Here is a 57,671-nt window from a genome sequence, read left to right on the forward strand (position 1 = left end):
AATGCAACTGTTCTCTGGTCAAACAACTGAACCAATCAAGCTTCCCGTTATCCCATCAGTAGTCTTCACTTCACCACGAATCGCTAAAGCTGGAGTGTCAGTTGAAGAAGGTCAAGAAAAGGGTTACGATATTGCATCCAACGACTTAGCTGATTATTGGTATTACAAGGTAGACAAAGAACCATTGGCTCAAAGTAAACAAATTCACGATCAAAAAGGCCACTTAGTAGGAGTTACCGAAATAAGTGACCAAGCGCAAGATGCCGTAAATGCATTATTGCCAGCGATAGAATTCCAATTTGACCGTCAACAAGTTGGCCGTTTAGTGGGTCTTTTCCCAACTATTGGATATGCAGCTTGGCATCGGGCCTAAAATATTGTATGCAAAAAACCTCTGATTTTATATTTCGAATCAGAGGTTTTTTTACGTGTAAAAATCTTATTGAGAAATTATTTTCTCCAAAAACCGTGTTCTTGGTCGACGGCCTTTTGAGCAACTAAATTCAAGTAATTAAAGGGTTGATCGAAGTTAGGCGAGAAGAGCATATCTAATAAAGCTAATTCATCAATCGTGTTGCCGTTTTGGATCACTACCGACATCGTGTTGGCCGATTGGGAGATTTCATGATCAGACATCATTTGAGCACCTAGAACTTTACGGCTGTCTTTGTCATAAACCAATTCGACAGTGACTTTTGCGGTGGTGGGCATGAAATCAGGCCGATAATTGCCTTCGTAGATTACGGATGCGGCATTGAAATGAGCTTTTTGAGCATTTTCGAGAGTCAAACCAGTAGCGGCAATGGTCTTATCGAAAAGTAGCATGCCGGTAGTAGCTTGCGTGCCCATCGTTCGAACTCTTTTGTTGAAAATGTTGATTCCGGCTAGCATACCTTGACGGATTGCGTGAGAAGCTAAAGGAATATAAGCTGTTGTGAAAGTTGGATTGAAGTGAACTTCGGTGGCATCTCCAGCCGCAAAAATATCTGGGTCAGAAGTTCCCATATATGGATCAGTGATGATAGCTCCATTTTCAGCGATATTGACTTGACCTTTAACTAGATCCGATTGTGGTACGGTACCAGGTGCAACTGTAACCAAATCGACATCACAATCACAATTAGTTGATTTGAGATTGATTTTATCGTTAGGTAAGTCGTTGAATTGGGTGACCAAGGTATCAGTCATAACATGAACGCCATTTTCAATCAAAAGTTGTTTGACTTTTTCAGACATAGTAGGACTGAGATATTCGTGCAAGAGATAATGATCCTTTTCAATCAAATGAACTTCATGATTGGATTTTCGATAACCTTCTGCAAACTCTACTCCAGCATAACCACCGCCAACAATGGCGATTCGATGACTATTTTTAGCTACAGCGTAAAGCTGATTTGCCTCGTCACAAGTCTTACCAAGCATTACCCGGGGACTTTCGATACCACTGATAGCTGGAATGGCGGTCAGTGACCCGGTAGCGATGAGTAATTTATCATAGTGGTCGTGAACCATCGCTTTAGTTTTTAAATCTTGAGCTAAGACAGTGTGCTCTTTAGCGTTGATACTGATGACGTCATGTTGCATCTTCATATCGACGCCTTTTTTGATAAAATCTTTTGGATCGGCATAGAAAACATCGTCTAAGTTTTTAACCGTTCCCCCGAGATGTAAATACGTTCCACAGGCCAGATAAGAAATCTCTTGGTGGCGTTCGTAAACCGTTATATCAGTATTTGGATAATATTTGATGATTTGATTAATGGCTGCGATTCCAGCGTGAGTACAGCCAACAATAATAACTTTTTTGTTCGTGATATTGCTATCCTTTCTCTTTGTCGTATACTACGGGTAGATAATAACTATGGTAAATATACACTCGTTTATAGGGGAATGAAAGTATGAAAACGATTTATCGTTATTTTGTGCAACCACAATTGGATGGAAAGAAGAATACGATTTTTGGATATGAGTTGTTAATGAAGGAATTGACTGATCAAGGCTGGCGGATTCCGGCTTCATTTAAAGATATCGACTCACAAATCATTTCGGACTTGTTGATTCAGACAACGAAGATTTTAGGCCTAAAAGTACAATACTGTTCAGTCAACATTAATCGTGAACAACTGATGGATACGACCATTGCTAAAGCTATCATTCAGAGTCAAAAACAACTCTATCCAGCTAAGTTAGTCGTGGAATTAACTGAGGAAAAAGGTTGCAAGAGTTATCCTGATACTAGTTTGATTCCACAATTGCGTAAATTTATCGAGCAGGGGATGCAATTGTCATTGGATGATGTTGGAACTGGTGTCAATGATTTTAAGAGTATTCAAGAGTTCTTGCCTTTAGCTTCGGAATTGAAGTTTGCTCTACAGAATTTTCGTAGCGAGTCTAAAGACCCAAACATTCAAGAAAAGTTACATTTCTGGCATGCCATCAGTAATGAGTACGGTTTGCGCCTAATTTTAGAAGGGATTGAGGATGCAAATGATGCTAAATTGAGCAAGTCCTTTGATATTCCATTACGTCAGGGCTATTACTATGGCAAGCCCAAGTTGTTGCATTTGCCCGATGATCCGGTTGACTTAGGATTCTAATAATTGCTGAACGAAAAATACCCTCTGATTCTCAACTAGAGTCAGAGGGTATTTGCGGTAATAATTAACTCAAAAGTGTTAAAGTAACACGATTTAGTTTCTTGGAAAGTTCGAACAGCTTTTCATAGGTGGGATCATTTTGATAAAGATCCATCTTATCCTTCAATTGTTTCTGTTCAAATGGTGAGAAGTAAAATTTCAAATCATGATTGCCATATAAGGTCGCTAATAGAGCAAAGGCGTCTGGTGAAATCTTGTCAGAGTTCAATATTTCCTTACGTAGATCACTGACCAGACTGCGTTTAACGTTGCGGTTAGGTAAATAATTGTTAGTCTTGAAAACTAATCCCGTTACCGCCTTAGTCACGTCAACTTTGTCGACTAATGAATCACCGATTTCATTGTAAATGATCCGAGTGATCTTTTCGTTGGTTGCCATTGCTCTTAAAACGTGATTGACGCTCTTGCCCTGATTCTTATTGATGATTTGGAAAAATTCGTTAAGATATTGTTTGTCGTCGGGCAAAACCTTATTAATGATGACACTGTTGTCTGTCAGGTCGATAATATCATTCAGTGCTAGGTCGAAAAATGAACTTTCGGCTAAATAAGCACGACGTCTGGTATTCTTAAAAATACGAATACTACCTTTTTCGTTACACGATAAAATAAAATATTTTTGAGGAATATTTAAATCCATAAAGTGCTCCTTAATTTGCCACTAACTTGGAATGGTTAGTTAATTTGGCTTTAATTTCTGGTATTAACTCGTCTTCTAAGAGATTATAACCTTGCTTGGTAAAGTGCAAACCGTCTGATTGTAACATTTTTGAAAGATTAGCACCGTAAGCCATATCGTGCAGCAAATCAACATACGATACGTCTAGTCGGTGGCTGAGATGTTCAGTTACTAACTCGAATTGGAGCTGACGGGTCCAAGGACGAGTTGGATTCTTCTGCCAGTCGATGTAAGGCGGCGACAATAAAATAATTTTTTGTCGATCCAAACTTGCAATCATATTCGACAGATTAGCCGCAAATTTACCAGGCTTGATTTCATCGGTAGTGCAGATATCGTTAGCCCCGAATCCTAAAACGATTGCTTCAGGACGAAGGCGGGCCACACGATCAACACGTGTCATAGCATTACTGGTCTTGTAATCCGCAAGCGACAGATTAATGACTTCATAACCAGGGAAGTTTTTGCGCAGGCGTTTTGCGAGTGTATCGCTAGTTTTGCCATCGCGAACCCCTAATAAAGTGAAGTCCCCAAATAATACTATTCTTTTCATATATGTTTCCTTTTTAAAAAAGTTCTATACTATACTAGAATACCAGAAAACAAACAAAAGTTAATTATTATATTAAGCAGGGTTTAACAATATGCAAAGTTTAGCTAACTACGATGAATTTACTCGCAAGCAATGGGAGAATTTCCACGGTGAATACACCAAACAAGCAATTACTGACGGCGAGCTGAGAAAAATCAAATCCTTAGATGATGAAATATCCATCGATGATGTCAGATCGATCTATGCTCCGATTCGTCACTTATTGCATATCTACTTAAAGAATTATCGTAAATTGACGAAATTAAAAAACGAACTGATCAATCGTTCGACTAGAAAGATTCCTTTTATTATTGGAGTCTCTGGTTCAGTTGCCGTTGGAAAAAGCACTACCGCCCGGTTATTGAAGATAATGCTGGAGCGCGCCTATCCACAGTATAAAGTCTCACAGATGACGACGGATGGCTTTTTGTATCCTAGTAAAATATTGAAAGAACGTCATTTAATGGAGAAAAAAGGTTTCCCTGAGACGTACGATATGGAGAAACTGTTAAAATTTTTGGGCGATGTCAAGACTAAAGGCGGTAAAATCAAGTATCCACTTTATTCACACAATATTTACGATATCATTCCCGATAGGTACGAAGAGACTGACAATCCAGATATTTTGATCGTTGAAGGGATAAATGTATTACAATTGCCTCATAACGAACAGATCTATGTCAGCGACTTTTTTGATTTTTCCATTTATATCGACGCAGAAGTCAAAGATATTGAGGAATGGTTCTTGAATCGCTTCGAGAAGCTATTAGATTTAGCTAGAAACGATCCTAATAGTTATTACTACCAATTCACCCAGATTCCGGAAAAAGACGCTATGAGCATGGCAAAACGGGTTTGGGAAACAATCAATTATCCTAACTTACGTGATTATATTAAACCGACGATGAACCGAGCCAACCTGATTTTACACAAGTCAGAAGATCATCAGATCGATAAAATTTATCTTCGTAAATATTAAGCGTTAACAATGTATGACATGAGACCGAATTTCGTATACAATAGAATAAATAAAAAAATGGGGGAAATTGATTTGAGCAAGCAATGGCCTGATGCTGATAGCATCATCGTTCTAGACTACGGTAGTCAATACAATCAGTTGATTACACGCCGAATCAGAGATTTCGGTATCTACTCTGAATTACTACCAAATACTATTACTGCTGCAGAAGTTAAAGAAATCAATCCTAAAGGAATCATTCTTTCTGGTGGACCAATGAGTGTCTACGACAAGGATGCCTTTTCAATCGACCAAGACATTTACAAGTTAGGAATTCCTATCTTGGGTATTTGTTACGGTATGCAATTGATGTCTTATAATTTAGGCGGAAAAGTTGAACCAGCTGATAACCGTGAATATGGACGTGCTGATATTACAGTTAAAGATTCAGATTCTGTCCTATTTAAAGGCTTACCAGAAAAGCAATATGTCTGGATGAGTCATGGAGACCTCGTTAGAGAAGCTCCAGAAGGTTTTAAAGTTGTCGCTACAAGTAAGAATGCACCTATTTCTTCGATTGCTAACGACGAAAAGAAAATGTATGGTGTCCAATTCCATGCCGAAGTTAGAAATACTGAATATGGCTTGGATATCCTAAAGCACTTTGCCTTTGACGTTTGTGAAGCTCAAGCTAACTGGTCAATGGATGATTTCATTGATCAACAAATTAAAAAGATTCGTGACACAGTTGGTGACAAGAAAGTTCTTCTTGGACTATCTGGTGGTGTCGATTCTTCAGTTGTTGGCGTTTTGCTACACAAAGCCATCGGTACACAATTGACAAGTATCTTTGTTGATCATGGTTTGTTGCGTAAGAACGAAGCAGATCAAGTTATGGATAGTTTGAAAGGTAAGTTTGGTTTGAACATCATCAAAGTAGATGCGCAAAAACGTTTCCTAGACAAACTTGCTGGCGTAACTGATCCTGAAAAGAAACGTAAGATCATTGGTAACGAATTTATCCAAGTGTTCAACGACGAAGCTACTAAGTTAGATGGTATCGACTTCCTAGCTCAAGGAACACTTTATACAGACGTTATCGAAAGTGGTACAAGTACTGCTCAAACAATCAAATCTCACCACAACGTTGGTGGACTTCCAGAAGACATGCAATTTAAGTTGATCGAACCATTGAGAACCTTGTTCAAAGATGAAGTTCGTGAACTTGGTGAAAAATTAGGTATGCCACACGAATTAGTATGGCGTCAACCATTCCCAGGTCCAGGCCTTGGAATTCGTGTTATCGGTGAAGTTACCGAAGATAAACTAGAAATCGTTCGTGATAGCGACTGGATTCTTCGTGATGAAATTGCTAAGAACGGATTGGACGAAAAAATTTGGCAATACTTTACCGTCTTGCCAGGAATTCGTTCAGTTGGTGTCATGGGTGATGGCCGTACTTACGATTACACAGTTGGTATTCGTGCCGTTACCTCAATTGATGGTATGACAGCTGACTTTGCTCAAATCCCTTGGGATGTATTGCAAAAGATCTCAGTTAGAATCGTAAACGAAGTTGATCACGTTAACCGTGTAGTTTATGATATTACTTCTAAGCCGCCTGCAACTATTGAGTGGGAATAATTGAATAGTACAAATAGCTTGGTTAGACTAGTCTTTCTGAGCTATTTTTGTATAAAAGGCAAACAAAAGAGCAAACAATGCTTATTAGGAGTGACAATAATGGCCAAATTTAGTGAAAACATTGTATTTAATGCGAGATATATTGCATATTATGCTCATCTTAAACAGGTTGACCACGGAGGAAATCCATATATTTTTCATCTGGTAGAAGTTGCAGAAAAATGTACTAGTCCTGAAACGTAAGCAACAGGGTATTTGCATGATATATTAGAAGATACAGACACAACAGTTGAGGATTTGCTGGAAGATGGTATTCCGGAAAAGATAGTAAATACCGTTAAATTATTGACCAGAACGTCCGATGAAACCTATCATGAGTATTTAGAAAAATTAAAACCAAATCCTATAGCTAAAGAGGTAAAGTTAGCTGATTTGGCAGACAATCTTAATTTGAATCAATTGAATACGTCAGTTAATGATTCTAACAGTAGTTTGATTAAATGTTATAAGAAAGTCGTGGCATTTCTAGAATCGTAAAAACTATTGTATTAAAAAGCTTAAAGTAAAAAATATTATAATGGAGGATGAGACAAATAGAACTTCAAGTAAGAATATCAGTTGAGACGGCCGAAATTATTGAAGAGCTAAAAGCAAGATATGAAGCAGATCAACAAATTCGGTTCACAAAAAGTGATGTATTAATGAAAGCCGTTAATGATAATAAATCTTCGTGGGAAGACACTAAGTGGGAAAATATTGAAATTGAATTATCTAAAAGATCTATCACACCAAGTGCTACAAGACCTAAATTTGATATTTCACCAGATGTAGATAATTACTTAAAAAAACTAAAGGCATATTTACCAAATTACTTAGGAACTCGATCAGTTACCATCGGTGTAGCAATTAAGTATGCGGTAAAATTAGCTTTATTCAATTTTCAAAAAAATGATGATAAAGTTTTTACATATTCTGAGATGATTAGTCAGATTAAAGAAAAATACCTTGCGGTTGCTACTTCAACTGCAGAAAAAAGTATTTTGAATGAAGCTTTAACTGAAGTAGAATTCAATTTAAATCATAATCACTTTCACATTTAGATAGGCCTATAAGGCCTATTTTTTTTGTTTTAATTTATTGAGAAAAAAAGGAGAAAAAAATTCTCCGAAGAGTTGACGGTTTCATTTTGACGTGTTAACTTACTTGTGGAGGACAAAAGGAGGATAGGTGGATGATAATAAGAGAATATCGAATCTTTCTAATATATTAGTTAAGAATATGAAAAAAATATCTAAATATTATTTAAATACAGGAGGAAGTAAATATGCGAGCAGTTTGCTGGAATATCAATTTGAGATCTAACACAATATCAGAGGATGCGGCTAGTTTTGTAGTAAGAAATATACAAGGGAGTGGTAGTCCAGACTTGGTTGTTTTAACCGAGTATGTACAATCTGATATTTTGAATAATAAATTAGAAAAAAACGGATATGCTGTCTACACAGATGAAGATTTAAAAACAAAGAATGGAATTCTTATTGCAATAAATAAACAGAGCAATATCAAAGTCAAAGAAGTTTTCAATTTAAAAGAGAATGTTAATGATATTAATCCAAATTTTTTGGGCGTACGTTTGATAAGTAATGGTAAACATTTAAACGTAGTAGGAACAAGAATTAGAATTGGCGGAAGTAATTTGACTGATGATTTTAAAGACAGAGCACGACAAGTAACAGGGCTATTAAATCAACTTGATATCCACAATATTTCAGGTCGCACGGCAATTGTCGGGGATTTTAACAACGGTTGGTTTGATAAGAAAATGAATGAAGTTAAGGAAAAATATACAGGAAAGCCACGTGAGTATTTTAATTATGGAATGTTGACTTCATTAATGAAGTGTGCCGATTTTAAGGTTGGTACACCCAAAAATGGTTATTCTTGGGGAAATGGTTTTAACTTAGATCATATCTTTTTTAGAGATCTATCCGTCAAAAATTCTATTTATAAGTGGGATTTTGAGCAAGACCCATTGTATAAACACAGAGTTGGCTATCCGGACCATGCACAATTATTAACAGAGATAGAACTGTAAAACATTTGGTTAAAAGTGAGGGAGAGAAATTGATTCAAATACAAGGAAACAAGTTAGAAAAATCTGGTGAATATTCTATGGAAAAGCCGAGTGGATTAGGAAGGACATATGTTATATCCGATGTTCATGGTTGTTACGATCAGTTCATTCAGCTTCTAGAAAAAATAAAATTTTCTGATAAAGATCGTCTCATATTGTTGGGTGATCTCGTGGATCGTGGGCCTCATAGTTGTAAGTTGCTTCGTTTCGTTATGCCAAGCCCCAATATTTATCCGATTCTTGGGAATCACGATTACTTCGCGTATAAAAATTTGAGGTGGCTCACTTCAACCTTTTCGGCTGATTCTACTAAAAAAATAGATAGAGATTCAGTGGAGATCTTTTTTGAATGGGTTAAAGAAGGTGGGGAGAGCACCGTCAATGAATTTAGAATGCTAAATGGCAATCAGCGTCAACAAATTATTGAGTTTCTGTCAGAGTTTTATTTTTACAAAGAATTGACTGTAAATGAGCGAAAGTTTGTCCTTGTCCACGCTGGTATTGAAAATTTCCAGCGGAATAAGCCGATGATTGACTATGAATTTTACGATCTAATCTTTGAGCATCCAAATTATCAAGTTGAATATTTTCCAGATCGATTTCTTGTTACAGGTCATACCCCTACTCGAATTATTAGAAAATTAGTAGGCCAGTCAAATAATGATGGTAGTGACGATTTGATTTTTCGAACACATCATCATATTGCTATTGACTCCGGCTGTGTTTATGGTGGACGCTTGGCGGCTCTGTGTCTTGATGATTTATCAGAATATTATGTCGATGGACCAAACGTTCATGGAGGAGACGGGATTTGATTCAGTTGATGAAAGAAGCAAGGCAGAAAGTAAAAAAGGTACCAATAAGAATCTGTTTAAATAATCCAAACGAATTCCTTAATTACAAACACGATTTACTCATTTGTCAAATAATTTTAGTAGCGATAATTGTATTCTGGTTCATTCTTTGTTGGTTTACAGATGATTTGTTATTCAGAATAGTGGATATAATAACAACAGCTTTATTCTTTTTCTATGAAATTCGTTTTTTTCAAAATGGAGGCACTTTTTTAGATATGAGTTTGAGATTGAATATTTGCTTCTTCGTTTTACATTGAAGAATGATTTAGAAGATACGGTGTTCTCATATCTGTATGAAGAAGACGGTAGAGTATTACATGTTAGGGCTTTAAAAGGAATTTCTCCTAAAATCGCGAAGATTGAAAATTTGGAAAAGGGATTATGCAGTCTATTTGGTTATCCTTTAAAGAATAAAGTAATCAGTGAGACGACAGTTGATTACTATTTTCAGAAAGAGTCTTTTGAACGTATAAAGTATGGTTCAGATGAAAATCAGCAGGTTGAAAGCTTGGAAATTAATTTGGGATATGGACAGACCTATAACATGATTAAAACACCTCATATTCTTATTTCAGGTGGTACAGGTTCAGGAAAATCTGTATTTATTAGTTGGTTTGTTCTTGAGTTATTGAAACGACAAACAGAACTCTATATTGTCGATCCCAAACATTCAGATTTATCAGCTTTAAAAAAGGTTTTGAATGAGCAAAATGTTGCCGTAACATTACCGCATATTACTAAAGTTACACGTCTTGCCGTAGAAGAAATGCAAAAACGATATGATTTCATGAATGAACCAGAGAATTTTAAATATGGATCTAATTTTACCAATCATGGTTTTAAACCAGTCTGGTTGATGTTTTAATGAAAGAAGTTCTGTTTATTTCTACTGTGAATTACAGGGACATTTCTCGTAAATTCACAATGTTCACTATTTCTTCTATACTAATTGGCCTATAATTCGTTATATCGACACCAACATTCACTGCATTTTCACCCAGCGTTCTAGTAAAATAAGCAGCATTTATATTGTGAACATGACCATATAAATGAATTGCGTGGTTGTAGTAACCGTCCCATTCCAATATAGGATAGTGAAAAAGAACAAATTTTCTATTATTATATTCAAAAGAATAATAATCTTTAACCCATTCAAATAAAGAATGGTCAAAATTTTGATCATTTAAGTATTGTTCATGATTTCCTTTAATTAGATATTTTTTGCCTCGTAGTTGTTTTAAAATTGTATTTGCCTGTTCCCCAGTACCCATATAAACAAAATCTCCTAAAATATATACTTCATCGTTTGGAGATTTTACAGTCTTATTCCATTTTTCTATTAACTTTTGATTCATTTCTTCAACATTATGAAATGGTCGATTACAGAAAGCAATTATTGGTTCATGGAAGAAATGTGTATCTGCTATAAAATATTTCATTTGTGTTCTCCCTTTTTAGTCATTGATGATATATTACATTATCTTTATAGAAAGTTGTAATGTTCAATGATTAAAAGTATAATTTTTAGTACAAACAAATTGCAAACAATCCATTTAAATTCATATTAAATATAACGATTGTTAGGAAATGAGAATGCTGTAAAAATAGTATTTCAATTCAAATTAATTAAGACAACCATTGAGTGGGAATAATATTCCGTAGAAAAATATAGAGCATCTCTGACTATTGTCGGAGATGCTCTTTTTATCTTAAATAAAAGGGTCTAAGTCAAATCGTGTTGGTGAGACCTATTTCTAAGAATCATACCTTAATTGGTATGGTTCTTTTTCTTTACATTCTTATAAGTTGAATGCGAATAGTGAATTTAAATAGGTTGATATTAAGAGGTACTCAGAGAACTTAGTTGATAATTAGAATATAAAAAAGCCTTTCAGATGAAGTAAATTCATTGAAAGACTTTCTTGCATAAAACTGAACCTTAAGCAGCAGCTTCTGCAGCTTTTTCTTGTTTTAGCAACTTGTTGTCGTAACGCTTGATAAATGGGAACCAAACGACGAATGATACCAAGGCACAGACGATAGAAAGGACAGCACCTTTCCAACTAGCAGTACCAATAAATCCACTCAAACCAACTGGTGTAGGCCATGGTTGTTGAGTAATAATCTTAGGAACCAATTTGGATGTGATAGCAAAGTAACTAACAAGTCCTGAAGCAATTGGAGCACCTAAGAATGGAATAAATAGGTCGACATTATAAACGATAGGTAAACCGAATAATAAAGGTTCGTTGATATTGAAGATAGCTGGAACAAGTTCAACCTTACCAATTTCCTTTAATTGGGCTGATCTAGAGAAGAATGCTAACCAAATGGCAACACCTAAAGTAGCACCGGAACCACCAATGATAACGAAGGCGTTCAATGGATCACCGGCGAAGAAGTTGCTGGCACCTTTAGTATTAGCAATCATATTAGCTAAAATAATTGGTGTATAGAATGAGCTCATGATTGTAGCACCGTGAATACCGAACCACCATAGGAAGTGGATAAGGAAGATGATAATCAAGAAGCCCCACCATGTATTTGTAATATTACTGATAAATGAAAATGGAATGTATAATACCTTGAATATATCAGTTCCTAAAAGAACAAAGATCAAGTTAAGTACCATAACAACAAAAGCAACACAGGCACCAGGAATCAATGAACTGAATGAGTTAGAAACACCAGCTGGAACTGATGCTGGCATCTTGATTTGCCAGTTGTGTTTAACAGTAAAACGATAAATTTGAACTGTAATCCAACCAACAACTAAACCGGTAAAAATACCTACGGCAGCAATTCTGGTAATACCACCAGTAGATACGGCGTAACCACCACCGATAATGTTGTCTGGTTTTAGAGATTGTTGAAATTGAATAACACCGTTCTTCCAAATTAATTGTGGAACGGTAATGAAGAATGCCATTAAAAACATAAATAGAGCATTTAGTGGAACAAGATTCAGATTTTCTTCCTTTGCATAAATCTTAGTATAAGAAAAAGTGAATTGACCTGCGAAGATCAAAGCCAAAATACCCATTGTGGCATTATAACCAGTTTGGAATAGATTAGAAAAACGACCCAAACTGCTAGCATATACTGCTGCGAACCCAGGAATTGGAAAGGCCTGGGGTAAAACGTTCAAAATAAGAAAAATTGATCCAATAATTGTGAATGGAATAACACTATAACCGGCGTCCATGATGGCTCTAACAAATCTAGTAGCCGCAAACTTACCAGCAAGGTTAATCATTCGATCCTTAAAAGAACCTGTATCCTCACTTGACATAAAAATCCCTCCTCAAAAAGTTACGACTATTATACTAGTGCAAGCGCTGCCAAAAGTAAACTGGTTTTTGAAAGAAAAATGATAAAATAATCCACATACTCCAATTGTATCAAGATGTCAAGACTCGTTCGAATCTCTTTTGAAATGAAATTGGTATACCTGTAAAATGAAACTTTTTTAGATACAAAAAAGTGCTAGGTGACCACCCCAGCACCTCTTTGTATACAAGATAACCGAGAATAGTTATCTACATAAATTATTAACTAATTTGTTTAAGTAGCTATATAACTATTTATGAAAAAAGGCAATAAAATAAAAATCAACGCAATTAAATAACGTTATTTATATCAATATTATTTAAATTTTGAAGGAAATATTATTATAAACAAATCTTATTGCTAGAAAAAATAGGTTTCCATATACTATCCGTGAAAATATATATTTTTAGGAGGATATTATGGTTCAATCTGTTGATTCGCAAAACGATAGTGATTTATTTTCAGTTAGTTTAGTGGCCTTTTGGGTCAAGGGGAGTATCACAATGGATGATTCTTTCCTACGTGTAAATATGCCCAATACAGTTTTATTTGGTCTCTTACCCGCTGGTAAAACCAAGGATTCATCACCACTCTCAGGGATAACCAATGTCTACACTTCCAAGTCATACAAACTAGGATCAATTATTTTAGGACTTGTTCTGATTATGGCTGGGTTAGCCATGCTTGGTAGCGTAACTTTTGGAGCTTTATTGATGCTCTTAATTGGAGCAGCTGTATTAGGCGGAGGGATTAAAACTTCCTTTACTTATGAGCGTTCAGGAATTCAAAAAGTTATTGAGTTTCCCTTCTTTGAAGCCAGCCGGGTTGATGGCCTAGAAAATCAATTGACTCAAAAATTGGCACAATTCCAAGATGATCGAAATGTGCGTAAGCAATCAGAATTAACTCGCCAGCAAGCAGTTAACAATACTAACAGTGTTGTTAATGCTATCAATAATAATGCCGATACAAATGTAGCAACCGATACGGCAGACTTTGTCTTCTGTTCAAAATGTGGAGCACAGTTAAAACCTGGCTCAGTATTTTGTAATAAGTGTGGCGCACAAATCAATTAAAATAAATAACAAAAGAGCAACTCCGGGTAAAAAAGGAGTTGCTCTTTTGTCATTCAATTCATCATAATCACCAGGGTCATCGGAAACCAAATCTGGTGAAGTAAAAAATCTCAGGAAAATATTCCTTGTATATAAAAGGTAAACGATAGATTTGTTTACTTTCAAATTATGGGGTAATGCTACCTTTAAGAAAATTAGCTTTTTCGTCTTGTAAATCGTCCGCAAAAACGACTCGGGTAATTATTTGGCTTAATTCTTCTGGAGTTTCCTGCATGCCTTCTTTGACCCAACGTTTCAAAATTCCTTGTATTCCTAACATGATGTAAGTCTCCTGATAGGTACTGAATGGGGGACGATCGAATGGCTGATGAGTGGTGGAGTGCATTTTTCCCAATAATTTAGTATTACCTTCGACAAAGGCTAAGTTACTTATTTGTGGATGTTGATAAAATCCCTCTAATATTCGTTTCATAGCTTCAAGGGGCGTGATATCTTGCGGGAGATCGATACTTTTTAAAAATTCTGTTTCAATTGAATCTACACACATGTATACGTCGGTGTAATAACGGTAAAAGGTTGTTCGATTGACGGCAGCTTTTTGACAGACTTCGGTGACCGTGATGGCATCGATTTTTTTCTCTTCTAAAAGTGACAAAACTGTCTTTTTGATCAGGCTTTTAGTGTGTTGGGCCCGCTTGTTATTCTTTATTCCAACCATAGTTTCTCCTCATAAGTGCAACACTTTGTCTTGAATTGATGATTGAATATCTTAAAGTATTTTTCTATTATATGAAGACATAGTGTTGTATTAATACTTGTTTAACAAATAAATTATCATAACTAAGCAAAAATAGATACGGGAGAGAATAATTATGCTGGAGTTAAAACATATTAAGAAGTATTACCATGTTGGTGATTCAGTAACAAAGGCTTTAGACGATGTTTCGATAGCTTTTCGTAAGCAAGAGTTTGTTGCAATTTTAGGACCGAGTGGTTCAGGTAAAACGACGATGCTTAACGGGATCGGTGGCTTGGATATTTATGATTCAGGTGATCTAGTCATCAAAGGCAAGTCGACTAAAGATTTTACTGAGGCTGATTGGGATGCTTATCGTAACAATTCGGTTGGCTTTATCTTCCAAAGTTACAATATTATCAGTCACTTGAGTATTCTCGATAATGTGGAAATGGGAATGACCTTAAGTGGGGTCGGCAATGAAGAAAAACGTCGTAAAGCTACTGAAGCTTTGGAACGAGTGGGATTAGGTCCGCATATCAACAAGCGTCCTAATCAATTGTCAGGTGGGCAATTACAACGAGTGGCAATTGCGCGGGCGATTGCCAATGACCCAGAGATTTTACTTTGTGATGAACCAACAGGAGCGCTGGATACAGAAACTAGTCAGGAAATCATGCAACTGATCAAAGAATTGTCGGCCGAACGGTTGGTAATTATGGTCACTCACAATCCAACTTTGGCAAAACAATACGCTGACAGAATTATTAATTTTGCTGATGGTAAGATTCAGGATGACTCTAATCCTTATGTAGAAGATGTGTCGAAAGATAATTTTGAGTTGAAAAAGACCAAAATGACTTTCTGGACAGCTTTGAAATTATCATTTACCAACTTGAAGACTAAGAAAGCTCGAACCGCACTGACAGCTTTTGCTTCCAGTATTGGGATTATCAGTATTGCAATCGTGTTAGCCTTGTCTTCAGGCTTCCAGAAACAAATTGATAAAACACAAAGCAATACGTTAGCTCAATTCCCAGTCACGATATCACAGACCGCTTCGAAACAGACTGCACCAAGTAAATCGGTGAAGAATTCGAATTCGAAAAAAGTTACCGCTAAATTGAGCCAACAAGAAAAGATGACTCATACTAATAAGTTGAATAAGAGTTACCTAAATTATGTTAAGAATTTGAGCCCTGAATTGAGTAAGGATATCACTTATAACTATTCAACAGGGATGAACTTGTTGAGTAAAACTGATGGCAAAGTCAAGACAGTTCAATTTTCCAACACTAATGGTTCTTCAAGCACAATGAGCGGAATGACTGCTGCCATGGCATCTACAACCGGTATTGGTGGTTCCGTTTATCCTTCATCTGATAACAATGGTCTGAACTTCTTGAAGAAGCATTACAAAGTTATCGCCGGAACTACTCCCAAGAATGAAAATGATGTCATTTTAATTGTTGACCGTGATAATTCGACTAATATCAATGCTTTGAAAAATATCGGCTTGAATGTCAAAAGTGGCCAAAAGTTAGATTTCAATAAAATTGTTGGGAAAGAATTCAAAATCGTCGCTAATAACGATTACTATACGGAAGTTTCCGATAATTTATATACCCCTAATCCTGACCTAACTCAAATTTATGATAATAGTAACAATAAGACCGTCAAGATTGCTGGGATTATGAAAGTCAGATCTAAGTCTTCTGAGAATATTTTAGCCTCAGGAATAGCTTATAGTGACAAGTTAACTCAAGAGATAATTGAGACTAATAAAAATTCAGAGATTGTTAAAGCTCAAAAAGCTAGTGATACCAACGTTTTGACTGGTTCTAGCGTTGACAGTACAACCAAAGAATCATTGGTCAGTTATCTCGGTGGTTCAGCTACTCCATCAAGTATTATGATTTATCCAAGTACCTTTAAGAATAAAGATAAAGTCCTCAGTTATTTAGATAAATATAACAAGGGTAAAAAAGCTTCTGATAAAGTCATTTATACTGATTTAGCGGGACAAGTTTCAGACTTAACCGGTGGTTTGATGGATGCAATTACTTACGTCTTGATTGCTTTTGCCGGAATCTCACTAGTGACAAGTATGATTATGATTGCCATCATCACTTACACTTCAGTTCTTGAAAGGACTAAAGAAATCGGTATTCTTAAGGCATTGGGAGCTAGAAAGAAAGATATAACCCGAGTCTTTGATGCGGAAACAACGATCTTGGGTGTTTCTTCAGGATTGCTTGGCGTAATCATCGCTTGGTTAGCTACATTCCCAATCAATATTATTTTACAAAATATGACCGACTTGAAGAATGTGGCCCAATTGAATCCAGTCCATGCCTTGATTTTGATCGTAATCAGTACCGTTCTAACAGTTCTCGGTGGACATATCCCCGCAAAAATGGCCGCTAAGAAAGATGCTGCCACTGCCTTGCGTTCAGAATAAGTATTTTTTTATATCATCTTAGGTAAGAGAAATCTGATTTAGGAGTAACGATAATCCTTTTGTGGTTGTCAGATGAAATATGATAATTTCATCCGATGCCATGAAAGGATTTTTTTGTTTCAACTATTTTATTGAGGATTAAATTTAGGATTTAGTAATTTTGAGATAAAATTTTTATTTTATAGGAAGAAAACTTTTAACTTTTGGCAAGCTTTTTTTAAATTAGTAATATAATAAAGCGTGTACACAAGTAATTAATTATTTGGATATAACATTATTAAGTAATTGATAAACAGATATTTTTAAAGTGCAAGTATTTGAATTATACATTACTCATGCATAATTCATCGTAAATCGGGGGGACTTTAAGATGAAAAAAAAGAATGTTAAATATATAGGTAGCGCTGTGGCAGTTGCATTACTAGCTGCGGGTGCTCCAGTAGTGGTTCCTATGGTAATCCCAGATTCAAATATAACAGTAAGTGCTGATGGTATCGATTATAATCCACCAGCCGATTTACCAATAACGAAATTTCTTTCTGATTTTATGAATCAATTTGAAGATCAGTATGTATCTAATGATGACGTTTTTGTTGCGGCATTAAACCAAAAAATTGATTATTACAATGAGTGGGGTATATTGTACTCGTATTTTGATCCCAAAAATCCTGCACATATGAGAGATTTGCAAAGTGATCCAGCTGTTGATTATTTAAAGAGTAGTTTGCCGGATAAACAAGATAGTGATCCACTTCAAAATGGGGATAATTATTATTATCGTGATGTTTTAGGGTCACTGACACTAACTGATGGTAATGGTCAACCTATCGTTTTACACAGTATTGATGATTATCGTACCGTTGTAGATGAGTTTAAAAATAATAAAATTGCTTTTCCTATTACTGTAGATATTAATTGAGTTAAGTCTACCAGTACAAATGATGGGGTGGGAACATACAACCCACCATCATTGGATACTCCTGGTGTAACAGATGATATGATACATAAAACTGTTGTTGTCAGTATGAGTAAATTTGATGTTACGGAAGATACAACGACTCCAAACGCAACAGTGGGGACTAAATTATCTGATATATCATCGACTGATAACAAGAATACTTTCAATGTTACAGATAGATATGCTGACACTAATAAAGACGGAGCAAGAACGCCTATTTATGGTCAAAGCTTGTTTACAGGTGATTCTGCTGGACGTACAGCGGCACTTGCATATGCCAAAACGGCAACATTTGATCCAACTTCTACTACTAGTGGAAATGTAAGCTCAGGTACACTAGATTCTGATGGTAAAATTCTAAAAACAGGAAAATATTATCAAACAATTACATACAAATTAGCTAACGATACTGATAAGGCAATAGAGGCCATGTTAGCTGGAACAAAAGATGATTCAACCAATCAAAAGGTTTCTCCTTATAGTGTCTTTATTAATGGTGGTAGTACGGCAGCAACAGATGGAACGGATTATGCATATAACAAAAATACTGGAACAATAACAGTACTTCGTCCAATTAATGTTATGGATATTGTCAAGCCAGAATTAGAAACTCCAAATTCTTCTGTTGGTGAATTGGCTAGTTCCTTAAAGGATACAACTGGTGACAAATTAATCGATGATAACGGACAAACTGTTCCAACAAGCGACGTAAACATTGATGATACTTATTACACCGATAAAACTGTAAATAATAATAATATAGCCACTGGGTTAGTCGGCAGTGATGGCAAATTTACTAAGGCTGGAACGTATTGGCGTAAAATCACATTCACCCTAAGTGATGGTGACGTAAGCTCTATAACTAATAATGGTGGAGCAATTAATGCCACGGGCAAGCAATTAACTTATGTTCAAGAAGTGGACATAAAAGACTCTGCTAAATTAACAGTAGCTGATGCTACGGCTAATGCTGGTGAATTAACGTCAGTAGAAAGTGCTACAACCGGTAATGATGTAACTGGTAAAGATGGATCACTACTCAATCAAGACGAGGGTGATTACAAAGGTGTCAGTTTTGGGACTGATTATTATGACGTTAACTCGGATAACGTAAGTAAAAGTACTGTTTTAAATGGTACTGCCGGTTCCCCAACAAGTGGTGTTGTTACGGATGGTAAATTTACTAAAGCGGGAACATATTTGAGAACAATCACTTTTTATTTAATACAAGGAGCAATTTCAAACAATGCCTTCACTGGTCTTGATCCTGACGTTAAAGAAATTGAAAAAAATAGTACCGTTATGTATGTTCAAACAATAACAATTAATCCTCATGAAGTCATACCAACGATAAATGATGTCCATACTATGATCGGAACTTCGGTTACAGCTAACGAATTACATGATCCAAGTACTGTTGAGTTGCCAGGTAGAGATAATTCGCTTCTAAATAAAACTGAGGGTGATAACAAATCCGGAATTTCCTTTGGAAATACTTATTACGATGATTCAACATTAAATAATGTAACGAAAAATATTTCTGCAAAAGGTAGATTAAATGCCGCTACGACGTATCATCGTTTAGTTACATTTTATTTAACAGATGCAGCTTATAATCAATTTCATTTTAATGGTTCATTTACACATAGTGATAAAGATGAATCAATAAGTTATATGCAAGATGTAATTGTTGACCCATCAACAAAAACTGCAACCTTTGGTAAACATGATTTAGATGTTACGTATAATACGGCCACAAATTCAAGTACATTGACGGAAACTTCAGATTATACATTAGCCGATGATGATGGAAATACAGGTTCTATTGAAGACAATGCTTCTTTGGATGGAAAATATTATGCTACAGAAGCTGAAGCTAAAGCTGGAACTAATGCTTTAACAGTTGCTAATTTAACAAATTTTCTATCTCCATATTATCGTGTTATTACTATTAAAGTAAAATCAGGAGATGGCTACTTATATAGCTATCCTGGTGCCAGTTTTGTTGATGCTGATAATGATAAAGTGCAATATATTCAAAAAATCAGTGTCAATAAGGAAATTGCAACCATAAATGTACCTAGTGAAAGTGTGGTTTCAGGAAGTGCTCTAGCTGGAATTAAACAGGATACTACTACGATCACAGATAGTAGTAGTAATTCTATTGGTACTGGAGTGGCTGGAACAACTTATTATGATGATCCAGCCGATGCAATTAATAATAGTTCGGATACGTCAAGTAGAATTATCACCGATAGAGTGCCAAGAGTCACTGGTCCAAATGGTACTATGTATAGAACCATCACATTTACTTTAAATAGTGGAGCAGGTTCGAACTATACTTTTAAAGGTGCAGACGGTGATGTTGAGGGTACTAATTTTAAAATTGACAGCGCTACCGATACAATCACTTATGCGCAACCAATTAGTATTACTCTTGGTCCAGTCAGTGAAATAAATATAGTTCCTCAAAAAGTTAATGTAGGCTCACAATCAACTGTCGATCCCACTGATATTACTGTCAAAATCCAACAAAGTTTTTTCGGCATTTCAGTGATTGACGAAAGTAAAGAAATTGGAGTTGGAACGGTTTATTATGATAAAGACACTAAAGCGGTAGATACTGACGTATTAGATGCAAATGGAAACTTTAGTAAAACTGGCTCGTTCTATCGAGAAGTAATTATTCCGTTGAAACAGAAATATTATGCTACAACATATGACTTTTCTAAAGGTACCAAAACTGGGGTTAGTGATCAATATGTCAACGTTAATGCAGGAGGAGAAGAAGAAGGTGCTACTGTAACTTATCTTCAAGAAGTTGACGTGATTGCACAACAAGGTAAAGGGAATGCCCCAGATAAACATACTTATACTGGAGTTCCCATTACAGAGTTGAATACAACATCTGATTATACTTTGACCAATAGTGATGGTACTGTAAATCTTTCTAGCGGCGTAACTTTTGGAACTAATTATTATCCTACAGCTCAAGATGCTGTAGCTGGTACTAATGAAATTGCCAATGCAGATACGAATGGCGACTTTGATAATGCCGGTGATTATTATAGAACGGTCACTTTCACAGTAAATCCCGATGATGTTGATAAATATGATTTTACTGATGAATTTAATGATGTGAAACCAGTCGTTACTACAGTAAATGGTGTGACGACGGTTATGTATGTACAACATATTCATGTTGATAAAAATGTTGCCACAGCAACGATTACTCATGAAAAAGTTGTAGCTGATTCTAATATCACAGATGTGCCACAACCAGATCCAACTGTGAATACTTTGCTTGATAAAAATATTCAACCTGATACTCAAGAGGGACATACGGTTGTTACAAATGATGGTAAAGATGTTACAGCTGATAATTCTCAATACTACGATAGTAATAATCCTGAGAGTTACGATCCAAATAACACAAGCAAATATGTCATAAATGGTAAATTTACTAAAGCAGGTATATATTATCGTCGAATTACATTTAATTTAATTTCTGGTGTTTCAGCAGCTGATGAGTTTAAAGGAAAAGATGTTGTCTTAGTCAGCAAGACTGACAATAGTGTTACTTACCTTCAACCAGTTGATGTCATACTTAACACAGCTGTTGCCAATGTTGTTGGTGCTTCAGCAACTGCTGGTCAATCAGTAACTGATGCCAAAGTGGATACTGATGGAACTAGTGACATTACATACACTGTTGGAGGAACTACTGGTTCAATCGTAGACTCTATCAGTTATGGAGATTCCTACTATCAGAATGCAACTGACTTTATGAATGGTGTTAGTCCAGTTGGAAAGACTTTCACTACATCTAGAGACTTCTATCGAGTTATTACCTTCAAGTTGAAGGCTAATGCGCTAGAAGGGAATACATTGGATGACGATATTCACACTACTACGACAAATACTGATGGTACTGTAAGTGTCAGTTATGCTCAAGCAATTTCAGTTGGAAAGAGTTCCGCAAAACCTAATATTGCTGGTACAAAAGCCCCAATTAGTGTTCCTGCTGGATCTAGTGTTAGTGGTGAACAAACAGGTGAATCTAATACTGTTACTGGAGTAACTTCAGATGGTACTGAAGGCTTAATCAATGATGGAACTGTTTCATTTGGAACGGACTACTATTCAACGGCAGATACTAATAATACTGTTGCGACCGTTTTAGCCGGGACAGCCAATAAGACTGATGGTGTCATTTCTGGTGATAGTTACATTAAACCAGGAACCTACTACCGTACAGTGACTGTACCTCTTAAAGAGGGGTCTAACTTGGCTAATAGTTTTGATCCTACAACTTCGAAACTAAGTGAAGATGGTAAGTCAGTTACATACGCTCAAACTATTACGATTGGTTCGCTTTCAGTTAAAGGCAACGCGGATGCAATTTCAGTCACTGCTGGAACTAAGACTGATGATTCTAAACTAACAAGTACGACTGGTTACACTTTGACCAATGGAGATAATACAGTTGACGCTACAGTTTCGGTTGATTCGACGCATTATTATAAGAGTGCTGCCGATGCTTTAGCTGGAAAAAATGAAGTAACTTTAGATAGTTTCGTAGATAGTACTGCTACTTATTACCGTGTTGTAACCTTTACACCAGCAGCCGGTACAATTGATGAATATACGACGACTGACCCTAATACCAGGGTGAACTTGGATAAGGGTACCGTTACTTACGCTCAAGCCATTACAGTAGAAAAAAGTGCGGCGGAACCAAATATTGCTGGTACAACAACCTCAATTAATGTTGATTCAGGTTCTAGTGTTAGTGGTGAACAAGGTAAAGAAAAGAACGGTATCGATGGAATCAATGCAGATGGTACTAAGGGCTCAATTGTTAATGGAACTATTTCATTTGGAACGGACTACTATTCAACGGCAGATACTAATAATACTGTTGCGACCGTTTTAGCCGGGACAGCCAATAAGACTGATGGTGTCGTTTATGGTGATAGTTACATTAAACCAGGAACCTACTACCGTACAGTGACTGTACCTCTTAAAAAGGGGGCTAATTTGGCTAATAGTTTTGAACCTACTACTTCAAAACCAAGTGCTGATGGTAAGAGCGTTACTTACGTTCAAACGATTACTATCAACGCTAATAAGGCTACTATTAAAGCTGATAATCCGATTTCAGCTACTGCAGGTGAGTCAATAACATCATTACCTGCTGTTGATGGCTATACTTTGAATGTAGCTGGAGATAAAGTTTCAGCTAAGGTACGTACTGACAATAAGATTTACAAGTCCTTTAGTAATAAAGTTCTTAGTGATGAACTTAAAGGCAATGAGTTCCCAAGTGCTGGGACTTATTATCGTGTGATTACCTTTACACCAACTGATGCTAGTGAATATACATTTGATGATCCAAGTGTTATTTCAAATGAAAATGGTGTTATTACCTATGTTCAAGCAATCACTGTTGATACAACATCAGCCAAAGTAAATTCAACAGAAGTTTCTGCAACAGTTGGGGATAAAGCCTCATCTCTTACAACCGCTGCTAATGCAACATTAACGACTGATAGTGGTAATGTTGAAGCAGAAGTTACAGTTGGTAAAGCGGTTTACCGTTCATCGACAGGCGCTTTAACTAAGAATTCTAAAGATGAAGTAAATACATTTGATGATACTAATGCTTATTATCGTGTGATTACTTTCAAGCCAAAAGATGGGAATGCTAAGCAATATTCATTTGATGATGAGAACGTTAAAATAAGTGCAGATGGGACAACAATTACTTATGCTCAACCAATCACTGTTAAGCCAAAGTCAGGTACTAAAGGTATTCAAATTGGTCCTGATGTTGCTAACAAGACTGTAAAAGTTGATATTAGTAGTGTCGGTATAAATAAAGACTTGGAGTTAACTGATGGCTACACTTTGAAGGATGGGGACAACTCATTAATTGATACAAGTGTTCCTAATGGTGGAATCGGATTTAGTGCAGAATATTATGAATTAGCAGATGCCACTAAATCAAATCCTACAGTCGATGATTTAGGTGCCAAAGTTGATTCAAGCATTGCAAATCTTTATACAATCACAAAGCCAAATGATTACTACCGTAAGGTTATTTTCAACGTAACTCCTGAGACGATTAAAAATTATGACTTTTCATCAATTTATGGAAAAGTAGTAGGAAATACGGTAGTGTTTGTAAAAAAGATTTCTGCCTTAAAGAATCGAGCATACGCAAATATTTCTACTCCAAGCGTTAGTTACAATACGTCAGCTAATTCATCAAGTTTGAAAGTTCCAACTGGTGTAACTTTGCAAGATGATGCTGATAAGAATATTAATTCTGGAACTCCAGAACTTAGTGGCATTTTCAGTACTGAAGATGCTGCCAAGAATGCTACTTCAGATACGGGTGATGTAACTGGTAATTTGCAAGATGGTCCTTACTATCAAAGAGTTACTTTCCTATTGTCTGATAATGATAGTAATGCCTACGACTTTGGTGATGGAGTTGTTGCTAAAGATGGTAAGTCTGTAACTTATATCCGTACTATCACAGTCAAACCAAATTCAGGCGGTTCAAGTGGTAATTCCGGCAATAACTCAGGAAGCGATGCTGATAACAATGGCAGTGGCGACGAAGACGAATGGACCTATTATAAAGATCCAGGAGTTGTCACAACCAAGATGACACGACCATCGTATTCATTGAATAATCGAGCTAATGAAACTGTTGAAAACCGTGCTCTAGCTCAAGATACTTCATGGATTACTGATCAGTATCGGACTAACAAAGCAGGTGTAAAGCAATATCGTGTTGCTACCGGCGAGTGGATCGATTCGAATGATGTTTACTTCCGTGAAAATTCAACTGGTAATAATGGCGATGATGATTGGACTTACTACAATAATCCAGGGGTTGTCACAACCAAGACAACACAACCATCATATTCATTGAATAATCGAGCTAACGAAACTGTTGAAAACCGTGCTCTAGCCCAAGATACTTCATGGATTACTGATCAATATCGGACTAACAAAGCGGGTGTAAAACAATATCGTGTTGCTACTGGCGAATGGATTGATTCTCACGATGTTGTCTTTAACGGTCAAACGACTGATGAAGAAGATGGCTGGACTTACTACAAAGATCCCGGTATCGTTGTCACAAAGCCAGATCAAGAATATTATTCACTAAATAACCGAGCAAATGATACGATTAAGAATCGGGCTTTAATGGAAAAGACTTCATGGATCACCGATCAATATCGGACTAATCGTCAAGGAGTAAAACAATATCGTGTTGCAACGAATGAGTGGATTGATTCGCATGATGTTATTTTTACAAAGAATGTCAAGCAAATCGTCAACGTTGATGAAACAGCACCTTATTACAGTCTCTATACGATATATGGACAATTAGTTCAAAATCGGGCTCTTGAACAGGAGACATCATGGTTTTCTGATAAAGTAGCTTACGCTGATGATGGAACTGTTTATTATCGTGTTGCAACGAATGAATGGGTCAAACAAATTGATGGTGTTCATTTGGCTTCGTATGCATGGTATAAGTATTAAAGATAATTAAATAGGACTTTCGAATTGTAAATTTCAATTCGAAGGTCCTATTTGTTTTGCGAAATAAAGAAGACTAATATATAGTAAACACAAGTAAACATTAACGAGGAAAATAATGGCAAGTATTAGAGATATAGCAAAGATGGCTGGAGTTTCAGCAGCAAGCGTTTCAAGAATTCTAAATAATGATAAAAGTTTTAGTATCAATGATAATACTCGGCAACGAGTGATTGAGATCGCTAACCGACTACATTATTCTAAAGAAGAAAATCTTAAAGGGCCTCGTTATAAAAATAATGGGATGTCAGTGGGATTGATTTTAAGACACGATGAGGAATCTGAATTAAAAGATCCCTATTTTTTGGCAATTAGACGTGGAATTGAAGAGGAAGCAGCTAAATGGAGATTACAAGTTTTTAATGCATTTAGAATGCGTGATAAAGAAAAAGATTGGGACAAATTGGCTAATTATGGTGCAGTTATAATGATTGGCGAGATGACAGAGTCAGCAATGAATAAGATTCTGGAGAAGAATTCAAATATAGTCCTAGTTGACAATTATATTAGTGATGAAAGATTTGATCGTATTCAGACAGATTTTATTGAAAAAACACAAAAAATATTAAACTTATTGTATGACATGGGACATCGTAATATAGCCTTTGTCGGTGGTAGAAGTAGCATCGTAGATGTTGATGGTACTCGAATGAATAGTCGCCATGAAGTAAGGGCTGATAGTTATGAGAAATGGATGCGGTTAAAAGGATTAAATGAATATATTAGTACAAATGTTGGACATTGGTCTGCAGAGGATGCTTTGAGTATGACGGAGGAAATTTTGAAACAGTCAGTTATTCCTAGTGCAATTGTAGTTGCTAGTGATCCCATGGCGATGGGTGTTTACAAAGCTATAAATAATGCGGGACTTAAAATTCCCAATGATATTTCGATAGTGAGCTTTGATGACGTAGAAATGAATAAATATTTAACGCCCACGTTGTCGAGTGTCAAAATGGATTCTGAGGAAATGGGAAGAATGGCCGTAAGAGTAGCGCAGAATCAGATGATTGAGCCCAGAAGAATGCCGATTCAAATCGTTTGCTCCAGTGAACTGAAAGTCAGAGACTCAGTGAAAAATATTTCAAAAGAAAAATAATTGAATTTGAAAATGCTTATTATTTGAAAAAATGGTAAGTATTTTTTATTAGCTCTTGTGTAAACGTTAACTAAACGATTATAGTAATCTTTGTAAACGTTTACAGATTGATTGAAGAGAGGGAAACATGAAATGAAAAATATTTTAAATGCATTTCAGAAGAAAATGGGGCCAATATCTGAACTCATTGGTGCTAATAAATATCTTCTAAGTTTACGTGATGGATTCATGTTAGCTTTTCCAGCCACTATGTTTGGATCGATCATGGTTATTTTGCAAAATTTACCAACTACCTTTGGTTTCAGCGGATTTTTACCAAAATGGTTTAATGATTTTCTAGTTAACTTTTTTGGCCCAGTTAGTAATGCTACAATGTCTGTTTCTGCTTTATTCATTGTTTTTGGAATTGGATATCAACTTGCTGGTCATGAAGGCCAACAAAAGATTTTTGCGGGTGCCATTTCACTATCTAGTTTCTTGATGCTATTGCCCATAGGTACTGACAAGAAATTGGGCTCATTTATTGCTATCAATGATTTAGGTGCTCAAGGAATGTTTGTGGGTATTATTACTGCTATAATCGCTACGAAAATTTACTGTGCTATTAGTGCCGCACATATAACCATCAAAATGCCAGCTTCAGTGCCTCCAATGATTGCTGAATCATTTGTTGCCATAATTCCCGGAGCTGCTCCATTATTATTATTTAATATTATTCGCTATGCCTTTACATTTACTTCTTGGGGCAATGCAGTTGATTTTGTTTATGAAATTTTACAACAACCTCTAATGGGATTGGGTGGAACTTTGCCAGCGGTACTTATAGCTGTCTTCTTTACTCAATTGTTCTGGTGGTTTGGTGTTCATGGAACTTTACTTGTTAACTCAATTATTGATCCTATTATGGGTGCTTTGGCAATTCAAAACTACAATGCTTATAAAGCTGGAGCAGCTCATTTACCAAATATTATTAATACTACATTCATGGGTGTTTTTGTTAACCAAGGTATGCAATTAGGTTGTGCCATTGTTTTTGCATTTTTCTTAGCTAAATCAGTACGAATGAAAACAACTATGAAGACTGTTTTTGCACCAGCCATTTTTAATGTGTCTGAACCAATGACCTATGGACTGCCAATTGTTTTAAATCCTGTTCTGTTAGTTCCTTGGGTTTTAGCTCCATTAGTATCAACTACCATTTCATATTTTGCTATTGCATCAGGGATGGTTCCAAGACCAATTGGTGCAACAGTTGTTTGGACTACGCCGATCTTCTTAGCAGGATGGTTAGGTACTGGATCCATTGCAGGTGCTATCTTGCAAATCGTTGATGTCATCGTTATGACATTAATTTGGATACCTTTCTTGAAGTCAATGGATAATGAATTCTTGAGAGAAGAACAAGAGGTCTCAAAAACTGAAGAAGCAGGATTAAAAGCGGAAAATCAAAAGAGTTAATTAGGAGATAAGGAATTATGAGAACTGATACGTTGAGGTATAAATATGGGTATAATGCCAGTCAAAATGATCTTTATAACACATTGGTAAATGAACAATTAAAATATTTTCAACGTACCAATCCACAAATAAGACATTTGACCCCAGGCACTACTATTGAAGCGGAATTAACAACTAAAATGAAGCGAATTGCGACGACGAATAAAATGAGCATAAAAAATATGGTGAAGAATGAACTGTTTCAAATGGAAACAGAGCAACCTGATGGGAAAATAGTTCAAACTTATCAATTTGAAACGAATAAAAGAGGAAAGAAATTCTTAGTTTACTCCGAAAGAAATACTTTCAAAAATACACGTAATCAGACTAATTTTATGTTTATTAGTTTACTTTATAAATTTTTCTATAATCGTGGTGTAAGAAAAAGAATGAAATATTTAGACGATTTAGCCGTGAATTAACTAAGAAGTATCGAAAGGAAAGTATTTTCATATGATAGATATAATTTCAAATAAAATATTTCATTTACATAATAGTAAAATTAGTTATTTATTTTGGATTATGCCGAATAATCAATTGGGACATATTTACTATGGGAAAAATTTGGGTGAATTAAATGATGATGACGTAGAGTATTTAATTCAGCAGGAAAGTAAATCAGCAGGGACAGTAAAGTATTCTGAAAGTATAAAGAATTTTACACTGGCAGATCGAGAACCAGAATATCCAGTATATGGTTCTTCAGATTTTCGTGAAGGTGCAATCGATATTTCTCAAAACGATGAACAATGGTATGCTGACTTTAAATATAAATCTTATTCTATTAACAAAACAAAGATTCGTGATTTAGACATCCCAGCGACATATTCCAATAATGATACTGACTCTGAGACATTAGATGTGATATCTGAAGACGAAGAACACTTGCTTAGACTGCATGAGTTTTTCACTATTTTTAAAGATTATGGAGTAATAGTTCGTAGCCAAAAATTAATTAATTTAGGAAAAAAAGATATTGATATCAACAATATGATGAGTGGTGTTCTAAGTTTGCCAACGGCAAATTATGATTTTTTAAGTTTATCAGGAGCCTGGTTGAAAGAAAGACAGATTAAGCGTCGCCATATTGAGCAAGGAATCACTTCAATAGAGTCACTAAAAGGTGCATCTAGTCATCAGCAGAATCCGTTTGCAGCTTTAGTCAGTGATAATGCCACCACAAATAGTGGGGATATTTATGCATCTAACCTAATTTATTCAGGTAACTTTTTGAATCAGGTCGAAGTTAATGAGTGGAACAAGACTAGATTGTCCATTGGAATTAATCCCAAATATTTCCAATGGAGATTAAGTGAGAACGAAAGTTTTAAAACTCCGGAAGCAATATTGTATTACAGTGGCAGTGGATTCAATGGACTTATCAACGAAACTAATGGATTTACTGAAGATCATATTATAGATACCAAATGGAAGAATGATTTGCGTCCTGTTGTCTTCAATAATTGGGAAGCCACTTACTTTGACTTTAATGAAGAAAAATTATTATCTTTGGCACGTGAGAGTAAAGAGCTAGGAATGGAATGCTTTGTCCTTGACGATGGTTGGTATGGACATAGAGATGATGATCGTAGTTCTTTGGGAAATTGGGTTACTGATAAAGCCAAGTTTCCATATGGTTTAGGACATTTTTCCAAACAGATTCATCAAATGGGAATGAAGTTTGGGCTTTGGTTTGAACCAGAAATGGTATCTCCAGATACAGAGTTGTATAAAAATCATCCTGATTGGGTAGTTCACCATCCTTATAATCGAGTATCGATAGGGCGAGGGCAATACGTTTTAGATTTTACTAATCCTGAAGTGGTTAAAACGATTTATCAACAAATGAAATCAATAATTTCAGAAACAAAGTTGGACTATATTAAGTGGGATATGAACCGTAATATAACAGAAGCTTATTCGACTTATCTAAAAAAAATTGGAAGACCTCAAGGGGAGTTTTTCCACCGGTATATCAAAGGTGTTTATTCTTTGTACAGCATGATTTTATCAAGTTTCCCTAATATTTTAATCGAAGGCTGTTCTGGCGGTGGCGGTCGTTACGATTTAGGAATTCTTTATTATAGTCCACAAATTTGGCCCAGCGATGACAGTGATGCCGTTGAAAAATTGTCTATTATGACAGGAACGACTTTAGCGTATCCATTATCGACTTTTAGTAACCATTTATCAGCTGTCCCTAATGATCAAGTTAAGAGAACAGAATCAATAAAATTTAGACAGGATTTAGCTAGCTTTGGACCATTGGGATTTGAATTGGATTTGAATAAATTGACTGATGAAGACAAAGAATGTATCAAACAACAAATTGAATTTTACAAAGATAATCGTCAATTATTATTGCATGGTAAGTTCCGCCAAGTTTTGGATTTGAATCCCGAAAGTAATGAAGTTGCATTTGGTGTAAAAAATTCAGAAAGTATTTTTATTGGATTTTTCCGGAAGATGACAAAACCTAATTCGGCTGTTAAACGGTACTTACCAATCTCTTTTATTGATGAAAATAGAAGATATGTTATTAATAATGAAACGTCAGTAAGTGGGTCAGTATTAAAATATTCAGGCTTATTGGAACCTTATGAATTTGATGGTGCAAATAGTGAAACGGCTCAAGTATCAGGTGATTATCAATCTTGGACATATCTTTTGAGGTCAAAGAAAAATTAAGAGGTTTATCAATGAAATCAATAGATACTTTTTTATATGGTGGAGACTATAATCCTGAACAATGGTTAGATCATCCAAAGATTCTTCAACAAGATCTAAAGTTAATGAAGTAAGCCAAAATTAATACTGTAACTTTGGGTACTTTTTCGTGGGCATCTTTAGAACCGAGGGAAAATGAATATCATTTTGAATGGTTAGATAAGGTCTTTGACGACATTTATAAAATAGGAGGACATATAATATTAGCCACTCCAAGTGGTGGACGCCCTAAATGGATGAGTCAGAAATATCCAGAGGTCAATAGAGTTGATGAATATGGGCATCGTCACATGGCGGGCTTTCGTCATAACCATTGTTATTCATCTCCAATTTATCGAAAAGAAACAAATAAAATCAATACTTTGTTAGCAAAAAGATATGGGAATCATCCAGCCTTATTAATGTGGCATGTTTCTAATGAATATTCGGGAGAATGTTACTGTAAAATATGTCAGGATAACTGGCGCAAATGGCTAAAAAAGAAGTATCAAACACTTGATAATCTTAATGAAGCTTGGTATTTACGTGTTTGGAGTGGATTGTATAGTGATTGGAGTCAGGTTATGCCACCAACTCCTTTGGGTGAGACTAAAGTTCACGGAATGGATTTGGATTGGAAAAGATTTGTAACCGACATGACAATTGATTTTTATAAGTCTGAAATAAAGCCTTTAAGAGAAATAACGCCTAATATTCCAATAACTACAAACTTTATGGCAGAAGGTATGGATCATGGAGATTTTTATCCTATCACAGGTCTAAATTACGGTAAATTTGCAAAGTATCTGGATGTTATAAGCTGGGACAGCTATCCAGTATGGCACAATAATTATGAAACATTAGCTGAAACAGCGATGAAGACAGGATATGTACACGATCAATTTTATTCACTGAAACATCAACCGTTTATTGTTATGGAATCAACACCAAGTTATGTGAATTGGCTTCAATATAATAAATCCAAACGTCCGGGAATGAATATTTTAAGTAGTATTCAACAAATTGCTCATGGATCAGAAAGCACTTTATATTTCCAAATTAGACAGTCTCAAGGTAACTCAGAAAAATATCATGGTGCGGTAATTGAACATGATGGATCAAAGAACAATCGGGTTTATCAAGAAGTTTCCCAATATGGTGAAATGCTAGCTGATATCTCAGAAATAAAGCATGCTAAAAGAGTATCTAAAGTCGGTATTTATTACGATTGGGAAAGTAATTGGGCCTTTAATCGTGGAGGTGGCTTTGGTCGCCCTACTAGGTTAGGCATTCAAACATTGCAAAAACATTATTCAATATTTTGGGGTCAAGATATATCATGCAGTATTCTTGGCGAAGATGATGATTTTTCAAATTATGATTTAATCATAGCTCCGATTTTATATATGAATAAGGAAAAAGTGGTTGATAAATTAACTGAATATGTGAGATCCGGTGGAGTATTAGTTTCTAGTTATTTTACTGGGATGGTTGATAAATATGATCGTGTTAATTTATATGGATTACCTAAGAAATTGAGTGAGTTGTTTGGCTTGAATACAAAAGAAATTGATACTCTATATCCTGATGAACATGGTCATATTTTATATAATGGGAAAGAGTATTTGAGTAAAGACTTTAATCAAGTTATCGAAACAACAACGGCTAAAACACTTGGTAAATATATAAATAATTTTTATCAAGGGACTCCAGCAATAGTGAAGAATGATTATGGTAAAGGAAGTGCATATTACTTAGCCACGAGAATGAGTCGTGATTTCTTGAAAGATTTTTATAAACCAATTATAAAAGAGTTGAATTTGAGAAATAACTTTATATCCAAGTCAGTATATGAAGTCTCTTGTCAAAACAGATACAAAAATGGATACGTTTATCATTTTTTGATGAATTTTTCTGAAAAGAAGCAAGCTATTGAAACCAATCGAGAAACTACGAATGTTTTGGATGGTTCGATTGTAGGTAAAAATATTGTTTTAAAGAAATATGGCACTTTGATTTTAAAAGAAAAATATAGTTAGTTAAAAAGTCACCTAAATGGAAGAAATTTTCCTTAGGTGACTTTTTAGATTAGAACTAGTAAATTTTAAATTCTTACAATAATCTTGCCCACAGAATCTCGGTGCAAAAGCATTTCTAATCCATCGACTAGTTGATCAAACGGTAAAACTTCAGTAATGCTAGGATCAATCCGCTTTTGACTAGCGAGTTGTAATAATTCACCAGCCATGATACCTAGATCTTTCTTTTGCGTCAGTGAATTGCCATGATGGGCACCGCCAAGATTTAAAGTGGTAACGCTGAGGCCTTTATCAAACAAGATATCGTTGTCATCAAGTGTTGGGCCATCCACGATACAGACTAATTCGCCATTGTAGCTGAGCCGTTCTGTTACGTCTAATTTGGCTTCGGCGCCACTGACTGTATTGAGAATCAAGTCCACACCGGAGTTATTAGTATATTTCATTATTTCGGCGGTTACATTTTGATTCTTATAGTCGATAATTTTATCAGGCTGAAATTTTTCAACGAAGGCAGTCTTGGCAGTAGAAACGGTGGTGATAACTTTGAGTCCTTGAAGTTTGGCCAATTGAATGGCAATCGAACCTACGCCACCAGCGCCTGCGTGAATGAGAATATTTTTCTTGCCGGTCAAATTCATCTTCCGAAAGATGGCCTGATATGCTGTCATGGCCCCACATAGAAGTGCTGAAGCTGTTTCAAAGCTGACATTATCCGGCAGTTTTGTGAGGCAGTATTCGGGGAAAATTGCATATTCAGCGAAGACACCGTCATTTTGTAAATTATTGTGACCAGATACACGATCACCAGGTTTAAATCGGGTCACATTTTCTCCGACGGCTTCAACTATTCCCGCGGCATCGAGTCCAAAGATATGTGGATATTTGAAGTTGGGAAGTGGTTGTGAGATAAGTTTGTAATCGACGGGATTAAGGCCAATACTGTTAACTTTGATCAAAACTTGCTCTGGACCAGGTTTTGGAGTCGAAACAGTTTCTTGTCTTAGGTTTGTTAGACCAGATTGTTTAGGATCAGTGAATAAGTAAGCTTGCATAAAGATTCCTCCGGTAAACATATTATTTTAATTATACTGTTGTTTTGTTTGCTTGAAAAAGAATATCCCTGATACAATAAATCAAAATAAATTTATTACATTTTGTTGACAAAATATCATTATTTCAGAAATATGTAACAGAAATGTATTAAGCAAATTATTTTCGGGCTCGTATAATGAAACTATTTAGAAGGATGATTTTAAAGTGGAGGTAGTCTCATAAGAGTTAAAAGGCGAAAGATAAAAAAGTATCTCAAATTTTTCTTGATGATATGTATTGTAGTTGCTGGATTGAGCTATTATTTTAACAATTCCTATGCTTCAAGTGGCAATGATAATGAGAAGACCAATCAGGTCATCAAAAAGAAGCAAAAGATCATCAAGACAAATTTGACCAATTATTTAAATAGTGTAACTAAAGATGGTACGGCAAGTGTGAGTTTTTACAATTTAGGTGCTGTTGAGGGCAGCAGTTCGGCAGATGACAAGGAAGCCAAACTTTACCAAAAGGGCAGTTTAGAAGTCGAGTCAAATGCCAAGGCCGTGAATATTTCGGCAAGTACATATAAACTCTATATCGCAGCTTTCTTGATGAATCAAAAGCTACAAGGGGCTTTCAGTTGGACAGATGAGAATGAGGATGGCTTTGAACGAATGATCGTTAACAGCGACAATGACTTTTCTGAACAACAGATCGTCAATTATGGTGCGAGCGCGTTGAGTAATTTCACTCAGAGTCAAGGTTGGTATCCGAATGTCTTTCAAGATGGTCAGGCGACTCAAACGACCAGTTATAGTCTGCAGTTATTGCTTGAAGATCTAGCTTCAGGATCAGGCGCTTTTCAAAATAAGTCTGATCAAAAAAAGATCCTAAAGTGGATGGGTGAGCAAAACTATCGTACGGGTATTCCTACTGGTGCAGCTGCAGCTGATGCGGGTACGACGGTACAAGACAAGGTCGGCTTTTTAGACGATGTGAACAATGATGCCGGTATTGTAACTTTACCTAATGGACAGCGATATATTCTGGTCATTATGACTCACGGACACAACCAAAGTGATTTCAGTGGTTTCCCACGAATAGCTAAGATTGCTAAGAATGTTCAAGAAATTGTTTATGGTGCTGATGCCGGCAAGCAATTGAATAATTATTAGATACAAAAAGAGAGTTAGGTGACCACACCTAGCTCTCTTTTGATATCAAGCGGCTGAGAATTGCCACCCTTGTTTGAGATATCTAATCCATTATACACTTTAAAAGGTCATTTGGATATCACTTCCTTAAAATAAGAAAATTCAATTAAAAAATCATACTCAATTAATGCAATTTAAAAGGATTAATTATATAATTGTCCCTAATAAATCAACGGAGGCCAAAAGGAATGGCACGAAAAGTTATCTTATACATCGCAGAAACCCTCGATGGTTATATTGCTGAAAAAGATGGCACTATTGATTTTTTAACTAATAGCGATTTTAGCTCTGGCGATACAGCTGACCACGAATATGAAAAATTAGTAAAGCACATTGATACAGTAGTTATGGGGCGTCATACTTATTCACAGATAGTTAACGAGTTATCGCCTAATGATTATCCATATGGCAATTTCGAGAATTACATTTTGACAACTCATCCGACTGAAGGCATCGACAATATTCATTTTATTCACGATGATGTTAGTGATTTAGTTGAAATGTTGAAACAACAGCCTTCCAAAAAGGATATCTGGATCATCGGCGGCAGCAGTATCATTGCGCCATTAGTTAATAAAGACTTGATCGATGTCTATGAAATTTGTATTGTTCCAATCGTTTTGGGCAGTGGCATCCCCTTGTTCTCTGAAAAGACTAACTTTAAGGAATTGAACTTAGAGTCAGCTAAGAAGATCAATGGTGTGGCTTATCTAACCTATTCTAAATAACAAAATTACATTAGACGTGGATGTGATTTTTTCCACGACAAAGCCCAGTGATAACCATTTTTGGTTAATTCCACTGGGCTTTTTTAATTAATAATTTAGCAATATTTTTTACCAGATTTTAATCTTGAAGAGTTCTTTAAGTCCTGAAAGTACTAAGGTTGGCAGTGCTGGAATGAAGATCACATAGAGATAGATTGCGGCAGGTAAGGTAGCTGTTCCCATAACTAAATTAAAGAAGGGAATCATTGTCACTAACACCGATGATATTCCGGCAAACGCCACAGCCAAAATCAAGCGTGGATTTCCGAAAGGATTTCTTCTAAAGAGTGTTTTGGAGCTTCTCGCATCAAACACATGCCATAATTGGCCAAATACTAGAGTCAAAAAGGCCACTGTTTGAGCTTCATTGCTACCAAACCCTTGATTAGCTGCCCATAAGAAGGCTAGATAAACCATGGCACCCATGATGGTCCCTCGAACCAAGACTCTGGACCAAGTATGATTAGCTAAGATCGATTCGTTGGGGTCACGGGGAGCTTCTTTCATGATGTCAGATTCAGCAACATCGTATCCTAAAGCAAATGATGGCAAGGCATCACTGACCATATTGACCCAGAGGACCATGATAGCGGTCAGTGTCGGCGTCCCAACAGGAACTTTACCAATGGTTTGGCTAAAGAAGAGTAGTCCCAACAATAACGACAAGACTTCGGCAACATTAGTCGTCAATTCATGGCGCATGAAATTCTTGATATTGGCAAAAATAGTGCGGCCGCTTTTAACGGATTTTTCGATTGTGGTGAATTTATCATCTAATAGAATCAAATCTGCTGAGTCTTTGGTTACTTCAGTCCCATTGATTCCCATAGCGATACCGATGTCGGCGGCTCTTAAAGCTGGAGCATCATTCACACCATCGCCAGTCATCGCCACGATTTGTCCTTGGCGCTGTAATTGTTTAATGATCCGTTGTTTATGTTCAGGTGTGACACGGGCGTAGATATTAGTCTTTAAAACGGTATTGAATAATTGTTCATCAGACATTTCTTCAATATCGATTCCTTTAACCACTGGAGCAGAAAGTGTCTTAACGATTCCTAGATCGTAAGCAATTGCCCGAGCGGTTTTTTCATGATCGCCAGTGATCATTACTACAGCCACGTTGGCTTCATTGAGGGTCTTGACGGAGTATTTTACTTCTTCACGAGGAGGATCGATGATACCAGCGAGACCAGTGATGATTAAATCAGTCTCTAAGTCTTGTACCTCAGCTGTTTGAGCGGCTTTTTGACTGATTTTTTTGTAGCCGACTGCTAGGGTCCTTAAAGCTTGATCAGCATATTGACCAACGACGTCTAAGAAATCAGCTTGTGCTTTTGGAGAGCGGTCAATTTGATTGTCTTTCAAGATACTACTACTGTTGCGTAATAGGACATCTGGCGCACCTTTAGTGTAGAGAAAGTAATCGTCATTTTTTTTAACGACCACGCTCATCATTTTGCGACTGCTAGTAAATGGTAAAGTACGGATTATTTCGTAATCTTTTAAGAGCTCGTCTTTAAAGAAACCAGCTTTTTGTCCCAGTACAGTTAAGGCAACTTCGGTCGGATTACCAAAGGGTTTATACTGGCCATCGACTTCTTTAACTGTGGCTTCATTGCAGAGCACGGCACCAGTTAAGAATTGCGATGATTTGTCGACAGAACCACTGATTTGGCCTTGGGGAGCGTAGCCTAAGCCAGAAACGTCAAAGAATTTACCATTGTCGTAAAATTTAGTCGCGGTCATTTCATTTTTGGTTAGAGTCCCAGTTTTATCAGAACAAATGTAAGAAGTACTACCAAGAGTTTCCACACTATTGAGTGATTTGATCAAACCTTTGTTTTGAGCCATTTTAGCGGTACCGATAGTCAAGACGATCGATAGAACTGCAGGCAAAGCGTCAGGAATCGAGGCCACCGCTAAGGCAATTGAAGTTGAGAGAACGGACGTCAGAGAATTAACACTAAATTCCCCTGCTCGAATTATCCCCACGACGAAGGTAAAGACAACGATAGCAGCAGAGAATTTCATTAAAATATTGGTCAATAGATTGATAGTATTTTGTAGCGGAGAGATTTTAACGTCGGTTTCTTGCATTAAGCGGGCAATATTTCCTAACTCGGTCTCTTCGCCAGTGGCGGTGATAACACCGACTCCTTGTCCGTTCGATACGGTAGAACCAGAGAAGCCCATATTGAACCGGTCGCCCAGTTCAACGGTTTCGGAAATAACATCGCTATTTTTTGCAATTGCATCGGGTTCACCAGTTAAATGTGATTCGATGACTTGTAATTCATTCGTATCGATCCAACGAACATCGGCTTCAACGAAGTCTCCTAAAGCAACTTTCAAAATATCACCGACGACTAGTTCAGCTGTCGGTATTTTTTGCCATTCATTATTTCTTAGGACAGTCGCAAAACGGCTGTTCATTTCCTTTAAGGCATCGAGGCTCTTTTGGGCATTGATTTCTTGCCAAAAACTCAAAAAGGCGTTGATCAAAATCAAAATTAAAATGGCAATCGCTTCATAGAGTGATTCTCTTCCATGTTGGCCATCGCCTTGGACTTGAAAGGCATACCAAGAACTGAGAAATGATAATAAAACTGCTCCTAAAAGTACGATCACGATTGGTTCCTTGAAACTTTTCAAAAAGATTTTCCAATATGGTTCAGCTTTTTTCTCTTCGATTTGGTTAGGACCATACTTTTCACGGTTAGTAGTCACTTGGCTGTCAGTTAAGCCGTGATCCTTGTCGACCGAAAATTGCTTCAGAATCGTGTCAGTCGGTATTTTGTAATAGTTTGCCACACAATCATTCCTTTCATTTGGGCAAAGAAAAAGCGCCAGCCTCAAGAAACTTCCTTACCCTCAGAAGTATTGACTTGAAGCTTGCGCTCAACCTAGTTAGATTTACTTGTACATTTAGTATATCATCAGAAAATATTTTTGGCTATTTTGAAGATTATTGAATTATCCGTTTAGGATAAGTTGTGTTGCAGGATCTTGATGGCTTCAGAAATAGTCTGATATTCGAAAATTTTTTGGAAATAGGCTGTTCCATTGATCATTGCTGACAACTGACTCTTGGAAGAATTATGGAGAATGATCACTGGTTTGTGCAGTCTTTCTGCGGTAGCTAATTCATAACCGACACCTAAACTGGGATGTGAAGTTTCAGCTACCACTAAATCACATTCTTCTAACCACTTAACATCACGGTTACGGATATAAGCATCTTTGGTCTGATCGTCACTAGTTATTGATAAAGACTGGTCACCGATATGTTCAGTGAGAACTTGGTTATCTTGATTGAGAAAATCGATCAGTTGGCGATAAATTTTAACGTCAGCACGTCCGCCTCGAATTGAAGCTGCAAAGTATATTTTCATGCTTGAGACTCCTGTTTAATTTTTTCTTGCAAAGTTTTTAAAAATAATTGATCGGCTTCCGGTAGTTGACGTTTCTTACTCCATATTAAGGTATTGGGATCGGTCATAGTTGGAGTTAAGGGGCGAAAGACTAAATTGCTATCACCAGAAGTATTGATTAAATTTTCATAAGTTAAAGCTAGACAACTGCCAGTTTTGACCAAGAGACTGGCATTGAAGATTAAATTATAAGTGCCAATAAATTTGAATTGTTCAAATAGCCCTTGACTCCAGGCAATGAAGTCTTTGTGATGGCTAATTTGTCGAGATGCCAAAAGAGGGCGACCAATCAAGTCGCTTGGGGTAATGTCCTTTTTTTGAGCTAACGGTTCGTCTTGACGCATTAAGAGACCCCAACGATTGTTTTCAGGTAACTTCATAGTATTATAGTTGCCTAATTCATGGTGCCCCATGATGATACCAAACTCTAAGATACCACTGTCTAAGGCTGCTTCGATCACGGTTGAGTCACCGCTGTTAAAGTTGACCTGAATGTCAGGATATTGATGAATCAAGTCGTGAACCGTATCCATGACACATTGAATAGCGACACTTTCCCCAGCACCGATATCCAAAGTTCCACTGACGACATCTTGTTTTTGTAAATTATAAGTGGTTTTGTCAACCAGACCGATTATCTCTTGGGCTCTTTGCAAAAGGTAGTAACCATCTTGAGTTAACTGGATTTGACGTTTACCACGGATGAATAGTTGAGTGCCTAGATTAGTTTCTAAATCAGCAATTTGGCGAGATAAGGCTGGTTGAGAAATATGTAGTAGCCGGGCGGCACGGGTAATATTTTGTTCTTGAGCAATCGCAATAAAGTAACGTAAAACTCTGATATCCATTGATAGACTCCTATTATACGAAAAAGTAATGATAAATGATTATTAATAAGTATTTAACATCATAATAATATCTTTGTATACTGATTTCAATCAGTGAGGTGTTTGAAATGAAATCGGAAATGGATCTTGGAACCAAAGCTTATGAACAAGTTGAAAAAGTTAATCACAAAAATCAAATATTGGTTCAAGAATTGAATGACACTCCCCATACCCAAGCGGAAATTAGGCAAATAGTTAGTCAGATCACGAATGAAATAATTGATCCTACCACTGAGATCCGACTGCCATTTCGAACCGATTTTGGTCGGAATTTACATATTGGTAAGAACGTCTATATCAGTAATTGTTCCATGTTCGTTGATCTAGGCGGCATTTATATCGGAGATAACGTCTTGATAGGGCCTAATGCCACGATCACTTCGGTTAATCATCACACTGCCCCTGATCAAAGACGACACTTGATTTTTAAGTCGGTTTACATTCACGACAATGTTTGGTTGGGAGCAAATGTTACGATCACACCTGGGACTACGATTGGTGAAAATGCCATTGTAGCGGCTGGGGCAGTGGTAACTAGAGATGTTCCGGCTAATACGATTGTTGGTGGGGTGCCGGCTTCAGTAATAAAAATAATTGACCATAAGAAAAAATGAATTGAAGGAGAGATTTTATGACAGTTTTTGATGAAACAATTACGTTAAACAACGGAGTAAAGATTCCCAAGCTAGCTTTAGGTGTTTGGGAAATTCCAGATGATCAAGTAGCTCAAGCAGTTAAGAGTGCGATTGAGATTGGTTATCGTCACATTGATACTGCCCAAGCCTACGGGAATGAACGTGGTGTCGGAGAGGCAGTTCGTGAGTCTGGTATCAGTCGTGAGCAGATATTTGTAAATTCCAAAGTCGCAGCTGAAATCAAAAATTATGATGAAGCTAAGCGCTCAATCGATGAAACTTTGAACAAGATGGGATTAGATTATTTGGATATGATGATCATTCATAATCCTCAACCATGGAAAGAAGTTAACCAAGGAAATGACCGTCATTTTGAAGGTAACTTAGAAACTTGGCGGGCGATGGAAGATGCGGTTAAGGCTGGTAAGTTAAAGACTATCGGAGTTTCTAGTTTTAATAAGGAAGACTTGGATAATTTGATCAAGAACAGCGCTACTAAACCAGCCGTCAATCAAGTGCAAATTCATATCGGTGATACGCCTATGGATATTATCAAATATTCTCAAGCAAACGATATTGCGGTCGAAGCTTTCTCACCAGTAGCTCACGGGGCTGCCCTAAATGATGAGCGCATCAAAAAGATGGCTGCTAAGTATCATGTCAGTGTGCCACAATTGTGCATCCGCTATGATTGGCAATTAAATGTCATTGTTTTACCAAAGTCAGCTAATCCAGAACATATGAAGTCAAATTCTGAAATTGATTTCCAGATTTCAGAGGCAGATATGCAGACTTTGGCAGCTATTGACACGATGGAATATGGTGATGCCAGTGCCTTTCCAGTTTTTGGTGGCAAATTATAATTACAGATGGTTCCCGATTGCGGGTGCCATTTTTTTGTTCTAAAGGTAATTGAGTAAAATTATCTATTTTAAGCGAAGTGGTTTAAAATAATCGTAATTTGTCAAAAGAGGATGATAAAAGTATGGATGTTGAGATTAAACGTGACGGATTGACTTTACGAGGGACCTTGAATAAGCCACAAGGAAAATTCAACTTAGTGGTTCTAATGCACGGTTTTACTTCTAACCGAGGAGTTGAACCAGAGCAATTACTTTTTCAATTGGCTAAGCACTTGGAAGAATTAGGCTTTGCGACCTTACGATTTGACTTCAATGGTCATGGACAATCAGATGGTAAATTTGCAGATATGACGGTCTTGAATGAGATCGCTGATGGCAAAGCTATTTTGGATTATGCAAGAAGTTTAGCTGGTGTTCAAAAAATCTATCTGCTCGGTCATTCCCAAGGCGGCGTGGTTGCTAGTATGTTAGCTGGTTATTATCCTGATAAAATTTCTAAATTAGCTTTATTAGCTCCAGCAGCAACCTTAAAAGATGATGCCTTAAAAGGGGATACGCAAGGTTATACTTATGATCCTCACAATGTTCCCGACCAATTAGCCATCAAAAAAGGTCTGACTTTGGGCGGATTCTACATCCGAACAGCGCAAACTTTACCGATCTATGAAGTAGCTAAGCAGTATCACGGACCAGTCTGCTTGATTCATGGTTTAAATGATACAGTAGTTAACAAAATTGCTTCGACACGTTATGATGATGTTTACCAAAATGATCAATTACATCTTTTAGATGGAGCAGACCATGGTTTCAGTTCTGAAAAATCTCGTCAAGCAGCTTTAAAGATTGTCGGTCAATTTTTTAAAGAGTAGTCAAAAAAATGAGAGTGGCAACTCGATTTTGAGTGACCGCTCTCATTTGCTTCAGCCTGTTTTACTTAACGATATTAGTTTTGATTTTTTCTAAGGAAATATCACGTGGTGTGAAGTTTTCAGTTGTCTGACCAAGGGTTAAAGCAAAGATAGGTTTGAAACCATCTGGAATGACACCACTAGGAATTGAGCCTAGGCAAGCCATATTGTAGTTAGCACCGGGTCCTTGATCTTCTGCGGCTAGTTCCATACCGTGAACCATTGTGCCAGCAGAATTTCCTTCCATTAATCCGTTATTAGTAGCAGATACGACGATAACGGTTGGAGCGTCATAAATGCCATTTAGTTGAGACAAAACCTGGGAGTCTTGGATAACTGTCAGACGATAATTTTCGAATTCACCCATCCCAGCGGAACCGGCGTTGGCGGCTAAGAGAATATTTTGGAGTTGTTCGTCGGTTATTTGTCCAGAATATTGGCGAATAGCTTTACGTGATTTGATCATGGTTAATGTTTCCATAGTAGTACCTCCAATTTGATAATTAACTCTATTTTAGAACTTTTGTATCCGCTCGCACAATTGATTTTTACAGTAGTTAAAAATATCCTTTTGGAGAAGAAACGTGTCATAATGAGCTTAGTTAGAAAATTTGAAAGCGAGGTTAGTTAAATGGCAGAAAAGGTATTTACCGAAGCAGAGTTAAAGAAGTTTAACGGAGAAAACGGCAATCCCGCCTATGTTGCAATCGATGGGGTAGTTTATGACGTTACTGACGTACAACCATGGGCTGGTGGTAAGCATCACGGTAATACAGCTGGCAATAATTTATCTGACGCGATCATGCAGTCGCCTCACAAGCACTCGGTTTTAGCCAAATTAAATGCCGTTGGCAAGTTAGCTGAATAATTTCGTTTAATAGTCCTTTGGATAAGGGCTATTTTTTTACAAATCTGTTCCCTTTTTATTGAAAGTGCGATATCGTAAAGATTATAATAAATTAGAAATAAATTAAAAAACATTAATCAAAGGGGAACTTATGACTGAAATAACACGCTTTTATGAAAAATTTCAACCTAGTCGCTACGATGTTTTTATTGATATCAATCGTGGTACTAAACAATTTTCTGGTAAGACTGTGATCGATGGTGAAGCTAAAGTGCCATCAATTTCAATTCACCAAAAATATTTGAACATTGAATCTGTTCAAGCTGATGGTAAAGAAGTTCCATTTACAACTGACGATGACAATGACGCTATCAACATCACTTTGCCAGCTGCTGGTCAAACAACTCTAACTATCACTTACAATGCTAAATTGACTGATTCCATGATGGGTATCTATCCTTCATATTACGAAGTTAATGGCGTTAAGAAGCAAATTATTGGGACGCAATTTGAGACCACTTTTGCCCGTCAAGCATTCCCTTGTGTTGATGAACCAGAAGCTAAAGCTAAATTCGATATGGCTATCAAGTTCGACGAACAACCTGGTGAAACAATTTTGGCTAACATGCCAGAAATTAGAACTGAAAATGGGATTCACTATTTCGATACAACGGTAAGAATGTCGACTTACTTGATTGCTTTTGCCTTTGGTGATCTTCAAAGTAAAGTTGCAACAACTAAGAGTGGTGTTGAAGTAGGGGTCTTCGCTACTAAGGCTCACAAAGCTAATGAATTGGACTTTGCCTTAGATATTGCCAAACGAGCAATCGAGTTTTATGAAGACTTCTATCAAACTCCTTATCCACTTCCACATTCATGGCAATTGGCACTACCTGACTTTTCTGCTGGAGCAATGGAGAATTGGGGTCTGGTCACATATCGTGAAGCTTATTTGATGGTCGACCCTGATAATACTTCTTTGGATACTAAACAATTAGTTGCGACGGTAATTACCCACGAATTGGCTCACCAATGGTTCGGTGATTTAGTAACTATGAATTGGTGGGACGATTTATGGTTGAATGAAAGTTTTGCCAATATGATGGAATATGTGGCAGTTGATGCCATCGAACCTGACTGGCACGTTTGGGAAATGTTCCAAACATCTGATGTTCCCGCTGCTTTGCAACGTGATGCTACAGATGGAGTTCAATCAGTTCACGTTCAAGTAAATAACCCAGCAGAAATCGATGCCCTGTTTGATTCAGCAATCGTTTATGCTAAGGGTGCCAGAATGCTAGTAATGGTATGTGCTTTATTGGGAGACGATAATTTACGTGCTGGTTTGAAGAAGTACTTTGAAGCTCACAAGTATCACAATGCTAAAGGTGATGACCTTTGGAATGCTTTAGGTGATGCTTCTGGTATCGATGTTGGCTCGATCATGCACTCATGGTTGGAACAACCTGGTTATCCGGTTGTTTCTGCTAGCTTAGTCGACAACAAGATTACTTTGACACAACAACAATTCTTTATCGGTGAAGGTAAGGATGAGAGCCGTCAATGGCAAATTCCTTTGAACAGTAACTATGGCGCTGCTCCTAAGATTATGGCTGACCACAGTGTGGTGATCAATGACTATGAAGACTTGCGTAAGGATGCTGGTGAACCTTTCCGTTTGAATGTCGGCAATAATTCACACTTTATCGTGAAGTATGACGATGCCTTGATGAAGGATATTTTAGACAATTTAGATTCTGTAGATAATATTTCTCAATTAGGACTTTTGCAAGATCTACGTTTGTTGGCCGATGCTAAAGAGATTTCTTACGCTGCCATCGTACCTTTGTTGGATAAATTTGCTCAAAGTCATTCAACTGTTGTTAATGCCGCTTTATATCGTGTCGTTAATAATTTGAAGAAGTTTGTTAAATCAGATTCAGCTGAAGAAAAGAACTTGCAAGCTTTGGTCAATAAGTTGAGTGCAAAACAAGTTGAACGTCTAGGCTGGGAACCAAAAGCTGGCGAATCAAACGATGATCAATTGACTCGTCCTTACGTTTTGAATGCCGCCTTGTATGCTCAAAATGAGGAAGCTATTGCTCAAGCTCACAAGATTTTTGAGGCTAACCAAGATAATTTAGCAGGACTTTCCGCAGATATTCGTCTGTTAGTCTTGAGAAATGAAGTTAAACATTTTGGTAATGAGCAATTATTCAATAACTTGCTAAGTGACTACGTGAAGTCGGCCGATCCTAGTTATAAAGCTGATCTATCAGTAGCCGTAACAAGTGTAGAAGATCCAAACTTGATCAGTCAGTTGATCAACAAGTTCGAAGATGCAGAAACGATCAAGCCTCAAGATCTACGTGCTTGGTATCGTGGAACTTTGGCTAATGAAAAGTCACAACAAGCTGCTTGGGACTGGATTAGAAATGACTGGGATTGGCTGGAGAAGACAGTCGGTGGCGACATGGAATTTTCAACTTACATCACCGTTACTTCGATGGTCTTCCATACCCCAGAACGTTTAGCAGAGTTTAAAGCTTTCTTTGAACCTAAAGTTAATACACCTGGTTTGACACGTGAAATTCAAATGGATATCAAGATCGTTGAAACAAATGTTAACTTGATTGAAGCTGAAAAAGATGCCGTTAATAAGGCCATTGCTGAAAACAAGTAAATTCTAGAATAAAACGGAAATATTGCTAGTATTTGTCAAAAAATACTGGCAATATTTTTTTTACATAAAAAAAGACAAAAAACGTAAGAAAACGGAAACATTTTTGGGTGATATATTCCTGCTGAAGATAATATAATTTCTTTAGAATTATATAAATCGAGCAATAATTTTGACGTAGATACGGCAATAAATTAAATTTACAATAAGTATTTATTCAAGATTTAAGGGGATGATATTATCAAAAAAATATTTGTTTTAGCTACCAGTTTAGCTTTTAGTATTTTTATTGTAATAATTACCCTAGGCGGATCGTTTGTTAAAGCTGCGCAAACGGATATATCAGTTGTTCTGTCTAATAATCCCAATAATGGTGGAGTTGATCGGACGGTTCCTGAAGGGCTAAGCGGAATTTCAACGTGGTTCAATGTTCCTGCAATTAAGGATAACAATACGGCTGTTTTGCCTGCCAATAGTGGGATTAATAAGAGTAGTTCTGATATTATTCGATTAACTCAGACTGATACAGATTTAACCAAAAAAGCTAAAGTAGGAGTTATTTGGTCCAAACGTAGTCAGACGGCAGAAACGGACCAAAATTTTATTGATATCACTAAGAAACAAACGATGTCAATGTGGATGTTTTTCGGTGGAAAATACTCATCAGGTGGTGACGATACTGGTGACGGGATGGCCTTCGTAATTCAAAACGTGGGTGAGAATGCCTTTACTACAGTTCCTTCTAGTGGATTCGTCGGAGAATCTTTAGGCGTTTGGGGTTCAGAGACCTCGGCTAGTGACGCTTCTTCAACTTTAGCTATTCGAGCCATTCAGAATAGTTGGGCGTTGGAATTTGATACTTATCCCAATGCACCTGAAAAAGGCGGCATAGGTACTAACTTTGATAGTCAAAATGCAATTGGTTACGTTATCAATCACATTGCTGATAACTATCCTGGCGAGCCATCTACTTATTTAACAGGTACGTATCCTGGATTGATCATGGATCATTTACATCCAATTATTAAAGTTAAGACCGCTAAATTTCCTAATAATTTCTTAACTGATGATCGTTGGCACCATGTTACGATGACTTGGACGCCTAATGCGTCTGACTCTACTAAGGCAACAGTCAATATGAAGTTTAATGATAAAGATATTGATGGTACTTTGAGAACACCAGATATTGATCAAGATTACCCAATTGATTTAACTAAATTTAATTTATCAAAGGGAACTACCAAATTGTATTGGGGATTCACAGGATCTACTGGTAATAGTCAAGAAAATAACTTGATCAACTTTGAGTCTATTCCAGCGATAGTTGAAGCTGATGCTACAGCTAGTATGTATGATATTACTTCTCAACGTGAAATTAGTGATCCTACGACAACTGATCCTAATAAAAATGTGGTTTATGATGGAGATCAGGTCAATATCAATTACAATTTGAATTATTTAAGTGGTTCCAGAAGTTGGAGTAATATTGTTGGTGATATGAAGTTGCCAACCAATATCAACTATACGCAAGGAGTAATTACTTATACCGATACGAGCGGCAATAAGAAGACTGAAACCATCAGTGAATTGAGCGGTATGACTAATAATGAAGTTAAACATAAATTAGCAGAATCGCTTTGGAAGGACGGTTATAAGTCGGCAGAGATCACTTTTACCGGAACCGTAGTTGGGTCCAATACGTCTGATATAACTGTGCCAGCTCAACATGCTAGTTTTGACGGAGATTATTTGCAAAAAGATGTGATGACCCAGGCTTTTGTGATCAAACATATTGCTGATATCAATTTAACTGCAGTTGGTAATACGACTATCAATGCACTTTTGAATCAACCGGTAAATGTTCAAGGTAAAGTGGCTTACAGTGACCAAACTAGTGTTGATCCGAATAATTTTGAGATATTTGCCAAAGTGAATAATAATTCTTCGATGATGATCAGCAGTATGACCAGCAATCCATTTACTTTGACGATACCAGCGGATCAGTTAGCCAAAGGAAGTAACACGGTCACGCTTTATGTCGTTGATAAAACAACTCACAAGGTATCTAATCAGATCACCTTTACAATCAACGTGTCGGATTCAATTTTGAATTTGACGGTTTCAAATCAAATGAGTTTCGGCAATGTTCAAGAGTATCCACTGAACAAGGTGATTGGCCGTAGTAGCAAATGGACCGTTGATGTCAAAGATACCAGACCTGTTGGCTCCAAATGGCAATTATCAGCCCAAGCTACGTCGTTGAGTAATAACTTTAAGGGAGGATTAGTCTTTGTAAATAAAGCTGATTCCGAACAATCCTTGACTGATAATTTGACGATGATTGCTACTGGTACCAAGGCTAGCAATGACGAAACTGACGTTTCATCCAGTTGGGATAGCAATGATGGAATCCTGTTGCGTCAAAGTGGAAATAGTTCAGCAGGAGTTCATACAGGGGTAATTACCTGGACATTAGTTGACAGTACAAGTTAATACTAAAAAGATTATTTCAGATGATGAAATAATCTTTTTTAATATAACGGTAAAATCAGAATTAAGTTCGCCTAACTTTTTTCTTGATGTGTCATGAAGTATATGATATTCTTACGACAGAACCGGGGGGAAACGTCTAAGAATGGAGGCTCTTTATGCTAAACGTTAAGAACCTCACTGTCGCTTACGATGACACACCAGTTTTTGCTGATGTAGCCGTTAAATTCAACGCGGGTAAAATCACTGGGATCATTGGGCCGAATGGTGCAGGTAAATCGACCTTGATCAAGGCAATTTTGAATCTAATCAAAACTCGTCAAGGTGAGATTGACTACAAAGGTCAGTCAATGAAGTCTGTTCAAAAGCAAGTTGCTTATGTTGAACAAAGAAAGGATTTGGATCTAACTTTTCCAATCGATGTCTTTGACTTAGTTCTGACTGGAACTTATGGAAAATTAGGCTTATTTAAAAATCCTGGTAAAGCTGAAAGAGCAGCTACCGCAGATGCATTAAAACAAGTTTCCTTGACTGAATTTTCCAAACGCCAAATTGGAAATCTGTCGGGTGGACAATTGCAGCGAGTTTTCGTTGCTAGAGCTATCGTGCAACAAGCTGAGATCATTATTTTAGATGAACCGTTTGTCGGGATCGACTTGCAGAGTGAAACGGCCATTATGAAAATCTTGAAGCAGTGGCGAGATGAGAATAAAACTATTATCGTTATCCATCATGATTTGAATAAGGTAACTAAATATTTTGATGATTTAGTGATTTTAAACCATGGCATCGTCGATTATGGTCCAGCCAAGGAAGTTTATAATCCGAAGAATATCGAGAGTGCCTTCAGTGCTGACTTATCTTCTGTTCTATTTCAAGAAGAGGCAGGTGTTTAGGTATGACTTCGATAATTGATTTTATTAATGCTTTGGGAAAATATGACTTCTTACAAAGTGCCCTCTTGACTGCAATTATGGTTGGGATAATGTCCGGAATTATTGGAAGTTTCATTATCTTACGTGGGATGTCACTGATGGGAGACGCCATTTCTCATGCTGTGTTGCCAGGAGTTGCTGTAGCCTATATGCTCGGCATCAATATTTTGATTGGAGCTTCCGTATTCGGCGTCTTAGCAGCTCTGTTGATTGGCTTTGTTGCCTCACGCAGTAAGATCAAAACTGATACTTCGATTGGGGTCGTCTTCAGTGCTTTTTATGCTTTAGGTTTTATTTTGATATCAATGGCAGAAAGTTCTACTAATTTACATCATATTTTGTTCGGAAATATTTTGGCAGTTAGTGACACTGATATTATGACTACTGCAGTTGTCTTAGGATTAGTTATTTTGTTCGTTGTGACTTTCTATAAGGAATTGCTAGTAACCTCATTTGACGAAACTTATGCCAAAACTTATGGCTTGAATGCACAAGTGATCCACTATGCTTTGATGTTAGTTTTAACCTTGGTCACTGTTTCAGCTTTACAAACCGTGGGAATCATCTTGGTAGTGGCGATGTTGATCACACCAGCAGCGACAGCCTTTCTTTGGACGGATAAATTAGGAACGATGTTGCTTCTTTCAGCGGTTGTGGGCGTAGCGTCATCTATTACTGGCTTGTACTTTAGTTATACTTTCAATTGGGCCTCTGGTCCGGCAATTGTTATTGTAGCCGCCGCTTTATTCGCAATTTCTTTTGTTGCCTCACCGAAACAAAACTTCTTTAAGTTGAAAAGGAGTGTGACACAATGAAGCGATTTTTCATCACTTTAGTTGGAGTTATCCTGATGATCAGCGGCGTGTACTTCTTTTTATATCAACGAGATAATAATTCTAAAACAGTCGCTGACAACGAAAAGATCCATGTAGTAACTACGAATTCAATCTTAGAAGATATAGTTCATAACGTTGGGAAGGACCGGATCAAACTATATAGTATCGTTAAACGTGGGACTGATCCGCACGAATATGAGCCACAACCGACTGATGTTTCTGCTTCAGCCGATGCGGATGTAATTTTTCATAACGGCTTGAACCTGGAAACTGGTGGTAATGGTTGGTTTACGAAGCTAGTCAAGACGTCCAATAAGAAATTTGGTCGCGAAGTTTTTTCAGCCAGTGCCGATGTTAAAGCTAAGCATTTAACTACTAATAAAGACGAAGAAGATCCTCATGCTTGGTTGGATTTAGCTAACGGAATCAAATATGTCAAAACAATCACCAAAGTTTTGCAGGAAAAAGATCCTAAGAATGCGAATTATTATCAAGCCAATGCTGATAAATATGTAACTAAATTACAGAAATTGCATCAAGAAGCTGAGTCTAAATATTTACAGATTCCTGAAGGACAACGAGTATTAGTCACTTCTGAAGGAGCCTTTAAGTATTTCTCAGAAGCTTATCATGTCAATCCAGCGTATATTTGGGAGATCAATACTGAAGCACAAGGAACACCCGATCAGATGAAAGCTGTTTTAGCGAAGATCAACGCTTCAGACGTCAAGCATTTGTTTGTGGAATCATCCGTTTCACCTAAGTCAATGGATAAAGTTGCTAAAGAGTCAGGCTTAGATATCTATTCAAAGATTTTCACTGATTCATTAGCTAAAAAAGGTACGAATGGCGATACTTATTATTCAATGATGAAATGGAATATCGATAAAATTTATAACGGCTTAAAATAAAAAATTCCCCGCAGTCTTTTTAAAAGACTACGAGGAATTTTTTTCGATTCAGACTCACGAAAAAACCGAAAACATAGCAATTGAGGACTAGTTGTTTTCGAGTTCTTCCATGAGTCACATATAGTACTACCTTCTCTATACTGATGCAAGGAATTAGATTGTGAAAAGAAAAAAGTTCAAAGTAAAGAATCAAATCTTTACTTTGAACTGATGTTAGTTGCTATTTCCAAAAATTTGGATGATACTCAAGAACAAGTTAATGAAATCAAGTACCAAACTGATTGAAGCAACCAAAGCGATTGCACCTAAACTTTCTGAAGCAGAATATTGTTGGTAAATGCGTTTGATGTTTTGTGAATCAAAGGCAATATAGAACAAGAATAAAATGATGACCACAGCACTAGATAACATTAGTAAGGCTGAACTGTGGAAAATCAATAAGTTGATAGCTTCAACAACGATGATGGCAATCAAAGCAGTTAATAAGGTTCTGCTCCAAGATGTTAAATCTTTTTTAGTTACAAAACCGATAACGGCCGAAACCCCAAAAGCAGCTGATGTAACGAATAATGTTTGTACGATACTCTTAGCTGAGTAAAGGTAAAAGACTGGAACCCCGATCACCGATAAGGTAACGATGAAACCTATGTAACTTATAAAGGTCAATAAGTATGACTTTGTTGCTAAACGACTACTTAAGCCAATAAAAGCAAAGGGAACTCCAATCATTAAAATTAGCGAAATGATTCGGTGTTGAGCCATACCTTGGAAAATCATTTCTGATAGAGCTTGGTTGTTGGCAATCAATTGCGCACTAATGGTCCAAAGCGCGATTCCTAGTCCAGTATATAAATATACTAGAGATGTAAATCTCGCTAAACCAACAGATTTTACTTTATCTACAGATTGCATTTTTAATCCTCCTCAAATCTTATTAGAATAATTGTACAATAGAATAACATTATTTTGTAATTTGGGAAAGGGGACCGCTTAGTTTCTCAAATTGACCACTTAGACAAAATTCATATACAGCAGTCTTTGAAAGTGGTGTAATACAGTTATCGAAAAGGGGGTGGGTCGATGTGAAGATTCGTTTGGATATTGCACCTGAGTATCAAGAGAAAGAAATTGTTATCAGAGCAGCCCAAAATGATGCCGAAGTAACACAGTTGGTCGCTGGTCTTAAAGATATCGAAAATAGATTTAACCAGATCAATGGCTATATTGGTGAAACATTGTATTCATTAGCGCTTTCGGACATTCTGTTCTTTGAAACTAACGATCGAAACGTCTTTGCACATACGACTGATAATGCCTTTTTGATCCATTACCGGCTGTATGAATTAGAAGAAAACTTACCAGATAATTTTTTACGGATTTCTAAATCTTCAATTTTAAATATCAACGAAGTTTCTTCATTATCTCGTTCAGTAACTGGAAATCTAATCCAGTTTCGCGATTCATATAAGCAGATTTATGTGTCACGACGCTTTTTGAAAGAATTAAAAATGAAATTAAGTCAAAGGAGTTTGAAAAATGAAAAATAGAAATGGAATTTTCTGGGGTGTATTTCTACTTTTAAGTGCTGCTATTTTAGTTGTTAGTCAATTGCATTTAATCACCTATACATTCAGCTTTTGGACAATTGTGGCCACGATAATCCTGGTTGCCTTTTTGATTAAAAGCTTGGTTTATGTCGCAATACCTGGGGCAGTCTTTTCGACCGCCTTTCTAGCTATTCTCTATGCCAAACCATTGCATATCACAACTTTGGTACCATGGACCATCTTGGGGGCCGCATTGCTGATTTCAATTGGATTATCAATGATCTTTCGCCCGCTTTTAGCTCGTCGTCGCCCTTGGTTGAGAAAAAAATATTATCAACAGTATCAATGGAGCTCTAATAGAGGTAAAAGGTTTCAAGGTGTGGTTGATCCTGACATTGAGACGATGAATCAATCTGATATTGATATTTACGTCAAAATGGGCAGCAGTATTCGTTATGTGAAATCAGATGACTTTCATGAAGCTAATATCGACGTATCTATGGGCGATGCCAAAGTTTACTTCGATAACGTCCAAGTTCATGATTCAGCCGTAATCAATCTGGACGTTTCACTCGGTGGGATTGAATTGTACTTGCCCAAGACTTGGAATGTTGTCAAAAAGATCGATAATAACCTTGGTGGAGTCACTGAAGTAGGCTATCAAGATGTGACCGATTCGAGCCCAACAGTTATTGTTCAAGGATTGGTTTCTCTGTCCGGATTGAAGATTACTTATATTTAAATCCAATCTTTGCTTAGAACTTTTTATATAATGATAGGTTATTTCTCAATCCCACAAATTATGCTAATCTAATAGTCACAGGGGATAGGGAAACAACATGAACTTAACATTGAGAATATTTTTTCTACTATTAGAGAACAAACCATTAAAGAATAAAGAAATATCTGAAAAATTGAATACTAATATTCGAAACGTGCAGCGTATTATAGAAAATCTCAAGCTTGCTTTTGACGATAAGACTAACGTTTTGAATCGGCATTTTACCTTTAAAGAGGATGGGCGCTATCACACTGTCAGTCAAAATTTACTTTTAAAGGAAAATGAGATTTTATTGCTGACGAAAATTTTGGTTTCGAGTCGTTCGTTGAATGAAACTGAATTGCCAGAATTGATTGACAAATTGATCGATATGGTTGGCGTCGACAATCGTAAGGTGGTTAAAGATGCAGTTGCTAGCGAACGATTGACGCAAACTTTTATCGATGATACGAGCTTGCGCAAGGATAAGTTATGGGCCTTGCAACAAAATATTTCCAATAATGAAAAAATACGTTTCCAATATACTAATCATGAGGCACAAGAGGATGCTCAGACAGAAACGGTTGAGATTTCGCCTGTGCATACCTTTTTTGACAATTATTACTTCTTTTTAGTTGGCTTGGAGAAGGAAACCCATAAGTACGTAACTTATCGAATCGACTGGATGACCGATATAAAAGTTATTCACGTTAAAATAGCCGATGACTACAGTAAACGACCTAATCACGGTAGGGATGCGCAGTTGAATCTTTACGGATACCCAGGTAAAAAGACGCGGATCTATTTTGAATATTACGGATATATCGGTTATATCAGAGATAAGTTTCCGTCTTGCAAAGTTATTAAGAAGCTTGATCGGCCAAATCGTTTTCCGTTCTCGGTTAATTTGATTGAGATTGAGGTCAACTATTCTGACGGAGTAAAATTATGGCTATTGGGAGAGACGACCATTTTACGAGTTGTGAAACCCAAAGCTATCGCTGATGATATCAAGAAAACTCTATATGATACTTATCGTTTATATGACGATGAAAAAAAGCAATGATAATTTCATTGTTTTTTATTTTGCCCAGAAAGCGACACTAAGAAAGTTACGACACATAAAGTAGTTAAGGCTAGTCATAAGAAAGCCAAAGCTAACGGCAAAAAGCACCAAGCAGCTAAGTCGAACAGTAGTACTGAATTTTCTAATCAAAATTTTGTATCTACATATGAAGATGACATTTCGGGTATTTTCTTCAAAGGCAATCAATTTATTTGGGTTTATAACGAAATTACTAATGGGGATACTTCGGAATTAGTTTCAACTCAAGGTACATATTCGTATGATGCCAAATCGCAAATAGTGACATTGAATGTGGCAAATCAATCGAAGACATATATGGGTAAATCCAGTCAGTTATCACGTTATTATTATGAAAGCGTCAGTGCCTCTCCGGCTAATTCTAATTTGCAGCTAAAGTACAGTGCGGGCAATGAAGCTTCAATGACACCGCAAAATGGTAGTTTTGGAAGCAAGACGTTGCAAAGCATGGAATCTAATCAAATCTTGAGTTATGACTATGCCGTAAGTAAGTATAGCGTTCAAAAAGTTGATTCTTCCATGCAAAAGGGACGAAACACGATTAATAGTGCAGAAGAGCTTAAGAGATTCTTGCTTGATCATGATTTGATCACACTTAAAGATAACGTTAAAGTTGAAGCCTATAACGGTGGTGGTCAATTTGACGAATTTCGAGTGTATAGTCAACTAGATTATGGCGATGTTATCGGTGGCAAGGATGGAGTAGAACCTGAAAAGACAGTGAGTGCTAAATATTCAGTAGCCTTAGATACAGGTATGATGAGTGAAGTGTTTTTCTTAGGTAATGATAATAATATTTATCATGAAATGTTTAGTACAAGACCAGAAGTAGAATTAGCTCCGAATATAGATTCTGCTTACCACATGTATTACGGACAATGAGTCAAAGAAGAAAATGAAATGCAATTCGATTCAAAAGGTAATAAAGGTTTAGATAATATTTGTAAAAAATTTATTACATGAAATCTGATTATAAAAAAATCGAATTTAAAAAGAAAGAAAAAAACGTTGATGAGTCTGTATTCATCAACGTTTTTTTCGTAGGGGGAAGGATCATTAATTTTTATAGTAAGTGAATGTTATTTTCTTCGCATTTTTCACGTAAGTCTTCTGGCCAAACAGCAGCTTGAACTTCACCAACGTGAGCTTTGCCGAGCAATAACATACATAGACGTGATTGTCCGATACCACCACCGATTGTGTATGGTAATTCTCCAGCCAGTAACATTTTGTGGAATGGAAGGGATTCACGATCTTCAGCGTGAGCGATCTTCAATTGTTCTTTCATTGATTCTTCAGAAACTCTGATACCCATACTTGAGATTTCTAGAGCATGTTGTAGAGGCTCATACCAGAATAAGATATCACCGTTTAATTTCCAATCATCATAGTCAGGGGCACGGCCGTCATGACGTTTACCACTCTTCATAGCTCCTCCGATTTGCATTAAGAAGACACAACCGAGTTCTTTACAGATAGCGTCTTCACGTTCCTTAGGAGTTTTGTCAGGCCATCTATCTTCTAGTTCTTGGGTTGTAACGAAGTGAATTTCATCTGGTAAATGGTGGACAGCTTCAGGGAATTTATACCAAACTTCGTGCTCCATATGTTTGATAACTTTGAAGATTTGCTTAACGGTACTTTCCAAAGTTGCCGTTGTCCGTTCATCTTTAGCAATGATTTTTTCCCAATCCCATTGATCGACGTAGATTGAATGAATGTTATCAAGATCTTCATCTTTTCGGATAGCGTTCATGTTAGTGTAAATACCTTCATGCATTTCAAAGTGATAACGTTTCAAAGCCAGACGTTTCCATTTAGCAAGTGAGTGAACGATTTCGATAGTTTCACCTGGAATACCTTTCATTGTGAAAGAAACAGGGGATTCGACACCATTAAGATTATCATTTAGACCAGTACCTTTTTCGACCATCATAGGTGCAGATAGACGGGATAAATTTAGTTCCTTGCCAAATTCATCTTGAAAAGTTTCACGAATGTATTGAATAGCTTTTTGAGTTTCTTTAACAGATAATTTTGGATCGTAGTCCTTTGGTATAATCAAGTCCATAATATTTTCCTCCAATGTGTCGGCTGACCGGTCAACCGTCTTTAAATAAATGCAAAATAAAAAAGTCTTTCATCTCAATTATTAAGTTAATAATAATTGGGACGAAAGACTTTTCGCGGTACCACCCAAGTTGCCTATCTAAAATAGACCACCTCAATAAGAGCACTAGCATGCTCCACCGATGGTAACGTACCGGTTAACGTCTGAACTTACTTTGATTGCTCATTTTAGCCAGAAACATAAGAAAGTGTTATTCGGATTTATCATTTACCATTGGGTTCTCACCACTCCCAATTCACTGTCGGTATGAAAAATCGTACTCCTCTTTCTTGTCGTTTTTTATCTTGTGACACTTATATTAGCATTATTTTTTTAAAAGTAAACTATAAAATTTGAAAAGTGTTAATTTAAACTCGATTTATTAAACCGCCTTTAATGTAATGAAACGTAAATTTCTTTTCAAAATTAATTTCTATAGCTTGGAAAAGTCAGTATTAATCTATAATGTGAGAGAGAGAAGTTTAAGGCGGGGAAGTTATGAAAAAGTTTGAACTCACATCAAGAAATAAAATCATCATTTTATTATTAGGGTACTTTGTTGTGGCCGAGATTATGTACTTTACTTTTAAAAACGGCAGTATCTGGTTCGGCGATGATGTTTATTACCAATTTCAACGGATTCAAGGAATCAGCAAGTCTC

The 57,671-nt window shown here is 36.7% G+C and carries 47 protein-coding genes, 1 pseudogene and 1 other annotated feature (2 of these 49 running past the window's edge); of the genes and pseudogenes, 35 read left to right on the plus strand and 13 right to left on the minus strand.

The window, feature by feature from the left end:
* On the plus strand, positions 1–373 hold the 3' portion of the coding sequence (locus ACYT32_RS07010; protein WP_395265316.1) for a dihydrolipoyl dehydrogenase family protein. Its footprint begins 962 nt before the window's first position; the window shows 373 of its 1,335 coding nt (coding positions 963–1,335); its start codon lies off the left edge, out of view; it ends in the stop codon at positions 371–373.
* 77 nt (positions 374–450) lie between these two features.
* On the opposite strand, the gene ACYT32_RS07015 is transcribed toward ACYT32_RS07010, so the two are convergent.
* Positions 451–1,815 (minus strand): FAD-dependent oxidoreductase, encoded by a 1,365-nt coding sequence (locus tag ACYT32_RS07015; RefSeq protein WP_395265430.1) that lies wholly within the window; start codon positions 1,813–1,815, stop codon positions 451–453.
* An 83-nt stretch (positions 1,816–1,898) separates the two neighbouring features.
* Here ACYT32_RS07015 and ACYT32_RS07020 point away from each other — a divergent pair, with 83 nt between their 5' ends.
* Entirely contained in the window at positions 1,899–2,597 is a 699-nt protein-coding gene (locus tag ACYT32_RS07020; RefSeq protein ID WP_395265315.1) for an EAL domain-containing protein, read from the plus strand.
* Between the two features lie 64 nt (positions 2,598–2,661).
* On the opposite strand, the gene ACYT32_RS07025 is transcribed toward ACYT32_RS07020, so the two are convergent.
* Together ACYT32_RS07025 and ACYT32_RS07030 are read right to left on the minus strand one after the other, a co-directional pair.
* Positions 2,662–3,297 (minus strand): GPP34 family phosphoprotein, encoded by a 636-nt coding sequence (locus tag ACYT32_RS07025; RefSeq protein ID WP_395265314.1) that lies wholly within the window; start codon positions 3,295–3,297, stop codon positions 2,662–2,664.
* A gap of 10 nt (positions 3,298–3,307) precedes the next feature.
* Positions 3,308–3,889: an SGNH/GDSL hydrolase family protein gene (locus ACYT32_RS07030; RefSeq protein WP_395265312.1), complete on the minus strand. Its 582-nt coding sequence runs from the start codon at positions 3,887–3,889 to the stop codon at positions 3,308–3,310.
* Between the two features lie 91 nt (positions 3,890–3,980).
* Between ACYT32_RS07030 and coaA the strand changes: the two genes are divergently transcribed.
* The 8 genes from coaA (at position 3,981) to ACYT32_RS07070 (ending at position 10,386) form a co-directional block, all read left to right on the plus strand.
* Positions 3,981–4,907: a type I pantothenate kinase gene (gene coaA / locus ACYT32_RS07035; protein WP_395265311.1), complete on the plus strand. Its 927-nt coding sequence runs from the start codon at positions 3,981–3,983 to the stop codon at positions 4,905–4,907.
* Between the two features lie 57 nt (positions 4,908–4,964).
* Positions 4,965–6,530, plus strand: coding sequence for a glutamine-hydrolyzing GMP synthase (gene guaA, locus ACYT32_RS07040; RefSeq protein WP_395265310.1), 1,566 nt, complete (start codon positions 4,965–4,967; stop codon positions 6,528–6,530).
* A 99-nt stretch (positions 6,531–6,629) separates the two neighbouring features.
* Positions 6,630–6,773, plus strand: a complete 144-nt coding sequence (locus ACYT32_RS07045; protein WP_395265309.1) for a hypothetical protein — start codon at positions 6,630–6,632, stop codon at positions 6,771–6,773.
* A gap of 12 nt (positions 6,774–6,785) precedes the next feature.
* The gene (locus ACYT32_RS07050) at positions 6,786–7,067 is read left to right on the plus strand and encodes a hypothetical protein (protein WP_395265308.1); all 282 of its coding nucleotides are present in this window, start codon (positions 6,786–6,788) and stop codon (positions 7,065–7,067) included.
* Between the two features lie 47 nt (positions 7,068–7,114).
* Positions 7,115–7,630: a hypothetical protein gene (locus ACYT32_RS07055; protein ID WP_395265307.1), complete on the plus strand. Its 516-nt coding sequence runs from the start codon at positions 7,115–7,117 to the stop codon at positions 7,628–7,630.
* Positions 7,631–7,854: 224 nt separating this feature from the next.
* Positions 7,855–8,625 (plus strand): endonuclease/exonuclease/phosphatase family protein, encoded by a 771-nt coding sequence (locus ACYT32_RS07060; RefSeq protein WP_395265306.1) that lies wholly within the window; start codon positions 7,855–7,857, stop codon positions 8,623–8,625.
* Positions 8,626–8,654: 29 nt separating this feature from the next.
* A complete protein-coding gene (locus ACYT32_RS07065) occupies positions 8,655–9,479 on the plus strand; it encodes a metallophosphoesterase (protein ID WP_395265305.1) in 825 nt (274 codons plus the stop codon).
* A gap of 277 nt (positions 9,480–9,756) precedes the next feature.
* On the plus strand, positions 9,757–10,386 hold the full coding sequence (locus ACYT32_RS07070) for an FtsK/SpoIIIE domain-containing protein (RefSeq protein ID WP_461793382.1): 630 nt from the start codon (positions 9,757–9,759) through the stop codon (positions 10,384–10,386).
* Between the two features lie 31 nt (positions 10,387–10,417).
* On the opposite strand, the gene ACYT32_RS07075 is transcribed toward ACYT32_RS07070, so the two are convergent.
* Both ACYT32_RS07075 and celB read right to left on the minus strand, forming a co-directional pair.
* Positions 10,418–10,960, minus strand: coding sequence for a metallophosphoesterase (locus ACYT32_RS07075; RefSeq protein ID WP_395265303.1), 543 nt, complete (start codon positions 10,958–10,960; stop codon positions 10,418–10,420).
* Positions 10,961–11,460: 500 nt separating this feature from the next.
* Positions 11,461–12,813, minus strand: a complete 1,353-nt coding sequence (gene celB / locus ACYT32_RS07080) for a PTS cellobiose transporter subunit IIC (protein WP_395265301.1) — start codon at positions 12,811–12,813, stop codon at positions 11,461–11,463.
* A gap of 457 nt (positions 12,814–13,270) precedes the next feature.
* Here celB and ACYT32_RS07085 point away from each other — a divergent pair, with 457 nt between their 5' ends.
* The gene (locus tag ACYT32_RS07085) at positions 13,271–13,927 is read left to right on the plus strand and encodes a zinc ribbon domain-containing protein (protein ID WP_395265300.1); all 657 of its coding nucleotides are present in this window, start codon (positions 13,271–13,273) and stop codon (positions 13,925–13,927) included.
* Between the two features lie 166 nt (positions 13,928–14,093).
* On the opposite strand, the gene ACYT32_RS07090 is transcribed toward ACYT32_RS07085, so the two are convergent.
* Entirely contained in the window at positions 14,094–14,645 is a 552-nt protein-coding gene (locus ACYT32_RS07090; RefSeq protein ID WP_395265299.1) for a TetR/AcrR family transcriptional regulator, read from the minus strand.
* A 154-nt stretch (positions 14,646–14,799) separates the two neighbouring features.
* On the opposite strand from ACYT32_RS07090, the gene ACYT32_RS07095 reads away from it, so the two are divergent.
* The 8 genes and pseudogenes from ACYT32_RS07095 to ACYT32_RS07130 all read left to right on the plus strand — a co-directional run bounded on the left by ACYT32_RS07095 (position 14,800) and on the right by ACYT32_RS07130 (position 33,046).
* The gene (locus tag ACYT32_RS07095; protein WP_395265298.1) at positions 14,800–17,124 is read left to right on the plus strand and encodes an ABC transporter ATP-binding protein/permease; all 2,325 of its coding nucleotides are present in this window, start codon (positions 14,800–14,802) and stop codon (positions 17,122–17,124) included.
* Between the two features lie 370 nt (positions 17,125–17,494).
* Positions 17,495–18,043: a hypothetical protein gene (locus tag ACYT32_RS07100; RefSeq protein WP_395265297.1), complete on the plus strand. Its 549-nt coding sequence runs from the start codon at positions 17,495–17,497 to the stop codon at positions 18,041–18,043.
* Between the two features lie 78 nt (positions 18,044–18,121).
* Positions 18,122–25,648, plus strand: a complete 7,527-nt coding sequence (locus tag ACYT32_RS07105; RefSeq protein ID WP_461793383.1) for a hypothetical protein — start codon at positions 18,122–18,124, stop codon at positions 25,646–25,648.
* Between the two features lie 115 nt (positions 25,649–25,763).
* Complete coding sequence (locus tag ACYT32_RS07110) at positions 25,764–26,804, plus strand: LacI family DNA-binding transcriptional regulator (protein WP_395265295.1); 1,041 nt, start codon at positions 25,764–25,766, stop codon at positions 26,802–26,804.
* Between the two features lie 132 nt (positions 26,805–26,936).
* Complete coding sequence (locus ACYT32_RS07115; RefSeq protein WP_395265294.1) at positions 26,937–28,262, plus strand: PTS sugar transporter subunit IIC; 1,326 nt, start codon at positions 26,937–26,939, stop codon at positions 28,260–28,262.
* Positions 28,263–28,279: 17 nt separating this feature from the next.
* A complete protein-coding gene (locus ACYT32_RS07120; RefSeq protein WP_395265293.1) occupies positions 28,280–28,723 on the plus strand; it encodes a DUF3284 domain-containing protein in 444 nt (147 codons plus the stop codon).
* Between the two features lie 31 nt (positions 28,724–28,754).
* Complete coding sequence (locus tag ACYT32_RS07125) at positions 28,755–30,989, plus strand: alpha-galactosidase (RefSeq protein WP_395265292.1); 2,235 nt, start codon at positions 28,755–28,757, stop codon at positions 30,987–30,989.
* A gap of 11 nt (positions 30,990–31,000) precedes the next feature.
* Positions 31,001–33,046 (plus strand): annotated as a pseudogene (locus ACYT32_RS07130) (beta-galactosidase).
* Between the two features lie 65 nt (positions 33,047–33,111).
* Here ACYT32_RS07130 and ACYT32_RS07135 read toward each other — a convergent pair.
* Entirely contained in the window at positions 33,112–34,101 is a 990-nt protein-coding gene (locus ACYT32_RS07135) for a zinc-binding dehydrogenase (protein ID WP_395265291.1), read from the minus strand.
* A 291-nt stretch (positions 34,102–34,392) separates the two neighbouring features.
* Between ACYT32_RS07135 and ACYT32_RS07140 the strand changes: the two genes are divergently transcribed.
* Complete coding sequence (locus ACYT32_RS07140; RefSeq protein WP_461793384.1) at positions 34,393–35,256, plus strand: serine hydrolase; 864 nt, start codon at positions 34,393–34,395, stop codon at positions 35,254–35,256.
* A gap of 227 nt (positions 35,257–35,483) precedes the next feature.
* Entirely contained in the window at positions 35,484–36,023 is a 540-nt protein-coding gene (locus ACYT32_RS07145; protein ID WP_395265289.1) for a dihydrofolate reductase family protein, read from the plus strand.
* Between the two features lie 108 nt (positions 36,024–36,131).
* On the opposite strand, the gene ACYT32_RS07150 is transcribed toward ACYT32_RS07145, so the two are convergent.
* From ACYT32_RS07150 to ACYT32_RS07160, 3 genes are all read right to left on the minus strand, one after another.
* Positions 36,132–38,876, minus strand: a complete 2,745-nt coding sequence (locus tag ACYT32_RS07150; protein ID WP_395265288.1) for a cation-translocating P-type ATPase — start codon at positions 38,874–38,876, stop codon at positions 36,132–36,134.
* Positions 38,877–39,046: 170 nt separating this feature from the next.
* Positions 39,047–39,457: a nucleoside 2-deoxyribosyltransferase gene (locus ACYT32_RS07155; RefSeq protein ID WP_395265287.1), complete on the minus strand. Its 411-nt coding sequence runs from the start codon at positions 39,455–39,457 to the stop codon at positions 39,047–39,049.
* Positions 39,454–40,344 carry a LysR family transcriptional regulator gene (locus tag ACYT32_RS07160; RefSeq protein ID WP_395265286.1) on the minus strand — a complete coding sequence of 297 codons (891 nt, stop codon included), beginning with the start codon at positions 40,342–40,344 and terminating at the stop codon, positions 39,454–39,456. The genes ACYT32_RS07155 and ACYT32_RS07160 overlap by 4 nt, the downstream gene beginning before the upstream one ends.
* Positions 40,345–40,451: 107 nt before the next feature.
* On the opposite strand from ACYT32_RS07160, the gene ACYT32_RS07165 reads away from it, so the two are divergent.
* The 3 genes from ACYT32_RS07165 to ACYT32_RS07175 all read left to right on the plus strand — a co-directional run bounded on the left by ACYT32_RS07165 (position 40,452) and on the right by ACYT32_RS07175 (position 42,750).
* Complete coding sequence (locus ACYT32_RS07165; protein ID WP_395265285.1) at positions 40,452–40,997, plus strand: DapH/DapD/GlmU-related protein; 546 nt, start codon at positions 40,452–40,454, stop codon at positions 40,995–40,997.
* A 17-nt stretch (positions 40,998–41,014) separates the two neighbouring features.
* A complete protein-coding gene (locus ACYT32_RS07170; protein ID WP_395265284.1) occupies positions 41,015–41,881 on the plus strand; it encodes an aldo/keto reductase in 867 nt (288 codons plus the stop codon).
* A gap of 122 nt (positions 41,882–42,003) precedes the next feature.
* Entirely contained in the window at positions 42,004–42,750 is a 747-nt protein-coding gene (locus tag ACYT32_RS07175) for an alpha/beta hydrolase (RefSeq protein WP_395265283.1), read from the plus strand.
* Between the two features lie 61 nt (positions 42,751–42,811).
* Here ACYT32_RS07175 and ACYT32_RS07180 read toward each other — a convergent pair whose 3' ends face one another.
* Positions 42,812–43,270, minus strand: coding sequence for a nitroreductase family protein (locus tag ACYT32_RS07180; protein ID WP_395265282.1), 459 nt, complete (start codon positions 43,268–43,270; stop codon positions 42,812–42,814).
* Positions 43,271–43,420: 150 nt separating this feature from the next.
* On the opposite strand from ACYT32_RS07180, the gene ACYT32_RS07185 reads away from it, so the two are divergent.
* From ACYT32_RS07185 to ACYT32_RS07210, 6 genes are all read left to right on the plus strand, one after another.
* The gene (locus ACYT32_RS07185; protein ID WP_395265281.1) at positions 43,421–43,657 is read left to right on the plus strand and encodes a cytochrome b5 domain-containing protein; all 237 of its coding nucleotides are present in this window, start codon (positions 43,421–43,423) and stop codon (positions 43,655–43,657) included.
* A 130-nt stretch (positions 43,658–43,787) separates the two neighbouring features.
* Positions 43,788–46,319, plus strand: a complete 2,532-nt coding sequence (locus tag ACYT32_RS07190) for a M1 family metallopeptidase (RefSeq protein ID WP_395265280.1) — start codon at positions 43,788–43,790, stop codon at positions 46,317–46,319.
* A 459-nt stretch (positions 46,320–46,778) separates the two neighbouring features.
* Positions 46,779–48,809, plus strand: coding sequence for an L-type lectin family protein (locus ACYT32_RS07195; protein ID WP_395265279.1), 2,031 nt, complete (start codon positions 46,779–46,781; stop codon positions 48,807–48,809).
* A 155-nt stretch (positions 48,810–48,964) separates the two neighbouring features.
* Entirely contained in the window at positions 48,965–49,702 is a 738-nt protein-coding gene (locus ACYT32_RS07200; RefSeq protein ID WP_395265278.1) for a metal ABC transporter ATP-binding protein, read from the plus strand.
* Positions 49,703–49,704: 2 nt separating this feature from the next.
* Positions 49,705–50,556 carry a metal ABC transporter permease gene (locus ACYT32_RS07205; protein ID WP_395265277.1) on the plus strand — a complete coding sequence of 284 codons (852 nt, stop codon included), beginning with the start codon at positions 49,705–49,707 and terminating at the stop codon, positions 50,554–50,556.
* Positions 50,553–51,488 carry a metal ABC transporter solute-binding protein, Zn/Mn family gene (locus ACYT32_RS07210; RefSeq protein ID WP_395265276.1) on the plus strand — a complete coding sequence of 312 codons (936 nt, stop codon included), beginning with the start codon at positions 50,553–50,555 and terminating at the stop codon, positions 51,486–51,488. Before ACYT32_RS07205 ends, ACYT32_RS07210 begins: the two co-directional genes overlap by 4 nt.
* Positions 51,489–51,701: 213 nt before the next feature.
* On the opposite strand, the gene ACYT32_RS07215 is transcribed toward ACYT32_RS07210, so the two are convergent.
* Positions 51,702–52,400, minus strand: a complete 699-nt coding sequence (locus tag ACYT32_RS07215) for a Bax inhibitor-1/YccA family protein (RefSeq protein WP_395265275.1) — start codon at positions 52,398–52,400, stop codon at positions 51,702–51,704.
* A gap of 170 nt (positions 52,401–52,570) precedes the next feature.
* On the opposite strand from ACYT32_RS07215, the gene ACYT32_RS07220 reads away from it, so the two are divergent.
* The 4 genes from ACYT32_RS07220 to ACYT32_RS07235 all read left to right on the plus strand — a co-directional run bounded on the left by ACYT32_RS07220 (position 52,571) and on the right by ACYT32_RS07235 (position 55,782).
* Positions 52,571–53,035, plus strand: a complete 465-nt coding sequence (locus tag ACYT32_RS07220) for a LytTR family DNA-binding domain-containing protein (protein WP_395265274.1) — start codon at positions 52,571–52,573, stop codon at positions 53,033–53,035.
* Positions 53,025–53,777 (plus strand): LiaF transmembrane domain-containing protein, encoded by a 753-nt coding sequence (locus tag ACYT32_RS07225; RefSeq protein WP_395265273.1) that lies wholly within the window; start codon positions 53,025–53,027, stop codon positions 53,775–53,777. Before ACYT32_RS07220 ends, ACYT32_RS07225 begins: the two co-directional genes overlap by 11 nt.
* 97 nt (positions 53,778–53,874) lie before the next feature.
* Positions 53,875–54,861, plus strand: a complete 987-nt coding sequence (locus ACYT32_RS07230; RefSeq protein ID WP_461793385.1) for a helix-turn-helix transcriptional regulator — start codon at positions 53,875–53,877, stop codon at positions 54,859–54,861.
* Positions 54,862–55,173: 312 nt separating this feature from the next.
* The gene (locus ACYT32_RS07235) at positions 55,174–55,782 is read left to right on the plus strand and encodes a hypothetical protein (RefSeq protein WP_395265271.1); all 609 of its coding nucleotides are present in this window, start codon (positions 55,174–55,176) and stop codon (positions 55,780–55,782) included.
* A gap of 181 nt (positions 55,783–55,963) precedes the next feature.
* Here the strand turns inward: ACYT32_RS07235 and asnA are convergent, their stop codons facing one another.
* Complete coding sequence (gene asnA / locus ACYT32_RS07240; protein ID WP_395265270.1) at positions 55,964–56,971, minus strand: aspartate--ammonia ligase; 1,008 nt, start codon at positions 56,969–56,971, stop codon at positions 55,964–55,966.
* 94 nt (positions 56,972–57,065) lie between these two features.
* Positions 57,066–57,313 (minus strand) — a binding site (T-box leader).
* Positions 57,314–57,508: 195 nt separating this feature from the next.
* On the opposite strand from asnA, the gene ACYT32_RS07245 reads away from it, so the two are divergent.
* Positions 57,509–57,671 carry the beginning of a hypothetical protein gene (locus tag ACYT32_RS07245; RefSeq protein WP_395265269.1) on the plus strand. The gene runs 1,529 nt beyond the window's last position, so the window shows 163 of its 1,692 coding nt (coding positions 1–163); the start codon lies at positions 57,509–57,511; its stop codon lies beyond the right edge, outside the window.

This window comes from Companilactobacillus sp. FL22-3 (assembly GCF_054881455.1).

Excerpts from the sequence above, each read along its gene's own strand:
- ACYT32_RS07020 (WP_395265315.1), top strand. The coding sequence starts at position 1,899 with ATGAAAACGATTTATCGTTATTTTGTGCAACCACAATTGGATGGAAAG.
- ACYT32_RS07025 (WP_395265314.1), bottom strand. The coding sequence starts at position 3,297 with ATGGATTTAAATATTCCTCAAAAATATTTTATTTTATCGTGTAACGAA.
- ACYT32_RS07030 (WP_395265312.1), bottom strand. The coding sequence starts at position 3,889 with ATGAAAAGAATAGTATTATTTGGGGACTTCACTTTATTAGGGGTTCGC.
- coaA (WP_395265311.1), top strand. The coding sequence starts at position 3,981 with ATGCAAAGTTTAGCTAACTACGATGAATTTACTCGCAAGCAATGGGAG.
- guaA (WP_395265310.1), top strand. The coding sequence starts at position 4,965 with ATGGGGGAAATTGATTTGAGCAAGCAATGGCCTGATGCTGATAGCATC.
- ACYT32_RS07045 (WP_395265309.1), top strand. The coding sequence starts at position 6,630 with ATGGCCAAATTTAGTGAAAACATTGTATTTAATGCGAGATATATTGCA.
- ACYT32_RS07055 (WP_395265307.1), top strand. The coding sequence starts at position 7,115 with ATGAGACAAATAGAACTTCAAGTAAGAATATCAGTTGAGACGGCCGAA.
- ACYT32_RS07060 (WP_395265306.1), top strand. The coding sequence starts at position 7,855 with ATGCGAGCAGTTTGCTGGAATATCAATTTGAGATCTAACACAATATCA.
- ACYT32_RS07075 (WP_395265303.1), bottom strand. The coding sequence starts at position 10,960 with ATGAAATATTTTATAGCAGATACACATTTCTTCCATGAACCAATAATT.
- celB (WP_395265301.1), bottom strand. The coding sequence starts at position 12,813 with ATGTCAAGTGAGGATACAGGTTCTTTTAAGGATCGAATGATTAACCTT.
- ACYT32_RS07085 (WP_395265300.1), top strand. The coding sequence starts at position 13,271 with ATGGTTCAATCTGTTGATTCGCAAAACGATAGTGATTTATTTTCAGTT.
- ACYT32_RS07090 (WP_395265299.1), bottom strand. The coding sequence starts at position 14,645 with ATGGTTGGAATAAAGAATAACAAGCGGGCCCAACACACTAAAAGCCTG.
- ACYT32_RS07095 (WP_395265298.1), top strand. The coding sequence starts at position 14,800 with ATGCTGGAGTTAAAACATATTAAGAAGTATTACCATGTTGGTGATTCA.
- ACYT32_RS07100 (WP_395265297.1), top strand. The coding sequence starts at position 17,495 with ATGAAAAAAAAGAATGTTAAATATATAGGTAGCGCTGTGGCAGTTGCA.
- ACYT32_RS07105 (WP_461793383.1), top strand. The coding sequence starts at position 18,122 with ATGATACATAAAACTGTTGTTGTCAGTATGAGTAAATTTGATGTTACG.
- ACYT32_RS07110 (WP_395265295.1), top strand. The coding sequence starts at position 25,764 with ATGGCAAGTATTAGAGATATAGCAAAGATGGCTGGAGTTTCAGCAGCA.
- ACYT32_RS07115 (WP_395265294.1), top strand. The coding sequence starts at position 26,937 with ATGAAAAATATTTTAAATGCATTTCAGAAGAAAATGGGGCCAATATCT.
- ACYT32_RS07120 (WP_395265293.1), top strand. The coding sequence starts at position 28,280 with ATGAGAACTGATACGTTGAGGTATAAATATGGGTATAATGCCAGTCAA.
- ACYT32_RS07125 (WP_395265292.1), top strand. The coding sequence starts at position 28,755 with ATGATAGATATAATTTCAAATAAAATATTTCATTTACATAATAGTAAA.
- ACYT32_RS07135 (WP_395265291.1), bottom strand. The coding sequence starts at position 34,101 with ATGCAAGCTTACTTATTCACTGATCCTAAACAATCTGGTCTAACAAAC.
- ACYT32_RS07145 (WP_395265289.1), top strand. The coding sequence starts at position 35,484 with ATGGCACGAAAAGTTATCTTATACATCGCAGAAACCCTCGATGGTTAT.
- ACYT32_RS07155 (WP_395265287.1), bottom strand. The coding sequence starts at position 39,457 with ATGAAAATATACTTTGCAGCTTCAATTCGAGGCGGACGTGCTGACGTT.
- ACYT32_RS07160 (WP_395265286.1), bottom strand. The coding sequence starts at position 40,344 with ATGGATATCAGAGTTTTACGTTACTTTATTGCGATTGCTCAAGAACAA.
- ACYT32_RS07165 (WP_395265285.1), top strand. The coding sequence starts at position 40,452 with ATGAAATCGGAAATGGATCTTGGAACCAAAGCTTATGAACAAGTTGAA.
- ACYT32_RS07170 (WP_395265284.1), top strand. The coding sequence starts at position 41,015 with ATGACAGTTTTTGATGAAACAATTACGTTAAACAACGGAGTAAAGATT.
- ACYT32_RS07175 (WP_395265283.1), top strand. The coding sequence starts at position 42,004 with ATGGATGTTGAGATTAAACGTGACGGATTGACTTTACGAGGGACCTTG.
- ACYT32_RS07180 (WP_395265282.1), bottom strand. The coding sequence starts at position 43,270 with ATGGAAACATTAACCATGATCAAATCACGTAAAGCTATTCGCCAATAT.
- ACYT32_RS07185 (WP_395265281.1), top strand. The coding sequence starts at position 43,421 with ATGGCAGAAAAGGTATTTACCGAAGCAGAGTTAAAGAAGTTTAACGGA.
- ACYT32_RS07190 (WP_395265280.1), top strand. The coding sequence starts at position 43,788 with ATGACTGAAATAACACGCTTTTATGAAAAATTTCAACCTAGTCGCTAC.
- ACYT32_RS07200 (WP_395265278.1), top strand. The coding sequence starts at position 48,965 with ATGCTAAACGTTAAGAACCTCACTGTCGCTTACGATGACACACCAGTT.
- ACYT32_RS07205 (WP_395265277.1), top strand. The coding sequence starts at position 49,705 with ATGACTTCGATAATTGATTTTATTAATGCTTTGGGAAAATATGACTTC.
- ACYT32_RS07210 (WP_395265276.1), top strand. The coding sequence starts at position 50,553 with ATGAAGCGATTTTTCATCACTTTAGTTGGAGTTATCCTGATGATCAGC.
- ACYT32_RS07215 (WP_395265275.1), bottom strand. The coding sequence starts at position 52,400 with ATGCAATCTGTAGATAAAGTAAAATCTGTTGGTTTAGCGAGATTTACA.
- ACYT32_RS07225 (WP_395265273.1), top strand. The coding sequence starts at position 53,025 with ATGAAAAATAGAAATGGAATTTTCTGGGGTGTATTTCTACTTTTAAGT.
- ACYT32_RS07230 (WP_461793385.1), top strand. The coding sequence starts at position 53,875 with ATGAACTTAACATTGAGAATATTTTTTCTACTATTAGAGAACAAACCA.
- asnA (WP_395265270.1), bottom strand. The coding sequence starts at position 56,971 with ATGGACTTGATTATACCAAAGGACTACGATCCAAAATTATCTGTTAAA.